The sequence below is a fragment of the Halomonas sp. TP35 genome (assembly GCF_052375975.1).
Classification (GTDB): Bacteria; Pseudomonadota; Gammaproteobacteria; order Pseudomonadales; family Halomonadaceae; genus Vreelandella; species Vreelandella citrativorans.
The window spans coordinates 1-54,267 of the sequence record NZ_JBQSUZ010000021.1; the positions used below are offsets into that span (position 1 = coordinate 1).

61 protein-coding genes and 1 pseudogene (1 of these 62 only partly in view) are annotated in these 54,267 nt (G+C 53.5%); 34 read left to right on the top strand and 28 right to left on the bottom strand.

Features of this window, described 5'->3' with window-relative positions; all coding sequences use genetic code 11:
- The 3 genes from ACT3RU_RS16650 to ACT3RU_RS16660 form a co-directional block, all read left to right on the top strand.
- A partial coding sequence (locus tag ACT3RU_RS16650; RefSeq protein ID WP_483392917.1) for a glutathione S-transferase family protein occupies window positions 1-444 on the top strand: 444 nt, incomplete at its 5' end.
- 84 nt (window positions 445-528) lie between these two features.
- The gene (locus ACT3RU_RS16655; RefSeq protein ID WP_192528430.1) at window positions 529-1,218 is read left to right on the top strand and encodes a DUF899 domain-containing protein; all 690 of its coding nucleotides are present in this window, start codon (window positions 529-531) and stop codon (window positions 1,216-1,218) included.
- Window positions 1,219-1,327: 109 nt separating this feature from the next.
- Entirely contained in the window at window positions 1,328-1,690 is a 363-nt protein-coding gene (locus ACT3RU_RS16660) for an iron chaperone (protein WP_192528431.1), read from the top strand.
- A gap of 124 nt (window positions 1,691-1,814) precedes the next feature.
- Here ACT3RU_RS16660 and ACT3RU_RS16665 read toward each other — a convergent pair whose 3' ends face one another.
- From ACT3RU_RS16665 to ACT3RU_RS16675, 3 genes are all read right to left on the bottom strand, one after another.
- Window positions 1,815-1,946, bottom strand: coding sequence for a putative transporter small subunit (locus tag ACT3RU_RS16665; RefSeq protein ID WP_225733918.1), 132 nt, complete (start codon window positions 1,944-1,946; stop codon window positions 1,815-1,817).
- Between the two features lie 116 nt (window positions 1,947-2,062).
- Window positions 2,063-3,715 (bottom strand): sodium:solute symporter family protein, encoded by a 1,653-nt coding sequence (locus tag ACT3RU_RS16670; protein WP_192528432.1) that lies wholly within the window; start codon window positions 3,713-3,715, stop codon window positions 2,063-2,065.
- 365 nt (window positions 3,716-4,080) lie between these two features.
- On the bottom strand, window positions 4,081-5,448 hold the full coding sequence (locus ACT3RU_RS16675) for a trimethylamine monooxygenase (RefSeq protein ID WP_087111714.1): 1,368 nt from the start codon (window positions 5,446-5,448) through the stop codon (window positions 4,081-4,083).
- 473 nt (window positions 5,449-5,921) lie between these two features.
- Between ACT3RU_RS16675 and ACT3RU_RS16680 the strand changes: the two genes are divergently transcribed.
- Window positions 5,922-6,338 carry a hypothetical protein gene (locus ACT3RU_RS16680; RefSeq protein ID WP_192528433.1) on the top strand — a complete coding sequence of 139 codons (417 nt, stop codon included), beginning with the start codon at window positions 5,922-5,924 and terminating at the stop codon, window positions 6,336-6,338.
- A gap of 193 nt (window positions 6,339-6,531) precedes the next feature.
- On the opposite strand, the gene yghU is transcribed toward ACT3RU_RS16680, so the two are convergent.
- Window positions 6,532-7,392, bottom strand: coding sequence for a glutathione-dependent disulfide-bond oxidoreductase (gene yghU / locus ACT3RU_RS16685; RefSeq protein WP_192528434.1), 861 nt, complete (start codon window positions 7,390-7,392; stop codon window positions 6,532-6,534).
- A 158-nt stretch (window positions 7,393-7,550) separates the two neighbouring features.
- Between yghU and ACT3RU_RS16690 the strand changes: the two genes are divergently transcribed.
- Window positions 7,551-8,246 carry an aspartate/glutamate racemase family protein gene (locus ACT3RU_RS16690; protein WP_087111720.1) on the top strand — a complete coding sequence of 232 codons (696 nt, stop codon included), beginning with the start codon at window positions 7,551-7,553 and terminating at the stop codon, window positions 8,244-8,246.
- A gap of 21 nt (window positions 8,247-8,267) precedes the next feature.
- Here the strand turns inward: ACT3RU_RS16690 and ACT3RU_RS16695 are convergent, their stop codons facing one another.
- A complete protein-coding gene (locus ACT3RU_RS16695) occupies window positions 8,268-8,693 on the bottom strand; it encodes an organic hydroperoxide resistance protein (RefSeq protein WP_192528435.1) in 426 nt (141 codons plus the stop codon).
- A gap of 357 nt (window positions 8,694-9,050) precedes the next feature.
- Between ACT3RU_RS16695 and ACT3RU_RS16700 the strand changes: the two genes are divergently transcribed.
- The 3 genes from ACT3RU_RS16700 (at window position 9,051) to ACT3RU_RS16710 (ending at window position 11,544) form a co-directional block, all read left to right on the top strand.
- A complete protein-coding gene (locus ACT3RU_RS16700; RefSeq protein WP_087111726.1) occupies window positions 9,051-9,581 on the top strand; it encodes a gluconokinase in 531 nt (176 codons plus the stop codon).
- Window positions 9,582-9,607: 26 nt separating this feature from the next.
- Complete coding sequence (gene gntR / locus ACT3RU_RS16705; RefSeq protein WP_087111728.1) at window positions 9,608-10,603, top strand: gluconate operon transcriptional repressor GntR; 996 nt, start codon at window positions 9,608-9,610, stop codon at window positions 10,601-10,603.
- Between the two features lie 92 nt (window positions 10,604-10,695).
- Window positions 10,696-11,544 (top strand): MOSC domain-containing protein, encoded by an 849-nt coding sequence (locus ACT3RU_RS16710; RefSeq protein WP_192528436.1) that lies wholly within the window; start codon window positions 10,696-10,698, stop codon window positions 11,542-11,544.
- Here the strand turns inward: ACT3RU_RS16710 and ACT3RU_RS16715 are convergent.
- The gene (locus tag ACT3RU_RS16715; protein WP_192528437.1) at window positions 11,498-12,403 is read right to left on the bottom strand and encodes a DMT family transporter; all 906 of its coding nucleotides are present in this window, start codon (window positions 12,401-12,403) and stop codon (window positions 11,498-11,500) included. The genes ACT3RU_RS16710 and ACT3RU_RS16715 overlap by 47 nt on opposite strands.
- Window positions 12,404-12,647: 244 nt before the next feature.
- Between ACT3RU_RS16715 and ACT3RU_RS16720 the strand changes: the two genes are divergently transcribed.
- Window positions 12,648-13,070, top strand: coding sequence for an OsmC family protein (locus ACT3RU_RS16720; protein ID WP_192528438.1), 423 nt, complete (start codon window positions 12,648-12,650; stop codon window positions 13,068-13,070).
- Between the two features lie 331 nt (window positions 13,071-13,401).
- Here the strand turns inward: ACT3RU_RS16720 and ACT3RU_RS16725 are convergent, their stop codons facing one another.
- From ACT3RU_RS16725 to ACT3RU_RS16735, 3 genes are all read right to left on the bottom strand, one after another.
- Window positions 13,402-13,833, bottom strand: a complete 432-nt coding sequence (locus ACT3RU_RS16725; protein ID WP_087111734.1) for a PRC-barrel domain-containing protein — start codon at window positions 13,831-13,833, stop codon at window positions 13,402-13,404.
- Window positions 13,834-14,312: 479 nt separating this feature from the next.
- A complete protein-coding gene (locus tag ACT3RU_RS16730; RefSeq protein ID WP_192528439.1) occupies window positions 14,313-14,981 on the bottom strand; it encodes a 2OG-Fe(II) oxygenase in 669 nt (222 codons plus the stop codon).
- Window positions 14,978-15,640 (bottom strand): CoA pyrophosphatase, encoded by a 663-nt coding sequence (locus tag ACT3RU_RS16735; RefSeq protein WP_192528440.1) that lies wholly within the window; start codon window positions 15,638-15,640, stop codon window positions 14,978-14,980. The genes ACT3RU_RS16730 and ACT3RU_RS16735 overlap by 4 nt, the downstream gene beginning before the upstream one ends.
- 92 nt (window positions 15,641-15,732) lie before the next feature.
- On the opposite strand from ACT3RU_RS16735, the gene ACT3RU_RS16740 reads away from it, so the two are divergent.
- Complete coding sequence (locus ACT3RU_RS16740; protein ID WP_192528441.1) at window positions 15,733-16,290, top strand: NUDIX hydrolase; 558 nt, start codon at window positions 15,733-15,735, stop codon at window positions 16,288-16,290.
- An 11-nt stretch (window positions 16,291-16,301) separates the two neighbouring features.
- Here the strand turns inward: ACT3RU_RS16740 and ACT3RU_RS16745 are convergent, their stop codons facing one another.
- Window positions 16,302-16,613, bottom strand: coding sequence for a YqfO family protein (locus ACT3RU_RS16745; RefSeq protein WP_192528442.1), 312 nt, complete (start codon window positions 16,611-16,613; stop codon window positions 16,302-16,304).
- A 166-nt stretch (window positions 16,614-16,779) separates the two neighbouring features.
- Here ACT3RU_RS16745 and ACT3RU_RS16750 point away from each other — a divergent pair, with 166 nt between their 5' ends.
- The 15 genes and pseudogenes from ACT3RU_RS16750 to ACT3RU_RS16820 all read left to right on the top strand — a co-directional run bounded on the left by ACT3RU_RS16750 (window position 16,780) and on the right by ACT3RU_RS16820 (window position 35,242).
- Complete coding sequence (locus ACT3RU_RS16750) at window positions 16,780-17,745, top strand: sugar-binding transcriptional regulator (protein ID WP_192528443.1); 966 nt, start codon at window positions 16,780-16,782, stop codon at window positions 17,743-17,745.
- 138 nt (window positions 17,746-17,883) lie between these two features.
- Window positions 17,884-19,203 carry an ABC transporter substrate-binding protein gene (locus ACT3RU_RS16755; protein ID WP_192528444.1) on the top strand — a complete coding sequence of 440 codons (1,320 nt, stop codon included), beginning with the start codon at window positions 17,884-17,886 and terminating at the stop codon, window positions 19,201-19,203.
- A 79-nt stretch (window positions 19,204-19,282) separates the two neighbouring features.
- Window positions 19,283-20,173 (top strand): carbohydrate ABC transporter permease, encoded by an 891-nt coding sequence (locus tag ACT3RU_RS16760; RefSeq protein ID WP_018918706.1) that lies wholly within the window; start codon window positions 19,283-19,285, stop codon window positions 20,171-20,173.
- 25 nt (window positions 20,174-20,198) lie between these two features.
- The gene (locus ACT3RU_RS16765) at window positions 20,199-21,074 is read left to right on the top strand and encodes a carbohydrate ABC transporter permease (RefSeq protein ID WP_192528445.1); all 876 of its coding nucleotides are present in this window, start codon (window positions 20,199-20,201) and stop codon (window positions 21,072-21,074) included.
- A gap of 11 nt (window positions 21,075-21,085) precedes the next feature.
- A complete protein-coding gene (locus ACT3RU_RS16770) occupies window positions 21,086-22,264 on the top strand; it encodes an ABC transporter ATP-binding protein (RefSeq protein WP_192528446.1) in 1,179 nt (392 codons plus the stop codon).
- A complete protein-coding gene (locus tag ACT3RU_RS16775; protein ID WP_087111751.1) occupies window positions 22,261-22,938 on the top strand; it encodes an HAD family hydrolase in 678 nt (225 codons plus the stop codon). Before ACT3RU_RS16770 ends, ACT3RU_RS16775 begins: the two co-directional genes overlap by 4 nt.
- A 48-nt stretch (window positions 22,939-22,986) precedes the next feature.
- Window positions 22,987-23,772, top strand: coding sequence for an L-iditol 2-dehydrogenase (locus tag ACT3RU_RS16780; RefSeq protein ID WP_192528447.1), 786 nt, complete (start codon window positions 22,987-22,989; stop codon window positions 23,770-23,772).
- A gap of 7 nt (window positions 23,773-23,779) precedes the next feature.
- The gene (locus tag ACT3RU_RS16785; RefSeq protein WP_192528448.1) at window positions 23,780-24,400 is read left to right on the top strand and encodes a nucleoside/nucleotide kinase family protein; all 621 of its coding nucleotides are present in this window, start codon (window positions 23,780-23,782) and stop codon (window positions 24,398-24,400) included.
- A gap of 81 nt (window positions 24,401-24,481) precedes the next feature.
- Complete coding sequence (locus ACT3RU_RS16790) at window positions 24,482-25,969, top strand: mannitol dehydrogenase family protein (RefSeq protein ID WP_192528449.1); 1,488 nt, start codon at window positions 24,482-24,484, stop codon at window positions 25,967-25,969.
- Window positions 25,969-27,456: a xylulokinase gene (gene xylB, locus ACT3RU_RS16795; RefSeq protein ID WP_192528450.1), complete on the top strand. Its 1,488-nt coding sequence runs from the start codon at window positions 25,969-25,971 to the stop codon at window positions 27,454-27,456. Before ACT3RU_RS16790 ends, xylB begins: the two co-directional genes overlap by 1 nt.
- Window positions 27,457-27,665: 209 nt before the next feature.
- A pseudogene (locus tag ACT3RU_RS16800) lies at window positions 27,666-27,986 on the top strand (fructosamine kinase family protein); the annotation flags it as partial.
- A gap of 311 nt (window positions 27,987-28,297) precedes the next feature.
- Window positions 28,298-29,755 carry a TolC family outer membrane protein gene (locus ACT3RU_RS16805; protein WP_192528451.1) on the top strand — a complete coding sequence of 486 codons (1,458 nt, stop codon included), beginning with the start codon at window positions 28,298-28,300 and terminating at the stop codon, window positions 29,753-29,755.
- A gap of 150 nt (window positions 29,756-29,905) precedes the next feature.
- Window positions 29,906-31,180, top strand: a complete 1,275-nt coding sequence (locus ACT3RU_RS16810) for an efflux RND transporter periplasmic adaptor subunit (RefSeq protein ID WP_192528452.1) — start codon at window positions 29,906-29,908, stop codon at window positions 31,178-31,180.
- Entirely contained in the window at window positions 31,180-34,365 is a 3,186-nt protein-coding gene (locus tag ACT3RU_RS16815; protein WP_192528453.1) for an efflux RND transporter permease subunit, read from the top strand. The genes ACT3RU_RS16810 and ACT3RU_RS16815 overlap by 1 nt, the downstream gene beginning before the upstream one ends.
- A gap of 202 nt (window positions 34,366-34,567) precedes the next feature.
- Complete coding sequence (locus ACT3RU_RS16820) at window positions 34,568-35,242, top strand: hypothetical protein (protein ID WP_192528454.1); 675 nt, start codon at window positions 34,568-34,570, stop codon at window positions 35,240-35,242.
- Window positions 35,243-35,618: 376 nt separating this feature from the next.
- Here the strand turns inward: ACT3RU_RS16820 and ACT3RU_RS16825 are convergent, their stop codons facing one another.
- Complete coding sequence (locus ACT3RU_RS16825; RefSeq protein ID WP_441679396.1) at window positions 35,619-36,230, bottom strand: TetR family transcriptional regulator; 612 nt, start codon at window positions 36,228-36,230, stop codon at window positions 35,619-35,621.
- Window positions 36,231-36,455: 225 nt separating this feature from the next.
- Here ACT3RU_RS16825 and ACT3RU_RS16830 point away from each other — a divergent pair, with 225 nt between their 5' ends.
- Both ACT3RU_RS16830 and ACT3RU_RS16835 read left to right on the top strand, forming a co-directional pair.
- Window positions 36,456-37,487 carry a succinylglutamate desuccinylase/aspartoacylase family protein gene (locus ACT3RU_RS16830; RefSeq protein ID WP_192528456.1) on the top strand — a complete coding sequence of 344 codons (1,032 nt, stop codon included), beginning with the start codon at window positions 36,456-36,458 and terminating at the stop codon, window positions 37,485-37,487.
- Between the two features lie 202 nt (window positions 37,488-37,689).
- A complete protein-coding gene (locus ACT3RU_RS16835; RefSeq protein WP_192528457.1) occupies window positions 37,690-39,144 on the top strand; it encodes a catalase in 1,455 nt (484 codons plus the stop codon).
- Between the two features lie 44 nt (window positions 39,145-39,188).
- Here ACT3RU_RS16835 and dusA read toward each other — a convergent pair whose 3' ends face one another.
- Window positions 39,189-40,256 (bottom strand): tRNA dihydrouridine(20/20a) synthase DusA, encoded by a 1,068-nt coding sequence (gene dusA / locus ACT3RU_RS16840; protein ID WP_225733919.1) that lies wholly within the window; start codon window positions 40,254-40,256, stop codon window positions 39,189-39,191.
- A 56-nt stretch (window positions 40,257-40,312) separates the two neighbouring features.
- Between dusA and ACT3RU_RS16845 the strand changes: the two genes are divergently transcribed.
- A complete protein-coding gene (locus ACT3RU_RS16845; RefSeq protein ID WP_483392918.1) occupies window positions 40,313-41,413 on the top strand; it encodes a tyrosine-type recombinase/integrase in 1,101 nt (366 codons plus the stop codon).
- 54 nt (window positions 41,414-41,467) lie between these two features.
- Here the strand turns inward: ACT3RU_RS16845 and ACT3RU_RS16850 are convergent, their stop codons facing one another.
- Both ACT3RU_RS16850 and ACT3RU_RS16855 read right to left on the bottom strand, forming a co-directional pair.
- The gene (locus ACT3RU_RS16850) at window positions 41,468-41,725 is read right to left on the bottom strand and encodes a pyocin activator PrtN family protein (protein ID WP_192528459.1); all 258 of its coding nucleotides are present in this window, start codon (window positions 41,723-41,725) and stop codon (window positions 41,468-41,470) included.
- Window positions 41,722-41,961, bottom strand: coding sequence for a hypothetical protein (locus tag ACT3RU_RS16855; RefSeq protein ID WP_192528460.1), 240 nt, complete (start codon window positions 41,959-41,961; stop codon window positions 41,722-41,724). The genes ACT3RU_RS16850 and ACT3RU_RS16855 overlap by 4 nt, the downstream gene beginning before the upstream one ends.
- A 14-nt stretch (window positions 41,962-41,975) precedes the next feature.
- On the opposite strand from ACT3RU_RS16855, the gene ACT3RU_RS16860 reads away from it, so the two are divergent.
- Window positions 41,976-42,416, top strand: a complete 441-nt coding sequence (locus tag ACT3RU_RS16860) for a hypothetical protein (RefSeq protein ID WP_192528461.1) — start codon at window positions 41,976-41,978, stop codon at window positions 42,414-42,416.
- A 4-nt stretch (window positions 42,417-42,420) separates the two neighbouring features.
- Here the strand turns inward: ACT3RU_RS16860 and ACT3RU_RS16865 are convergent, their stop codons facing one another.
- From ACT3RU_RS16865 to ACT3RU_RS16910, 10 genes are read right to left on the bottom strand one after another with little or no spacing between them, the layout of a single operon-like run.
- Window positions 42,421-42,636: a TraR/DksA family transcriptional regulator gene (locus tag ACT3RU_RS16865; RefSeq protein ID WP_192528462.1), complete on the bottom strand. Its 216-nt coding sequence runs from the start codon at window positions 42,634-42,636 to the stop codon at window positions 42,421-42,423.
- 2 nt (window positions 42,637-42,638) lie between these two features.
- On the bottom strand, window positions 42,639-43,034 hold the full coding sequence (locus ACT3RU_RS16870; RefSeq protein ID WP_192528463.1) for a DUF7673 family protein: 396 nt from the start codon (window positions 43,032-43,034) through the stop codon (window positions 42,639-42,641).
- Window positions 43,035-43,045: 11 nt separating this feature from the next.
- Entirely contained in the window at window positions 43,046-45,712 is a 2,667-nt protein-coding gene (locus ACT3RU_RS16875) for a toprim domain-containing protein (RefSeq protein ID WP_192528464.1), read from the bottom strand.
- Window positions 45,713-45,758: 46 nt separating this feature from the next.
- A complete protein-coding gene (locus tag ACT3RU_RS16880) occupies window positions 45,759-46,016 on the bottom strand; it encodes an ogr/Delta-like zinc finger family protein (protein ID WP_192528465.1) in 258 nt (85 codons plus the stop codon).
- The gene (locus ACT3RU_RS16885) at window positions 46,016-46,201 is read right to left on the bottom strand and encodes a hypothetical protein (protein ID WP_192528466.1); all 186 of its coding nucleotides are present in this window, start codon (window positions 46,199-46,201) and stop codon (window positions 46,016-46,018) included. The genes ACT3RU_RS16880 and ACT3RU_RS16885 overlap by 1 nt, the downstream gene beginning before the upstream one ends.
- 36 nt (window positions 46,202-46,237) lie before the next feature.
- On the bottom strand, window positions 46,238-46,444 hold the full coding sequence (locus tag ACT3RU_RS16890) for a ribbon-helix-helix protein, CopG family (protein ID WP_192528467.1): 207 nt from the start codon (window positions 46,442-46,444) through the stop codon (window positions 46,238-46,240).
- Between the two features lie 35 nt (window positions 46,445-46,479).
- Complete coding sequence (locus tag ACT3RU_RS16895; protein WP_192528468.1) at window positions 46,480-47,025, bottom strand: BRO-N domain-containing protein; 546 nt, start codon at window positions 47,023-47,025, stop codon at window positions 46,480-46,482.
- Between the two features lie 10 nt (window positions 47,026-47,035).
- On the bottom strand, window positions 47,036-47,242 hold the full coding sequence (locus tag ACT3RU_RS16900) for a hypothetical protein (RefSeq protein WP_192528469.1): 207 nt from the start codon (window positions 47,240-47,242) through the stop codon (window positions 47,036-47,038).
- A gap of 57 nt (window positions 47,243-47,299) precedes the next feature.
- Window positions 47,300-47,626, bottom strand: coding sequence for a hypothetical protein (locus ACT3RU_RS16905; RefSeq protein ID WP_192528470.1), 327 nt, complete (start codon window positions 47,624-47,626; stop codon window positions 47,300-47,302).
- A 32-nt stretch (window positions 47,627-47,658) separates the two neighbouring features.
- Window positions 47,659-48,261, bottom strand: a complete 603-nt coding sequence (locus tag ACT3RU_RS16910; RefSeq protein ID WP_192528471.1) for a hypothetical protein — start codon at window positions 48,259-48,261, stop codon at window positions 47,659-47,661.
- Between the two features lie 139 nt (window positions 48,262-48,400).
- Here ACT3RU_RS16910 and ACT3RU_RS16915 point away from each other — a divergent pair, with 139 nt between their 5' ends.
- The 3 genes from ACT3RU_RS16915 (at window position 48,401) to ACT3RU_RS16925 (ending at window position 50,984) form a co-directional block, all read left to right on the top strand.
- Window positions 48,401-49,006, top strand: coding sequence for a S24 family peptidase (locus ACT3RU_RS16915; RefSeq protein WP_192528472.1), 606 nt, complete (start codon window positions 48,401-48,403; stop codon window positions 49,004-49,006).
- Window positions 49,007-49,408: 402 nt separating this feature from the next.
- A complete protein-coding gene (locus ACT3RU_RS16920) occupies window positions 49,409-50,455 on the top strand; it encodes a hypothetical protein (protein WP_192528473.1) in 1,047 nt (348 codons plus the stop codon).
- 10 nt (window positions 50,456-50,465) lie between these two features.
- Window positions 50,466-50,984, top strand: coding sequence for a hypothetical protein (locus ACT3RU_RS16925; protein ID WP_192528474.1), 519 nt, complete (start codon window positions 50,466-50,468; stop codon window positions 50,982-50,984).
- 19 nt (window positions 50,985-51,003) lie between these two features.
- On the opposite strand, the gene ACT3RU_RS16930 is transcribed toward ACT3RU_RS16925, so the two are convergent.
- On the bottom strand, window positions 51,004-51,156 hold the full coding sequence (locus ACT3RU_RS16930) for a DUF4113 domain-containing protein (RefSeq protein WP_225733922.1): 153 nt from the start codon (window positions 51,154-51,156) through the stop codon (window positions 51,004-51,006).
- Window positions 51,157-51,322: 166 nt separating this feature from the next.
- On the opposite strand from ACT3RU_RS16930, the gene ACT3RU_RS16935 reads away from it, so the two are divergent.
- Complete coding sequence (locus ACT3RU_RS16935) at window positions 51,323-51,712, top strand: S24/S26 family peptidase (RefSeq protein ID WP_192528476.1); 390 nt, start codon at window positions 51,323-51,325, stop codon at window positions 51,710-51,712.
- Between the two features lie 187 nt (window positions 51,713-51,899).
- Complete coding sequence (locus ACT3RU_RS16940) at window positions 51,900-52,400, top strand: hypothetical protein (protein ID WP_483392919.1); 501 nt, start codon at window positions 51,900-51,902, stop codon at window positions 52,398-52,400.
- 31 nt (window positions 52,401-52,431) lie between these two features.
- On the opposite strand, the gene ACT3RU_RS16945 is transcribed toward ACT3RU_RS16940, so the two are convergent.
- The 3 genes in view from ACT3RU_RS16945 to ACT3RU_RS16955 are tightly spaced (at most 26 nt apart) and all read right to left on the bottom strand, a layout consistent with a single transcriptional unit that may run on beyond the window.
- Entirely contained in the window at window positions 52,432-53,424 is a 993-nt protein-coding gene (locus tag ACT3RU_RS16945; RefSeq protein WP_192528672.1) for a phage late control D family protein, read from the bottom strand.
- The gene (locus tag ACT3RU_RS16950; protein ID WP_192528671.1) at window positions 53,421-53,864 is read right to left on the bottom strand and encodes a phage tail protein; all 444 of its coding nucleotides are present in this window, start codon (window positions 53,862-53,864) and stop codon (window positions 53,421-53,423) included. Before ACT3RU_RS16950 ends, ACT3RU_RS16945 begins: the two co-directional genes overlap by 4 nt.
- A gap of 26 nt (window positions 53,865-53,890) precedes the next feature.
- Window positions 53,891-54,267 carry the final stretch of a phage tail tape measure protein gene (locus tag ACT3RU_RS16955; RefSeq protein WP_192528670.1) on the bottom strand. Its footprint extends 2,212 nt past the window's final position, so 377 of the gene's 2,589 nt are visible here — the last part of the coding sequence; its start codon lies off the right edge, out of view; it ends in the stop codon at window positions 53,891-53,893.

Consider the following 54,267-nt stretch of genomic DNA (forward strand, 5'->3'; position numbering starts at 1 on the left):
GTGATCATTTTTGAGTCAGGGGCTATTGTTATCTACTTGGCGGAGCAATCAGGGAGGCTTCTGCCGACGAGTGAGTCAGAACGCGCTAAAGCCCTGCAATGGACGTTTGCTGCCCTGGATACAGTGGAGCCACCGATGACGCAAATTGCCGTGATTGATTTATTTGAAGCGGATGCCGAGTGGGCAAAGCTGCGACGTCCGGCACTCGTGGAGATGGCCAAGAACTGCCTCGCAGTGCTCGAAGGTGTGCTTATCCGCAAGCGCTATCTGCTTGGCGACCAATTTACCTATCCAGACATTCTAATGGTTGCTGCGTTAAGCCAAATACAGCATACAAATCTTCTGGATGAGTTTCCTAATGTGACTTCCTATTTAACGCGCTGTCACGACCGGCCAGCGTGGCATAAATGCCTTGATGCCTATAATCGGCGCTTGGCAGCGTGAGTGGTCAGCATCCCGCACGCCAGCACTTCGGCGAAGTTTATCAGTGTTGGAGCGGATCGACGGAACACACCGGAGAGAAAAACCATGACTACAACTAAACAACCATTGCCGAGTGTCGTATCTTTAGAAGAGTGGAAATTAGCGCTGGATCAGTTTCTCGTAAAAGAGAAAGCGCTAACCCGCGCGCGTGACGCACTGAGTGCTGAGCGTAGGAAATTACCTGTAGTGAAGGTGGCTAAGAATTATACGTTTCAGGGCGAAAGCGGCCCTGTGTCTCTGCTCGATCTGTTTGAAGGGCGCCGTCAACTCATTGTGTATCATTTTATGTACGCACCTGACTGGAAAGCGGGGTGTGGCGGATGCTCGTGGGTCGCCGATGCCATGACTCACCCGGCTCACCTGCATGCTCGCGATACCTCGCTAGTGATGGTGTCACGCGCCCCATTGGAAAAACTCGAGCAGTATCGGTCTCGTATGGGATGGGCTTATCCTATTCCATGGTACTCGTCTTATGAGAGCGACTTTAACTATGATGTTGGCGTAACGACTGCGGAAGGTGAAAAGCACGGCGCCAGTGTATTTATTCGTGACGGCAACACCATATATCGCAGCTATTTTACAGGGGCGCGAGGCGTCGAATATCTCGGCAGTCTCTGGACCTATTTAGACTTGACCCCGTTTGGCCGTCAGGAAACCTGGGAAGATTCTCCAGAAGGCTGGCCACAAACTGAGCCGTATGGCTGGAATCGCCGCCACGACGAGTATGGCGTATAAGGATTCGTCTGAACTAACAAGACTAATTACAGCGGCAACTTTTCTGTTTTGGCTTCGCCTACTCTGTAGTTAAGCGGTGGTAGGTAGTCATTTTTAAGAGGCTTATGATATGAGCTCAAATAAATTTAGTTCGGTTGAGGATTATCTTAGTTCCTTGGATTCAAAGAGAGGAGATACACTCAGGGATGTCATCGACGTTATTCTTGAAGAATTTCCTGACTTGGATTGCAAGCTGGCTTGGAACGTCCCGCAGATTTGTAGAGGCAGTGATTACGTATTTGGCGTGTCAGCGCTGAAAAGCCATCTTGCGCTTGCCCCTTGGAGTGCAAAAGTAGTTGAGGACTTTAAGGTAAGGCTTGAGAGTGAAGGGTACGTTGTTAAGAAAAATTTATTTCAAATTCCTGTCAATTGGAAAATTGACGAAAAATTATTAAGTGACCTGGTAATGGCCAGGCTTGCTGAGCTGGACTGATTTTGATTAATAAGCGGTTAGCCGCTCCTAAAGTAGTTATGAACCAGTGTAGCCACGGCAATCCTTTGCCGCTCCTGACTCCTTTCCTGTTTGCATTGTCACTATTCAGCGATTAATAACTATTTCACACCAGCTCCCGCTTATCGCGCCGTGCCGCACGAATGTCGTTTAGCGTGGCCAGGCCGATGACGCCCAGTACGGAGAGTGAGATTAGCGGCCAGATCAATACATATAACGCCAATATAAAAGTTTGCATGTGTTTTCCTAATGTTTGGCTGGTGCGCTATGGCGCACCAGCGGATGAAGTGATTTCAACGTCTTACACAGGGCTTATTGCCCAGCCCTTATCACCCAGCCCTTGTCACAGAGAGCTTAGGCCCGAGTAGCAGGCTTAGCCGGGTCATAGTTGATGACATCCTGATTAATCTGCGCGAAGTCGAACTTGCTGGTGCTCATCAGGCTGACACCGATGCACACAATCGTGCTGACGCCGTAGGCCATTAATGAGGCCATTAGCACCGTGTAGTCCCGCAGGAAGCCAACACAGAAGTAGGCCAAAACAAGAGTGCTGAGTGCGCCGACAATCAAACCGGCACGGCGACCGCAGAATCCAAAGGCCATCAGGCCAAGCACTACACCTCCGCCTACGGAGGCCAGCAACTCAAATAGCCCTGCGGTTAGGCCGACCATAGGCAGCAGTTCAAATCGTGCGATGCAGAACATCACCAAGCCTGCGATTACCGCCGAGGTAAACGCCGTGTTGGTGACCCGGCTCCAGAAACAGCTGGCGATCACCGGGAAGACAATTGCACCCCAGAGCGCGCCAACGAAAATCAGCATGATAAGAATGTCCATGGAGAAGCTGGCGAGAATCACCCCAATCAGCGTCGCCACAATCATGGTCAACCTGCCAATAAACAGCATCCTGGTCGGGTCGGGCTTGTTTTTCGCAATGTTCTTGCCATAGATATCGGCCATGACAATCGCCGACATGGCAGAAAGGTCCGAGTCAGCTGTTGAGGAGAGCGAGCCGATCACCAGAATAAAGAACAGTCCAATAAATACCGGCGAGAGGTACATCGAGACCATCTGTGGGATCAGGTTGTTCATGTCGCCATTCATGGGCTCCATGCCGGTCATCAGCGCCATCAAGCCAATCATGCCCAAGCCGATAACAATCGCACCGTAGCCAATGGTCGCGGTGATAAAGGTCGGTTTGATGTGGTCTTCACGCACGGCGAACAGGCGTTGGGAGATAGTCTGGTTACCAATCGCGTAGGCCAGCACCGCTACAAAGAAAGGGGCGCCCTGATTGAGGATGGCATCCACCGAGAACAGACTTGCCTGTTCTGGAGTGAGCAGACTCATGCCGTTCGATAGCGTTTCCGGCCCGCCGATTGCGAACATCACTGCGGGGATGATTAGAATGGCGATGGCCATCATCGCCATCAGTTGGGCAAAGTCAGTAAGGACCGAAGCGCGGAACCCTGACCATAGCGTGTAAGACAGCACCCCAACGCCTGCGATCACCACCCCGGCTTGAAAGGAGAGTGGTGAGAGCACTGAGACCAGTGCGCCGGACGCCGTGAAGTTGACCATCAGGCTGATGATACTGCCGAGTATGTTGGAGGAGGCAAGAATCAACTGGCTGGAGGCGCCATGCCGGGCATGGATCAGCTCACCCAGAGTGTGCGCATTGGGCGCCAGCTTGCGAAAGCGACGGCCAAAGGGATAGATAAACAGGATCATCAATGCGCCCCACAACCCGTAATGCAGGGGGCCTGAGATGCCATAGGTATAACCCGAGGTCGCAGCGGCGTAAAAGGAGGCAGCCCAGATCCAGGTGGCGGTCATGCTGGCGGCGCCAAGGCCAAAGCCGATCTGATGGTTAGACACCATGAAGGCGTCGGTATTTTCCTTTTTCTCCTTGATCAGTAGGGTCAGCAGATAAGTGCCGCCGTAAAAGAACACCAGTAAAGCGAGGACCGTCAGGGTCGAGAATTGATAGAAGTTTTCGTTGTACATGGAATACCCATAGGTTTTGCAGCCCAGCATCCTAAATAGCAACCAGCGTTCCGTTGTCGGAAAGGTCGCCACAGGACGTGAGCAAAAAAACAGAACATCTTTCTAGGTATGTCTGTAGCGAGATAAGACTGCGATTGGCAGTCTGGCCGTGCAAGCGTCAGGTGCTGAAAACACCTTAAGCCCTAGATAGGGGGGCCAGGTCAACGCTTGCCATGATGCGTAATAGCGAACGCAATAAAGCGGTGGCAAGGTCGAACCGAAGAGCTACCTTACGCTTTTACACTCCAACAGTATAGGTTGACTTTCGCGCCGCTGTATGCTAGGTGAGGTGAGGCGCGAACATATCCGCCCCAGGTTGGCCCCACTTAAGCAGGGTCGGTTGATGGGACTTGCTCTTCCTGCAGGAAGGCTTCTAACGAATCGTCCATAGCACTCATCCATGGCGTATGGTGCGCAGGTGCCAAGGTACCCGTCAGCGTAGAGCGGTAGCTCTTGTTACGGTAACCAAGGATGTCCGCTTCCTTATGGTGCTCCCACTCCTTGAAGATATCGGCAACGCCAGTGACATCAAAAGGTGGGTAGTCGGTAGGCTCAAGCAAATTGAGGATATAGGCCGCTTGAAAATCAATGGCCTCAAAAGGATTAGCAACCTGCTCCTCACGTGCCACCCATTTCTGTGTATCGGCCAACATGGCATCGTTGGTGGGCAGCTTGATGCGGTTAAGTATAAGGTCTCGGGCATACCAGGCTTGCGCATCAAACATGTTGAAGGTGTAGTACTGGTCCTGCATGCCAAGGAAGAACAACTTCGGATTGGCCAGGGAAGCGATCCCCTTGTACAGACCTTCCGGGTAGAGCCGGTTGTGTGTGTTCAACGACAGCTCGTTGGGTAGGAACGGAAAGTGATGCTGATACCCCGTGCACAGGATAATTGCATCGACCGTTTTACGGGTGCCATCCTTGAAGTGAGCTGTCTTGCCTTCTACGCCAGTAAGCAGCGGCACCTCGGCAAACGATGCTGGCCAATCAAACCCCATGGGCTTGGAGCGATAGCTGAAAGTCACTGATTTGGCACCGTACTTGTGGCACTGAGTGCCGATATCTTCTGCAGAGTAGCTGCTGCCAATCAGCAGCAAATCCTTGCCCTGAAACTCGCAGGCGTCACGGAAATCATGGGCGTGCAACACACGGCCGGGAAACTGTTCCAGGCCTTCAAAGTAAGGTGCATTGGGGGTCGAAAAGTGGCCTGTGGCGACAATCACATGATCGAATGCTTCAGTACTCAGCGCGTCCTGTTTTAGATCCCGAACGGTAACCGAGAACTTGCCGGTATCTTCGTCATATTCAACCCAATGTACCGCTGTATTGAAACGGATGTGCTGGCGCATATTGCTCTTGGCGACGCGCCCCATGATGTAGTCGCGTAGCACCGCGCGCGGGGGGTAGGAGGCGATCGGGCGGCCAAAATGCTCTTCAAAGCTGTAATCCGCGAATTCCAGGCACTCTTTAGGGCCATTAGACCAGAGATAGCGGTACATGCTGCCGTGAACTGGCTCGCCGTATGCGTCCAGACCGGTGCGCCATGTGTAGTTCCACATGCCGCCCCAGTTGCTCTGCTTCTCGTAGCAAACGATCTCAGGGATATCTGCGCCATCGCGCTGGGCTGCTTCAAAAGCACGTAATTGGGCTAGGCCGCTTGGGCCAGCACCTAGAATGGCAACTCTAAACGTCATAGTATTTCCTGTTTTCAGTCGCTGTATCGTACATTGAGCCAACGTTGGCCCGACGACGATGAAGCGCGAAAAAGAGCGCAGCTCAACCCGTTATGGTGATGCCATCAAGCTCTATAGTGATGCGCAAAAGATCGGATGTGCCGAGAGCGCAATATGATGAAGGCTGCATCTGTATCTGTGAGTGAAACAGAAGGCCTGGGGCGGGCGGGCCGCTAATTGAACGCGAGGTATCGAGAAAACACCGGAAGAAGATGCTCGAATGGGGAAGCAAGGGAAAAGTACTTGATAACGCGTATACCAAGAGCGTTACTTTATCACAAAACGGGGATCGGCGCTTTGCGTCGTTACTTATTGATGATTCGCCAGAGCGGTACATTGTTTCCAATCCGTTGCTTTGGATTTCTAGCCAATCACCTTGTGCCGCCTCTGCTTTTCTCTTTTACTACAACTTGTTATGTCATTAAGGTAAAAAGATGCTAAACCCGGTTATTCAGGAAGAACCGACCGGCTGCGGAATTGCTTCTGTAGCGGCTATTCTGGGTAAAACCTACCCAGAGATGAAGGCCATTGCGAACGCGATGGGCATTGCCGCAGACGATGAATCACTGTGGTCCGATACCCAGTATGTGCTCCAGATGCTGGCCCAAGCGGGTGTGGCTACCTCGCCGGATGAAACACCGTTTACCACGTGGCAGGCGCTACCGGCGCTGGCACTGCTGGCGATTAAACCCTATCAAAAGGAGGGCAAACACTTTTGGCACTGGGTGGTGTTTCAGCACATAAATGGTCAGCCTGTGGTGCTGGATTCCGCCAGCTATCTGCCCACTAATATCCGCACGGATTTTGATGCTATGCATCCTGTCTGGTTTATTGAGGCCCTCAATCCATGACTCAAGTGACGATACATAACGCCACTTGCACCGATTATCCTGCGCTTTTGGAAGTGTGGGAGGCCTCGGTTCGTGCAACCCACCATTTTCTAGCAGAGGGCGATCTACTATTACTAGCTTGTGAGCGCATATAAAAAACGGCCCGTGGGCCGTTTTTTATACCGTGGCTAGCTGCTTGGCTAACCCTTATACGCTATAGCTTATCCTGGGTTTTATGCTCAAAGTCGCTGGCATCGTGGCGTTCATGCAGCTGTTCGCTGGGCTCGCCAAACGTGCGGTTAACCATACGGCCCCGTTGTACGGCAGGGCGTGCATCAAGTTCTTCTGCCCAGCGGAGCATGTTTTTATACGTGTGCGCTTCCAGAAATTCAGCCGCTTCGTAAACGCGGTTTTTCACCAGGGCGCCATACCAGGGGTAAATCGCCATATCCGCAATGGTGTACTCATCGCCCGCCATATAGCGGTTATTGGCCAAATGGCGGTCAAGTACATCGAGTTGGCGCTTTACTTCCATGGTGTAACGGTCGATAGGGTACTGGTACTTTTCAGGAGCGTAAGCGTAGAAGTGACCAAAGCCACCGCCGAGTATCGGGCCGCTGCCCATCTGCCAGAATAACCAGGAAAGGCACTCGGTACGCTTGGCTGGGTCGGTGGGCAAGAAGGCGGAAAATTTTTCAGCCAGGTAGAGAAGAATAGCGCCTGACTCAAAAACGCGCTGAGGCGGGTTAGTGCTATGGTCCATCAATGCGGGGATTTTGGAGTTGGGATTAACGTCTACAAATCCGCTGCCGAACTGGTCGCCTTCACCGATTTGGATCAAGTAAGCGTCATACTCAGCGGCTTCGATGCCTTTTGCTAATAGCTCCTCAAGCATGATGGTCACTTTAACGCCATTGGGGGTGGCCAATGAGTAGAGCTGAAGCGGGTGTTTACCAACGGGCAGCGCTTTATCGTGAGTAGGCCCCGCGATAGGACGGTTAATGTTGGCAAATTTACCTCCATTGCCCGGTTCCCATTTCCAAACGCGCGGTGGGGTGTAAGACGTATCGCTCATCATAGCCTCGCTGTGTCGTGTCGCGGGCAGTGCCCGGTGGTAAAAATAATCAATTCAAACGCGATAGGTACTCTATGAGGGTAGTAAAACGCAGGTACAAGGGGCGAGAATAATTAGCTGTGTAATAAAATGACTGATAAGTAACCAGGGAGGCAATCATGCAAACCATTGGGGTGTTGGGCGGAATGAGCTGGGAGTCCACGCAAAGCTATTATCGCGCCTTGAACGAGGGCGTAAAACACGCGCTGGGCGGTCTCCACTCGGCCAAAATTGCCATGGTGAGTGTCGATTTTGCTGAGATTGAGGCGCTGCAAAAGCAGGGCGATTGGGAAACCGCTGGAAAAATCCTTGCTGAGGCGGCGCACAATATTGAGCGGGCAGGCGCTGACTTTTTACTGTTGGCCACCAATACCATGCATAAAGTGGCACCCGCTATTGAGCAAGCTATCAACATTCCGCTGTTACACATCGCTGATGCGACCGCCGAACAGCTACGAAAGGATGGTATAACGCGTGTTGGCTTGTTGGGAACGCGCTTTACGATGGAGCAGGATTTCTACAAGGCGCGTTTGCGGGATACATTTGGCATTGAGGTCGTGGTGCCAGAGGAGGAGCAACGTGAGACGGTTCATCGCATTATTTTCGATGAGCTATGCCAAGGGAAGATCAACGATGACTCCCGTGAGCACTATCTGAAGGTGATCGCCAGCCTGCATCAACAGGGTGCTCAGGCGGTCATTCTAGGCTGTACAGAAATTGCCTTATTGGTAGAGCAAGCACATACCGCTGTGCCGCTTTACGATACCACTGCCCTGCATGCAAGCGGAGCAGTGGAGCGTGCGCTTAATAATTAACGGACGGTTAACGCTAAAACGTTAAGCAAGCGTTAGGGTAACGTCGATATTGCCACGGGTAGCGTTGGAGTAAGGGCATACGACATGGGCCTTGTCGACCAGATCCTGGGCGATGCTCTTATCAATGCCGGGCAGGCTGATTGTTAGCTCGACTTCGATACCAAAACCGGTAGGAATGGCACCAATACCTACGTTGCCTTCAATGGAGGTATCTTGGGGAAGCGTTACTTTTTCCTGGCTGGCAACATGTTTTAGAGCGCCTAAAAAGCATGCAGAGTAACCCGCCGCAAACAGCTGCTCCGGGTTGGTACCCTCACCGCCTGCTCCGCCCAGCTCCTTGGGAGTGCTGAGTTTGACATCCAATGCGCCATCAGACGACTTGGCACTGCCTTCACGGCCACCGGTCGCGTGAGCATGGGCGCGGTAAGCAATTTTTTCGATAGACATAGCAGTTTCCTTTTTGGGACGAGTAATAGGTACGTCTTTTAATGATGATCAAGCTCCAGCTCACTGCACGGCTCTAGCCTACAAGGTTCTAACGCGGGCATGTCGGCTCCCTACTTGATGCAATGCGTTAATGTAGCGTGTCATACGCTCGCTTACCAGCGCTAGACGTTGGTTGTAAAAGGGCGGTTTTGCTTTGACACGCTTGTGCTGGGTCTTTTAATCTTTAAGCAATTGTTACCGGTAACAGAACGGTATTCAGGCTGTAGATATCCATTCAATCCACACCCTGCCAGTCATCCTGACAACAATGGTTGTGTGCCCTCGCAAATCAGGCCTTAAGCTCGGAGAATTTATCTAATGAACCCTACTTCTTATCGTATTTTGGTGATGGGTGCCTCCGGCTGCGGAAAATCCCACATTGGCCAGCAGTTGGCAGCCGCCATGAATGCTACGTTTATTGACGGCGATGATTATCACCCGCCTGCTAACGTAGCCAAAATGGCGGGTGGAACGCCGCTTAATGATGATGATCGTCAGGAGTGGCTTGAGAAGCTGTCGTCACTGTTTGCTCACTACCAGGCCCGGAATGAAACGGCGGTGATTGCGTGTTCGGGATTAAAGCGGCGTTATCGGGATTGTTTGCGCAAGGGCGATTCAGCGTTGCAAATTCTGTACCTGGAAGGGAGCGCTGAGCTATTGCGTGAGCGCCTGGCCACCAGAGAAGGGCACTTCTTTAAAGGAGATAACATGCTGGCCAGCCAGCTTGCCGATTTACAACCGCCGGGTGATGATGAGGCCGTTAGCCTGTCCATTGCGCTCTCACCAGAGGAGATTGTGAGCCGATTTACTGGCACACTCAATGTGCGGCTACCTTCGCCATCCAGCTAATCGTTGTTATAGAGGCAGTATCCCGTTTGAAGAAAAAACGCCCAACGCTACAAACTATTGCTGACCAGGTCGGGGCAACCAAAATGACGGTGAGTCGTTGCCTAAGAGACCCGGAAACTGTTTCAGAAGGCTTGCGCGAGCGTATTCTTAGCGTGGCCGAGCAGGTCGGCTATATTCCCAACCGAGCGCCGGATCTACTTTCGCGTGCTACCAGCCACTCTATTGGCGTACTGGTTCCTTCGCTGACGAACCAGGTCTTTGCTGATGTCATCGTGGGAATTGAGAAACGTACCGAGCCTGCCGGTTATCATCTTATGCTGTCTCACTATGGGTATAGCCCGGCCGTTGAAGAGCGAAGCTTGGCATCGGTGCTTTCTTACAACGTGGATGGGGTGATTCTTTCGGACCATCATCACACTCCCCGCACGTTGCGAATGCTGGAAACCGCTGGTATTCCTGTGGTGGAAATCATGGACACTCATCATAAGCCGTTACAGCAGGCGGTAGGCTACGACAACGTCGCCGCGGCGTTTGATATGGTGAGTGAAATGATTCGCCATGGTCGGCAGCAGATTATTTATCTGGCTGTGAGGCTGGATGAGCGCACTCTGCAACGTGAGCAGGGCTACCGCCAGGCGATGGAGCAGCACGGTCTAACACCGGTAACGCTGCATAGCAGCCAACGCTCCTCTTACAGCGTGGGGGCAGCGCTTCTAGAGCAAATTTTAAACGACTACCCTCATACGGATGGCATCTTCTGCACCAACGATGACGTGGCCGTTGGGGCGTATTTTGAGTGTCAGCGCCGTGGTATTAACGTGCCTGGGCAGATGGCGATTGCGGGTTTCCACGGTCACGACGTGGGGCAGGCAATGACGCCAAAGCTTGCTAGTGTCATCACGCCACGCCAAGCCATTGGCGAGGCTGCCGCGCAAGCACTGCTGGCCAGGATTCAGGGCGAAGCGGTGGCTGATCATACGGTCGACTTGGGCTATCGCATAGAGACAGGCGCCACGCTATAGCAGGTTTTCATCGGGCTATTAAAGAGAAGCCGCACTGGTGATAAGTGCGCTTGCTGGTTAGAGTAACCATTTTCGTTTGTATCGAGGCTATCGTGCATATCTCCGAGCTCAATATTTATCCGGTCAAATCTTTAAAGGGTATCAGCCTTACCCGCAGTGAACTGCTGCCCACCGGCCTTGCATGGGACCGCCGCTGGATGCTGGTTGATACGCAGCAGCGCTTTGTGACTCAACGCCAGCGGCCTGCGTTAGCCACGGTAGAAGTGGCCTTAACCACCGACGCCTTGGTACTTTCGCACCCCAATGTTGAGCCACTTTCGATACCGCTTGCAGAACCGAGCGGCAACCTACGTATCGTTCAGGTCTGGAATGATCACTGTAAGGCGTGGCCTGAAAGCAGCGACGTTTCAAGCTGGCTGGAAGCTGCTTTAGGTGAACAGGGCAGTGGCCTGAGCCTGGTCCGTTTCGACACGCAGTTTAAACGTCCGATAGAAACGGAGTTTTTAAACGGGGATGACGCCGACACGCTTTTTGCTGATGGTTACCCCTTTCTGATTGCTTCAACCGGCTCTCTCAATGCGCTCAACCGTGCCCTTGAGGAGAGTGGTTGTCAGGCTATTCCCATGAACCGTTTTCGGCCCAATATTGTGGTCGAAACCGACAAGCCATGGGCTGAAGATGGTTGGCAAGCGCTACAGGCTAGTAATGGAGCATTTGAACTTATTCTGCGAAAACCATGCAAACGCTGCAAAATTACCACGGTAGACCAGCAAACGGCCCAGATACCTGAGCCTGCCGAGCCGCTTAAAACGTTAATAGGCCTGAATACCCAGCCTGAATTAAAAGGCGCTTATTTTGGACAGAACGCGACGCTGCATCGTGGTGAAGGAAGCATTATTCATGTGGGGGATACGCTGGTGGCTGAGGCGCGTGGCGCTTGAGCCGCAGCAGTCGGGTGGCCACAGCCGTGCCGAGCAGGGTAATTACCATGCCTATAACGATCTGAAGGCTAAGCGTCTCACCCAGGAGTAAATAGCCCCACAACAGGGCGCTAACGGGTACCAGGAATGTAACGGTTGATGCGGCCGTGGCACCTGCGCTGGCTAACAAACCAAAATAGAGTAAAAAAGCCAGCGTAGTGCTGAATACAGCAAGTGCTATGGCGTTGCCCCAGGCAAGCGGGCTAATCGGCTCGCTGGGCCAAAGTAAAATGCCGGGGATAAGAAGCACCAAGGCTGACATTGCGCAGCTGCCTGCGGCAAGTACCCGAGGCGGCAAATGGCCCAAGCGTGTTTTGGAGTAATTGCCCGCCATGCCGTAGCAAAAGGTTGCCCCTAATACGGCAATGATAAACCAGCCATCGCCGCCCAAGGCAAAGTCCAGCCTATTAGCAGAAAGCACATAGACTCCCGCCAAGGCAAGCGCCAGCCCTAAATACTGCTGGCGCTGTATAGGCGTGGCAAAGAACAGCGCGCCTAATAGAGCCGTAAAAATGGGCGTGGTGGCGTTAATCAACGAGGTAAAACCAGCCTCCAGCCGTGTTGTTGCCAGCGCCAGCAGCGAAAACGGCAGCACATGGTTCATGATGCCTAGTAATAGCAACGGCCCTTTATGCTGCCAAATAAGCCGCAAATAGTGAACGCTGAGCAGCAGCGGGATAAGCAACAGCGCCCCAACGCCCATGCGCACTAAAACAAGCGGGATAGCGCCAAACTCCGGCGATGCAACGCGCATGAAAATAAACGACAGGCCCCAAAGTGAGGAGAGTATGACCAGGCGCAGCGCATCCGCTGATGACATGACGTGTCCTTGACGTTGGCGTACAGAGTGCTTTCGGCTTGCTGATTTCACTCTGCTGGGTAGCATAAGAGGGTTAGCGCGGCCTGGGAAGCACTCATCATCTGAGTTCGGCACGGTGCTAAAAATCAGCTACGCTGAACGGGGTGGTTAGTTGCTCTATGCGAGTGACCATTCAACCTTTTTTGATCATATCAGTATCCACTGATCAATCAGGTCTTTCGCTATCACTGATAAGGAGTTTTTCATGGATCGTAAAGCTAGCGCACGTTGGGAAGGTGGACTGAAGGATGGAAAAGGCACCGTTTCAACCGAAAGTGGCGCTCTCAGTGCTAATTACTCCTTCAAACAGCGTTTTGAAGACGAAAAGGGCACCAATCCGGAAGAGCTGATTGGCGCCGCGCATGCCAGCTGCTTTTCAATGGCGCTTTCCAAAGTTTTAGGCGAGGCTGGTTATACCGCTGATGCTATTGATACCACTGCCAGCGTTAAGCTTAAGCAGGATTCAGCAGGCTTTAGCATTTCTAACATTCATCTGGATGTCACCGCTGAAGTAAGTGGTGCCGATGAAGAGAGCTTCAAAGAGGCCGCTCAAAAGGCCAAGGAAAATTGTCCCGTATCAAAAGTGCTCAATGCTGAAATCAGCATGACGGCCCAGCTAAAAGGCTAGCACTTTATTGATTAGCGCTACGTTTAATAACGTAGCGCTTTTTTAATAGCCAAAATTTTATAATGGGTGGTAGGGCGAAATTATAAAACAATAAAACGCTAGTGCATGCCGTTTAGTGTGTAGGCTGATATAGCGGAAAGGTGAAGAGAGTGAGCTTTATAAGGTGTCTGAAAAGTAAAAATATTTGATGTTGTTGATTTTATACTAAGCGCTTGGTGTGCATGTTTGACTGCGTTATAGCGCTCAAATATACACTATATTTTAAACGCTAGATAAAATAAAAAGCCTTAGCAGAAGCTAAGGCTTTTAGAACTAGTGTACGAAGGTTGCTTTATGCGTCTACTTCGTCACGCTCAAATTCAGCGGCTTCTTCAAGCGCTTCTTTTGAAGCGTTAACGCGGACATCATATTTGTTACCTTCCGCATCCCAGATCAGTTCGAGTGAATCCCACTCGATGGCGACATCTTTTTCACCCATGCCAAGGAAGCCGCCAACACCGATGATCACAGCGGTCACTTGACCACTCTCATCAATAATCAGGTCGTGGATAGTGCCGATATTCTCGTCATCTTCGACGGTGCTTTTAACATGATGGCCCTTAAGGGAGTCTGAGTAGAAAACGTTTTCTGGCACACTGGTCAGATAGGTTGCTTCAACTTCAACGGTCGTTGATGTTGTTTCTTCGGCACTTACATTACCCGCTGCTAGCATGAAAGCAGGAACCATTAGTGTACCAATGACGGCTGATTTGATCATTTTCATTCCTCTTGCTCCTTGATAAGGCTCAGTATCTTACGTTGGTGTCTAAATCAAATAGTGGAAGTTAACGATTCAGAGCGATCCAGTTTATGAACCAGGCAGTGATGCTTGAACCGCTGCCTTTGCCTTTCCTTAAAATGCAGAATATACATTAGGTGTCAAAGGCTTGATGATCAGTTGCAAAGTATGCTTTAAGCGTTGTTTGCAATTAAAAAGCCTTGTTACGGTTGTGTGAAGCTCCGTATCTGACACAATATCAATGTAGTCGTTGTACTCTGTTTTTCAATAGTATTATTAATATATTTTTTAAATATCGGATTTTTAAGGACGGTTGGCAAGGCTTTACAATCAATGGAAAGTTCGTGGTGCTAGTTAACTGCGGCTGTGTCAGGGTGGCATGGAAGCCTGCCTCTTTTGAGAAGACTTCTCTGGGGTATGTATGCCGCTTTGATAGGGGTTAAGTAGCAGTTTTCGTACAAAGCCTAGCGGGCAGGGTCCAGTACACCGCCTAGCGAAGCATTACGCCTAAACCAGCCAGCAATGCTGGCGCGTGGTTGGTGGGTGGGAAGCACCTCGTGAGGAACGGTTTCTGACAAAAAGCAGGCAAACGTTCCGGCTTCCGGTACAACACGGGCAACTTCCTTGCTGGCATCATCAGGATGATAGATCACCATTTCGCCGCCGCCATCGCTTGGCCATTGAGGATTTAAATAGCCAACGGTAGAAATTACCCGGTTGGCGCGGCCGCGAAAGCTGTCCAAATGGCGCTGGTAAAAAGCGCCCGCCGGATAGTGGGCAAAATGCGCTTCATACTCAAAAAGGCCTAAAAACAGCGCCTGGTTAAGCGACTGCTGTAGCTCGCCCATTGCATCAAGATAGTGGCGTTGGGCTTCACTTTGACGGTCCAGCCAGTGGATGGCATCACCGCGAATATCCTTGCGCAAATGATGCTGCTGACCTCGGCCAATCCCGGCTTCTTCAAGCGCATCATGCTCGGCCATGTGCGAAAGCTCACGGTGTAAGGCGTGGCAAAGATCAAGATTGATCGCCGCGCGCCCCACATACCAGCCTTGCTCCACCAGCGCATCAACAATCGCTACTTGTACAGCGGGCGTTAACACGGGCGACGTGGTGAAGTTTGAAAGCATCATTTGCGTATACTCTTCGGCATCGCCGGGTGGCGGTCAGCGGGCAGTCGGCTGGTACGTTCGGGATAGTGCCGTAGTATACCTGGGGGTTGTTGATATAAGTCGATGGGCATGCCAAATCCTTCGGCTAACAACTCGACAAGCATCATCGCTGAAAGCCCCCAAATCACATGGCCATCCACGTGGTAGCTAGGCACGTAATGAGGCACGCCATCGACAGGAATGACATCTGTATGGGTACGTTGGTCCTCTAAAAAGTGGCTAAGTGGGACTTCAAAGATAGCGTCTAATTCACCGAGGTCTGCGACCAAAGGCAAATCCGGTGGAATAATGCCCACCCACGGAGTTACCCGCAGGCCATGCAGCGAAATCACATCTGAAAGTCGGCCTAGCGGCTCGACCACCGCTGGGTCAAGAGCGATCTCTTCCTGAGCTTCGCGCAGCGCTGTGGCATAAAGATCCGTATCTTCCGGCTCGCGTTTGCCCCCGGGAAACGCAACCTGACCGCTATGGGTAGCTAAGTGGTTTGCCCTGCGTGTAAACAGCAAGGTAGGCGATGCGCGATCAACCACAGGAATCAGCACAGCGGCTTCGCGCATCTGAAATTGGTCCAGCCTTTGAGGGTTGAGCTGTTGCAGCCGTTTGCGTAGATTCTCTAACATGGGGTATCCCGTCACTTTGTCCCTTTTTACCCAGCAGTGGTTATGTGCGTCAAGCATCGATAACGTGTGCCATTTAGCCGAAGGAATATGCCATGAATTTTTGCAGCCAGTGCGGCGATAACGTACGTTTCGCGGTCCCCGAAGGTGATGACCGGCCGCGCTACCTATGCGATGCCTGCGGTACTATTCACTACCAGAACCCGCGCATTGTCGCTGGAACGCTACCCGTCAGTGGCTCCAAAGTCTTGTTATGCAAACGTGCCATTTCACCTCGTAAAGGCTACTGGACATTGCCTGCCGGGTATATGGAAAACGCGGAAACGACGCAACAGGCTGCCGCCCGCGAAACCCGTGAGGAAGCGCATGCCGAGGTGCTCCTGGGCGACCTTTATACCCTGATTGACTTACCGCATATTAATCAGGTGTACATGATTTTTCGCGCAGAGCTTGTCGGTGGCTTTAGCGCTGGTGTTGAAAGCCTTGAGGTCGCCTTGTTTGATGAGCATGAAATCCCTTGGGATGAGATTGCCTTTCCAACCATTGAGCGAACGCTGCATCATTTCTACCGGGACCGGCTCCACCATCACTTTCCGCTACATACGGGCACGATCACATCTGAGGATCGTGAACGTTACTTTGGTAGCGCCTGATTGAGCAAGCGTTAAAGCTCGGCAAGCTGCCAAACATCATAAGCGACTTCTTCATAAGGGTGGGCAAGCTTAAGCGCAGCGATAGCCGCGTGTATGCAGGTGTCTTGGCAAACGAGCTCCACCTTAACCTCTTCAACGTGCTCGAGTGTTCCGACTGCGCCGATATGTGGGTCAGCACCCGAAAGCGGGCGAAACTGACCGGTGCCACTGGTTTGAAAGCAGCAGGCTTCATAGTTGCCGATTCGCCCGGCGCCCGTCTCGAAAACGGCTTCTTTAACGCTTTCGGCATCGTCAATGGGCACAAAAAACGCAAGCTTATACATGCCATACTCCTGTTAAAAACGTGTCTTTAAAAAAATGGCGCTTAAAACACAGCCTAGTGACATATTAGCGAACAGACGGCTTCTGGTCGCATGATTAGCTTTGTATGATGACGCTTTTGTGAATATGGTTATCGTCACGTTATCAATAAAGGCAGGACGCCAACCGATGGATAAATTTGAGGTGAAGTTGGACCAAGCGGCCAGAGCCGCCTGGATGTCGTATGTGGGCGGCCTAACGCAGGATGAAATCGCAAGCCAGTTGGGTGTTTCCCGGCCAGGCGTACAGCGTCTGTTGGCGTTTGCGCGCCAGGAAGGGTTGGTGAAGGTGCATATTGACCATCCTATTTCGAGCTGCATGACGCTAGGTCACACGCTGCGTGAACATTTTGGGCTGACCTTTTGCGATGTAGTGCCCGCTGAGACGGCATCTTCGGAAAATGCCACGCACTACCTGGGTGTTGCCGGGGCAGAGCGCATCGGCAAGTTGGTTGAGCGTAGCGAGCCGTTGACGCTATCACTGGGTAGTGGACGCTCTGTGCGGGCAGCGGTAGAAGCGCTTGATCGAACGGAGCGGCCCCAGCACCGGTTTGTGTCGCTGGTGGGGAATGTCGCCCGGGATGGCTCGGCCAACCGCTACGACGCGGTGATGTTATTGGCTGACAAAACCGGCGGCGAGCGGTTCTTACTGCCAGCGCCGGTGGTGGCCGAATCGATTGACGAGAAAAACGCAATGCTTTCCCAGCGCCTGTTTCAAGCTATCGCCAATGTGGCTCGGACGTCGGAAGCCGCGTTTATTGGGGTGGGGCGAATCGACCGCCAGGCGACGTTGTTCCAGGACCACTTTATTAGTGAGCGCGAGCTTGATGAGTTGTTGGGCTTGGAAGCCGTGGGGGAACTGCTCGGCTGGCCGTTAAATAGCCAAGGCGAAGTCATTGACTGCTCCATTACTCGGCGCGTGACAAGCTTGCCGCTTGAGCATTTTGGAAAGCATCTTATGGTCGCGATAGCCGGTGGCTACGATAAAGCGTTAGGCATTCATGCGGCGCTAAAAGGCGGCTGGTTAAAAGGATTAATCACCGACGAAGTGGCGGCACGGCGCATTGTTGAGCGGCTAACTTCCCGCCAAGCGTAGCGCGTTAAAAAGAGGCGTAACCATAAAGTCTAAGCCGTAGGGCTTTGATTTTTTTTGTCCTACGTACGATCATTTGTTCGAAACATGATCAAAATGATCAGGCGATAATAATGCCAACATTAGCCAAAGGAGAGTTATATGCGACTCGCGCGTCACTTGCCCGTCACCACCTTAGCAGCGGCCATTGCTGTGGCAGGCCATGCTCAGGCACAAACTGAAATCACGGTCGCCACCGTTAATAATAACGATATGGTGATCATGCAGAGCTTGACCGATGCGTTTGAAGAGACGCATCCCGATATCAAGCTGGACTGGGTCGTGCTGGAGGAGAACGTTCTTCGTCAGCGCATGACCACCGATATTGCCACGGGTGGTGGCCAGTTTGATGTTATGACGATTGGCGCTTATGAAGCACCTATCTGGGCGGAGCGCGAGTGGCTTGAGCCCTTGAATGACCTGCCTGATGAGTACGCCGTAGACGACTTGTTGACCTCCGTACGCGACGGGCTAAGCCTTGATGGCACGCCATACGCGCTGCCGTTTTATGCGGAAAGCTCGATGATGTACTACCGCAAAGACCTCTTCGAGGAGGCTGGGATTGAAATGTCCGAACAGCCGACCTGGAGCGAGGTACGTGACTGGGCCGAGCAGCTCCACGGCGCGCAGGAAGGGGTGGCGGGTATCTGCCTGCGTGGCAAACCCGGCTGGGGTGAAAATATGGCCTTCGTCTCGACGCTGGTAAACACTTATGGTGGCCGTTGGTTTGATGAAGAGTGGAATCCTGAACTCAATTCTGAACCCTGGGTGAATGCCATCGAGTTCTATGTGGACCTGCTAGGTAACTATGGCCCGCCCGGCGCCAGCTCCAACGGCTTTAATGAAAACCTGGCGCTATTCTCACGGGGAAACTGTGCGATGTGGGTGGATGCTACCTCCGCCGCGGGAACGCTTTATGATGGCGACGAGTCCAGCGTAGCCGACAACCTTGGTTTTGCCCCAGCGCCCGTGGCACAAACGCCAAAAGGCTCGCACTGGTTATGGACCTGGGCGCTGGCGATTCCTGCCTCCTCCGAGCATAAAGATGCTGCTAAGCAGTTTATCACTTGGGCGACATCACAAGAGTACATTGAGCTGGTTGGCGAAACCCAGGGTTGGACCAACGTACCGCCGGGCACTCGCGAATCCACCTACGCCAATGAGCATTACACGGAAGCGGCGCCTTTCGCTGATTTTGTGCTGAGCGCGATTCAAAATGCCGACCCGACCGATTCCACGCTAGAGCCGAACCCTTATACCGGCGTGCAAATTGTCAATATTCCTGAATTCCAAGCGATTGGCACCCAGGTAGGGCAGAGCATTGCTGCTGCGTTAACCGGTGACACCACGGTAGAACAAGCGCTAAACAGCGCCCAGCGCGCCACTGAGCGCACTATGCAGCGAGCGGGCTACAACGACTAATTAAGTAAAAGCGCCTACCCGTTACGCGGGTAGGCGTGTTGTAACGGTTTCTCGTTGGTTTTTTCGCGCAGGTATTCCCATGACTAAAACACGTGCTTCTGGCCGTACGGTTGGCGGGCTAAGAACGTTATCGCTTCAAGCCCCCGCTGTGACGCTGCTGTTGTTATGGATGATCATACCGTTAGGCATGACGATATGGTTCTCCTTCCAGTACTACAACCTGCTAATGCCAGGCATGAGTGGCTTTGCCGGGGTTGAAAACTACGAGTATTTGCTAACCGACCCCGCACTGTGGAAGGCAATGGGCAATACCTTGCTGCTGGTAGGCTGGGTATTGGCGATTACCGTAGTGGGCGGCACGCTGCTGGCCGTTCTTTTTCAACAAGACTTTGCTGGTCGCGGTATTGCCCGAGTGCTGGCAATTTCACCCTTTTTTGTAATGCCCACCGTGAGTGCGCTGGTGTGGAAAAACATGATGATGCACCCCTCCAACGGGGTGTTGGCATGGTTGGCAAACTCACTTGGTTTGCCTGCCGTAGACTGGTTTTCAGCGCTCCCGTTAACGTCCATCGTGATTATTGTGGCGTGGCAGTGGCTACCCTTTGCGCTGTTGATTCTGCTCACCGCCATGCAGTCCTTGGATGAAGACCAGGTGGAAGCCGCACGGATGGATGGTGCCGGGCCTATCGCGATCTTCTTCTTTATAACGCTCCCTCACCTTAAGCGAGCCATCAGCGTGGTGATCATGATTGAAATGATCTTCCTGCTGACCATTTTTGCCGAAATTTTTGTGACCACCTCGGGCGGGCCTGGGCTTGCGACCACCAATTTGGCCTATCTGATCTACATGCGGGCGCTGCTTGATTTTGATGTGGGTGTTGCCTCTGCTGGCGGGGTCATCGCGATTATTCTTGCCAACATCGTGGCGATTTTCCTGGTGCGGATGGTTGCGAAAAACCTTGAAGATTAGCGCTTTGGGCACTTGGAGAATATAAATGTCATTATTACGTTCTACTACGCCAGCGCAAAACGTGTCGGGGGTGGGTACCGCCCGCGGGTCAGCCGGCATGAAAACGCTCGTGATTACGCTGGTGGGCTGGTCGGTAGCGCTGGTGATTTTCTTCCCGATTTTATGGATGATACTCACCGGGTTTAAAACCGAATCGGCCGCAATTGCCGACCCAAGCTTTATCTTTACGCCCACGCTTGAAAGCTATGAAGCCGTACAGGCGCGCTCAGGCTACGCGCGCTTTGCGCTCAACAGTGTTGCCGTCGCATTTGGCTCGACGTTTCTGGCGCTGTTAATTGCTATTCCTTCGGCCTATGCCATGGCCTTTCTGCCCACTAAACGCACCAAGGGCACGTTGCTCTGGATGCTCTCTACCAAGATGCTGCCGCCTGTTGGCGTGTTGGTGCCGATCTATCTTATTTTCCGCGATGTAGGGCTGCTGGATACCCGCACGGGGCTGATCATTATTTACACGCTAATGAACCTGCCTATTGTGGTGTGGATGCTTTACACCTTCTTTAAGGACATGCCCAAGGACATCCTTGAAGCCGGGCGAATGGACGGTGCCTCGACGCTACAAGAAGTGTTCTTCTTGCTCTTGCCGCTGACTCTGCCAGGCATTGCCTCTACCGGTTTGCTCTCGGTTATCTTGAGCTGGAACGAAGCGTTCTGGAGCCTCAATCTCACCTCTTCCAAGGCAGCACCGTTAACCGCTTATATCGCCTCGTTTTCAAGTCCTGAAGGGCTGTTCTGGGCCAAGCTCTCGGCGGCTTCTACCATGGCCATCGCCCCTATTCTCATTCTTGGCTGGATGACCCAAAAACAAATGGTGCGTGGCCTGACCTTTGGCGCCGTCAAGTAAAGGAGTTTTGCATGGCAACCTTACAACTTAACAATATTACCAAGCACTTTGGCGACACCGCGGTCATCAAAGGGATCGACCTTGAAGTTAACGACCGTGAGTTTGTGGTGTTTGTGGGGCCTTCCGGTTGCGGCAAATCAACGCTGATGCGCATTATCGCGGGGCTTGAAAGCGCCACCGATGGCGACATCGTGATTGATGGACAGCGAATGAACGATGTGGGGCCTGCCGACCGTGGCCTGGCGATGGTGTTTCAAAGCTATGCCCTGTACCCGCACATGACGGTAGAAGGCAATATGGGCTTTAGCATGCGCCTGGCCGGTGTGCCCAAAGAGGAGCGCCGCGCCAAGGTGCTGGAAACCGCTAAAATACTTCAGCTTGAGCGGCTGCTTGACCGCAAGCCCAAGGCGCTTTCCGGCGGTCAGCGCCAGCGCGTGGCGATTGGTCGAGCTATCGTGCGCAACCCGAGTATTTTCCTGTTTGATGAGCCGCTTTCCAACCTGGATGCCGCGCTGCGCGTACAGATGCGTATTGAGCTTGCCCGCCTGCACGAAAAACTCAACGCCACCATGATTTACGTGACCCACGACCAGATTGAAGCCATGACCATGGCCGATAAAATTGTCGTGCTGCATGACGGCGTGGTTGAGCAGGTCGGTTCACCCATGGCGCTCTACCATCACCCGGCAAACCGCTTTGTGGCCGGATTTATTGGCTCTCCAAAAATGAATTTCTTTGATGTTGAATTAATCAGTACCTCGCCGGAAGGTGTTCAGGTTCGCTTGCCTGGTGGTGGCGAGTGCACGGTGCCCGTCAACGCCCAGGCGCTTGAAAACGTGTCCTCTGAAAGCACGCCTGTCGAAAGCCAGCCAGCTCTGGAACTGGGCATTCGCCCTGAGCACCTGGTGCTTGATGAGGCGGGTGCGCTCAGTGGCCAAATTGAAGTGCTTGAGCGCTTGGGTGGGCAAACCTCGCTGTATGTACGTATGGGTGACCTGTTGGTAACGCTGATGACGGATGGGGATGTGGCCTATCGCGTTCACGAGACCATACGCTTTGGCTTCGCCCCTGAGCGAGCACACTTGTTTGCGGCCGATGGCTGCGCGTTGCCCAGTCTCGCTCAGCATCCGCTGGCCGGGCTTACGCGACACGATAACCGCACATCAGGTGACGCTGAGGCGCTGGCATGAAGGCGGTTATATTTGATTGCGATGGCGTGTTGGTCGATAGCGAAGCACTGGCGGAAGGTGTGCTGGAGGAGTATCTCGGTAGGTGGCTACCCGATTTGAACATTGCCGAGCGGCTTGGCCAGGCGTTGGGAATGACCACCGGCGATATTCTTAAGCATCTGGAGCAGCACAGCGTGTATACGCTACCTGATAACGCCACTGAGCAGGTGGACTCGACTATTGAGGCGCGCTTGGCGCGTGAGCTTACCCCTGTCGCGGGCGCGCACGATGCCGTGCTGGCAATTCCCTTGGCCAAGGCGGTGGTATCCAACAGCCGCCGTCAGCGGGTTGTAGCGTCACTTGCATGCACCCAGCTGGCCGATGCCTTTGGCAAGGACACGCCTATTTTTACGGCGGACCAGGTAGCCAACCCTAAGCCAGACCCCGCGCTTTACCTGCTGGCTGCCACGCAGCTGGGCTATCTCCCCGGTAATTGCCTGGTCATCGAAGACAGCGTGGCGGGTGTCACCGCCGCCCACGCTGCCGGTATGTGTGTCATTGGTTTTGTAGGTGCCAGCCACGTGGATGCCGAACAGCCAGCACGGCTTTTAGACGCAGGCGCATGGCGTATTTTGGAGCACATGCAGGGGCTGAACGCGCTGGTGAATGAGTGGCAAGTACGCATTGCTAGCTAAGCAGGCGGCTGTTAGCACTCAACAACACTCGAATAAGACGGGGCGATAATGAAACTGACCGATAAAGTGGCGGTGATTACCGGGGGCGCACGGGGCATTGGCTTGGCAATTGCGAAACGCTATTTGGAAGAGGGGGCCAAGGTGGTGGTGGCGGATATTGATGCCGTGGCCATTGAGGAAGCCCTTGCCGTGCTGCACCAGGAGGCCCATGGGCAGGAGACGTTAGGGGTCGTGCTTAATGTCTGTCAGCGTACCTCTATTGATGCCATGGTGGAAAAGGTCGTGGCGCATTTTGGCGGTATCGATATTTTGGTCAATAACGCCGCAGTTTTTGATTTGGCACCGGTGCTTGAAGTGACCGAGGAAAGTTTTGATAAGCAGTTTGCGGTTAATACCAAGGGGCTTTTCTTTACGCTACAGGCGGTTGCTCAATGGATGGTTGAGCAGGGGCGGGGCGGCAAAATTATCAATATGGCCTCCCAGGCGGGTCGACGCGGCGAGGCATTGGTGAGCGTTTACTGCGCCAGCAAAGCCGCCGTGATTAGCCTGACTCAATCCTCTGGCCTGGACTTGATCAAACACGCGATCAACGTTAACGGCATTGCCCCAGGTGTCGTCGATACCCCGATGTGGGAAGCGGTGGATGCGCTGTTTGCCCGCTATGAAAACCGCCCCTTGGGCGAGAAAAAGCGCCTGGTTGGTGAAGCCGTACCCTTTGGCCGCATGGGCTTGCCGGAGGATCACACCGGTGCCGCGGTCTTTTTGGCCAGTGCCGACAGCGATTACGTCGTTGCTCAGACGCTCAATGTGGATGGTGGTAACTGGATGAGCTGAGGTGGTTATGACACCGGAACTTGATAGTCTTGCCCGCCAAATTATTCGTTCAGCCGAAGGCGCTTCACGCTATCTGGTTGCGCTGGCAGGACCGCCGGGCGCAGGTAAATCCTATCGTAGCGCTCTGCTTTGCGAGGCCATTAATCAGCTGCTTCCAGGCCAAGCGGGGCTCGTGCCTATGGACGGCTACCATTTCGACAACGCCATGCTGGGCAAGCAGCAACTGCCGATAAAAGGCGCGCCTCATACCTTCGATGTGGACGGGTTGCGCAGCGCCCTTGAACGTATTCGCCAAGCGCAGCATCCGGTCGCGGTGCCCGTCTTTGATCGGCCATTGGATTTAGCGCGCGCGGGAGGGCGGCTCATCACCCTTGAGCAGCGCATTGTGATTGTCGAGGGCAACTACTTGCTGCTCGACCGCTCCCCCTGGCGTGAGTTACGCCCGCTGTTTGACTGGACGCTGTTTCTGGACGTCGACGATGAGATATTGGTGGACCGGCTAATCCAGCGCTGGCTGGAAATGGGCCAGGACCACGCGGGGGCGCTGGAGCGCACCCACTGCAAGGATATGCTCAACGCGCAGCTCGTCAAACGCTGCTCTTTACCTCCTGATCAACGCTGGCACTAATGCCAATGCGCTGCTTCACCCTCTTTTAACCGTTTTCAAATCTACCCATCGCGCCAAGCAGGTTTTGGCTGGAGAGTACCCATGACCCGACTTAATAATCACAACCTGGGCAATCTAAACGGCGATGTCGCCACACCATGCTATGACCGTGCGAAGCTAACTCCAGGCATTGTGCATGTCGGCGTGGGCGGCTTTCATCGGGCTCATCAGGCCATGTACCTTGATGAGCTGATGCAGCAAGGGCTGGCGCTTGATTGGGGCATTGTGGGCGTTGGCGTTATGCAGGGTGATAAACGCATGCAGCAGGCGCTAGCCGCGCAGGATTACCTTTATACCCTGGTGGTTAAGCATCCTGACGGCCAGTACGCGCCTCGGGTTATCGGCAGCATGGTTAATTACCTGTTTGCCCCGGAGGACGTGGAGGCGGTCATTGAGCAGATGGCCGACCCGGACATTCGGATTGTGTCACTCACCGTGACGGAAGGAGGCTATAACTTCCATCCGGTGACGGGCGAATTTAATCTGGAAAATCCCCAAATGCGTGAGGATCTTGCGCACCCTGAAAAGCCCACCACCAGTTTTGGCCTGATTGTCGAGGCGCTGGTACGCCGCCGTGAGCGCGGCATTGCTCCGTTTACCGTAATGTCGTGTGACAACATTCAGGGCAATGGCGACGTGGCCAGGCGCATGTTCACCGCCTATGCCCGTGCCCGCGATAACCAGCTGGGCGAGTGGCTTGCGTCAGAGGTTGCGTTTCCCAACGCCATGGTAGACCGCATCACTCCCGTTACCGCACAGGCGGATATTGACGAACTGTCCCAGCGCTTTGGGGTAGAAGACGCTTGGCCGGTCGTATGTGAGCCGTTTACGCAGTGGGTGCTGGAAGATCACTTCCCGCTGGGCCGTCCGCCGTTTGAGCAGGTCGGCGTGCAGGTGGTTGAGGATGTCGAGCCCTATGAATTAATGAAACTGCGGCTTTTAAATGCCAGTCACCAGGCGCTCACCTACTTTGGCTATTTAGCGGGTTATCGCTATGCCCACGAGGTTTGCCAGGACCCCTTGTTTGTGGATTTTCTACTCGGCTATATGCGTGAAGAGGGCTCGCCAACGTTGGCGCCTGTGCCCGGTGTAGACCTGGAAGCTTACCGCTTAACGCTGATTGAACGGTTTGCCAACCCCGAAATTAAGGATACGCTAGCACGGCTGTGTGCCGAAAGTTCAGACCGTATCCCCAAGTGGCTGGTGCCGGTGATTCATCATCAGCTTGCTCACGGAGGCGAGATCGCGCGCAGCGCAGCGGTAGTGGCCAGCTGGGCACGCTACGCTGAAGGGGTTGATGAGCAGGGCGAGCCTATCGAGATTGTAGATCGCTTAAAGGAAACACTGACCGCAATTGCTGCTGAGAACCGTACCCGCCCCAGTGCGTTTATCGACAATCGTGAGCTGTTCGGCAGCCTGGTCGACCATCCGCGCTTTTATGAGGCTTATGTCCAAACACTTAATTCGCTGCATAAGCACGGCGCACGGGCTACGCTTGAGGCGCTTGTGGCATCCAAAGGAACGCTGTGATGTATATTGGTGTGGATTGCGGTACCCAGAGTACCAAGGTCGTAGTGGTTGATGTGGAGCGCGGCGTTATCCTGGGCGAGGCAAGCCGCCCGCATCGGCTGGATGAAGGGGAAAACGGCCGCCGTGAGCAGGCGCCTTCTGAATGGTTGGCGGCTTTAAAAGGTGCCTTTTTCAGTGCCCTGGAGCGCGCTGGGGTCAATGCCTCACAGATTCGCGGTATCGGTGTTTCAGGTCAGCAGCATGGCATGGTGGCATTGGATGCCGATGGCGTGCCGGTTTACCCTGCCAAACTGTGGTGCGATACCGAAACCAGCGCCCAAAACAGTGATCTTGTCGCCCGCTTGGGCGGTGAAGCAGGGTGCCTGGAAAAGTTGGGGCTGGTGCTACAGACCGGCTATACCGCCTCTAAAATCGCTTGGCTGCGCGAGCATCAGCCGGATGCCTACCGGCGCATCGATAACCTGTTATTACCTCACGATTACCTGAATTTTTGGCTGACAGGCGAGCGTGTGACCGAAGCGGGCGACGCATCGGGCACCGGTTATTTTGATACCCGCACGCGGCGCTGGCAGCTGGAGGTATTTGCTGAAATAGCCCCTGAGCTTGACCCGCAGCGCGTACTGCCACACTTGTTGGAGGCTCATGAACCGGCAGGGATTGTGCGCCCACTGATTGCCCGCGAGTTGGGGCTTGGCGATAACGTGGTGGTATCTTCAGGCGGTGGCGACAACATGCTAGGGGCAATTGGTACCGGCAATATTACCCCTGGTCTGATAACCCTTAGTTTGGGCACCTCCGGCACCGTTTGCGCTTATTCGCCTGAGCCTATTCTCTGCGATAACGCCATGGTGGCTAATTTCTGCTCAAGTACCGGCGGGTGGTTGCCGCTTATCTGCACCATGAACGTGACATCGGCCACCACGCGGATACGTGAACTGTTTGGTTTGGATTTAACAACGTTTAGCGACCTGGTGGCCAGCGCACCGGTAGGTGCTGAGGGCGTTACCGTGCTGCCGTTTTTCAACGGCGAGCGCGTACCCATGCTGCCGGATGCATCGGCTGATTTTTTGGGCTTGAACAGTATCAATACCCACCAGGCAAACCTGTGCCGTGCGGTGGTTGAAGGGGCCACATTGGGTTTGCGCTATGGGCTTGAGCTACTGGGCGATTTAACCGCAGGTGCCAGCCAAATCCGGCTGATCGGCGGCGGTGCCAATAGCCCGGTATGGCGGCAGATGGTGGCCGATATTACGGGTACGGAAGTGATATGCCCTGAGATTACCGATGCCGCTGCGCTAGGTGCGGCCATTCAAGCTGCATGGTGTGATCAACGTGCACAGGGCGTAACGCTTGAAGCGTTATGTAACCGCCTCGTACATCTTGATGCGCAATCACTTGCTGAGCCGAACCTTGCACGCGTTGAAGCGTATCAAGAGGTCTATGCGCGCTATACACAAGCGCTAAAGCAGCGTCATCAAAATGTATAACGACCTATAACGTTTTTAAAAAAATCGACGTACGCAGGGGTTAGCAGGCACACTGGGAGAATACTACCCAGCGGAGATGGCGATGGATGCTACCCTGCGAAGGCTACTCGACGCCCAGACGATACGGCCTACCGGTCAGTTACAGCCGCTTGGCGGTGGAGATAGTGCGGCGGTATATGCACTTGAAACCTCCCAGGGGCAGAGCGTGACTGCCAGAGGCGCCCGCAAGCCTTTTGCATGGCGACTTATGGTCGGGCAACGTATTGATAACTACCCGTGGCCCTGCCTTGATCGACCCTGCCGTTTATCGTCATTATTCCGATGTGGATATTGCCATGCTGACGCTGTTTGGTTCGCCGGGTAGTGGCTTTTTTGATGCCTACTGGGAGGGTAACGCCCCGCCTGACTGGTCAAGGCGTGAGGCGCTGTTTCAACTGTGCCCGCTGCTTAATCATTTACTGCTTTTTGGAGCGACCTACCGCACTGATATTGAGCAACGCGTAGCCATACTTGAAACATACGCTCAATAAGCTGAAAGCGAAGTGGCAGTAATAGATGTAGCAAAAGAAGTAGTAATACAGGGATTACCCACTAAAGTACAAACAAGAAAGTATAAACAAAGGGGTAGCACGATAGCGTGAAGAATAGCAGTGAAGCAGTGCCTGAAAATCCTGATGTCATGCTTTGGTCCAGGCTAACCGGATGCGGCTTGACAAGCTCGTTATTCATACAATTTTCTAGACTTCAAGTCTAGCATACATACATGAATGTAACTATAATGCCATCTTTCATAAATAGTTTACTAATAGTACCCCCATCATTGACACCTAGAGGCACCTACATGCGACTGGCACACTGGGCAGTCAATGCCCCTTTACGACCCCTATTACTGGCCGTTTTCACTGCGTCTATTGCGCTGCCTGCTCAGGCGGCAGACCTGATAACGGTCACGCGTGAAGCGCTGAGCAATAACGCCACGCTAAATTCAGCTCGTGCTCAGTACTCTGGGGTCGAAGCCGGTCGGGATGTTGCGAGAGGCGCGCTGTTGCCGCAGGTGAATGCATCAGGCAACGTGGCGCACCATGAACAATTTGAAAGTCAGTCAACGCGCACCATACCGGGCGCAGGTGGGGGTGCAGGTGTTGGAGGGGGAGATGATCGCTATAACAGCGTATCGCTGACCCTGGAAGCCACTCAAATGCTGTTTGATGAAGTGGCGCGCCAGCAATTCAATCAGGCTGATCGCGAAATCGACCAGCAGTTCTACCTGTTGGCTGCGACCGAACAACAGCTGCTTTTTGATGTTGTTAACGCCTATTTCGATATCCTTCGTGCGCATGATGTACTGACCACCCGACAGGCCCAAGAGCGTGCTATTGAACGCCAGTTGGAGCAGGCCAGTGAGCAGTTTGAAGTGGGTTTGATTGCCATTACCGACGTCGAAGAAGCACGCTCAAGCTATGATCAGTCGCGTGCTAATCGGCTTGCCGCTGAGAGTAACCTACAGGTGGCTTTTGAGGTGCTTGAGCAGTTAACCGGTCAGCGTTACCCGAACATCAACGCGCTAGGCGATGCGATGCCGGTGGTGAAGCCTTCAAGCAATCGTGACTACTGGGTTGAACAAGCGATTGAGCTTAATCCTCAAGTCCTTGCTCAGCAGGCGGGCATTGAAATTTCACGCGTGGGCGTTGATATTGCCCGTGCCGGCCGCCTGCCCACGTTCCAAGCATTCGCCAACTATCAGCATGCCGATAATGATCGCGATGCGGTTAGCGGTTATGACGCCTCCGGTCAGGTCGGGATATCGGCCAATCTGCCTATTTATACCGGTGGCAGTACCAGTGCGAGTATCCGCCAAGGCACTTACCAGTTGGAAAGTACGCAGTACGAGTTTGAGTCTCAGCGCCGTACCACGATTCAGCAAGTGCGCTCGCTCTACACCCAAGTCAGCAATAACGTTGAAACGGTAGAAGCGCGTCAGCAAACTATCGTATCGGCGCGAAGTGCGTTGGAAGCCACGCAGGTAGGGTATGAAGTCGGCACACGTAATATCGTCGATGTGCTGAATGCCGAGCAGAATTATTACGACGCCATTGCTGATTATGCTGAGTCACGTTACGACTATGTCGTTAACTTCCTTGGGTTGCGCCAGCAGGCAGGGTTGTTGGATGTACCGGCGATCGAAGAAGTGAATGCCTGGCTAACGGATGATCAGGTGACCTTTGCAATACCTGATACCGATGGTGGCAGCTATGAGCGTGCCATGAATATTGGTGCGCCGCCTACGCCGGATAGGTAATCACAACGAATAGCCGTTGCTTTTAAAAGATAGCTTTTAACTCATGGCTTTACGGGTAAGTCGCCTGCACTTGAATAAAGCGTCATTTGTAATCAAGGCAGCCGCCAGCGCCGTCAATCAACGTTTTGAAAAGATCAAGGGAACCCACGCATGAGAAAAATGATTCACTCACGCCGAGCGAGTCTAGTAACGCTGATTGCCGCGCTAGTGTTGACGGCCTGTGGCCAGGACCAATCGCAAGAGCAGCAGGCCGAGCAGCAAGAGGCTCCGCCTCATAAGGTGGAAGTGGCGGAAGCGGTACGTCAGGATATTCCGTTAAATAAATCGTACCCTTCGTTACTGCGTAGCGATAGTGAAGTGACGCTGGTGGCACGTGTTAACGGTTATCTTGAAGAGCGTCACTTCCAGCCTGGCCAAATGGTGGAAGAGGGTGATTCGCTGTATACCATTGAGCCTGACCTTTACCAGTCAACGGTTAACCAGCGTGAAGCTGACCTGCAAAGTGCCCGTGCCGAATTATCCCGCGCCCAGCGCGATGCGCAACGCTTTGAACAGTTGCTCAGCCAAAACTCTGTAAGCCGTCAGCAATATGACCAGGCGCAGGCAGACCAACGTGTGGCACAAGCCAACGTTGCCCAAGCCGAGGCTGCACTACGCAGTGCTAACCTGGACCTTGGCTATTCAAATGTAACGGCCCCTGTGTCGGGCATGATCAGCTTGAGCCAGATTAACGTTGGCAACCTGGTTACCTCAGGAACAGAGCTTGCCACTATCACCCCGTTGGACCCGCTTGAAGTGCGTTTTCAACTGCCTCAGCGTGATGCCTTTGAGCTACGCCGCCAGTTACGTGAAGAGGGCGATACGTCCATTACCGCGCTGTTAAGCGTGCCCGGCGTAAGCGGTGCCAGCGGGTCTGAACTTGAAGGCCAGCTCGACTTCCTGGGCTCCCGCGTGGATTCCGGTACCAGTACCGTTCAGGCGTCTGCCAGCTTTGCTAATCCGGATGGCGCTATTCTGCCCGGCCAATTTGTGCGAGTACGTCTTGATGGTCTGCGCCGTTTTAACGTGATGGCAGTACCTGAAATTGCGGTCACTCAAGGCTTAATGGGCCCTCGCGTGTTTGTCCTGGATGAAAATGACCAGGCGCGCGAGCGCACGGTGCAGTTAGGCGATGTCGCTGGCCCTTGGCAGATCATTGCTAATGGTCTTGAAGAGGGTGACCGTGTGATCGTGGGCGACCCGGCGGGCATTGAGCCTGGAATGGCTATTGATCCACTGCCGTTTGATGGCGACGCCGATGAAGTAGTTGAGCGTGTTGAAGAGGCTGAAGCTCAGGAGCAACAAGAGCAAGCCGCTGCCGCTTCCCAAATGACAGAAGGTGCTGGTGATGTGCCTGCAGGGGAAGAGGAAGAGGGTACTCAATAATGAATTTCTCCAACTTCTTTATCAGCCGGCCGATTTTCGCCACGGTACTTGCGATTATCCTCACGCTGATAGGTGCCATGGCCATGCGGATACTGCCCATTGAGCAGTATCCAAGTGTGGTGCCGCCCACCGTATCCGTACAGGCTCAATTCCCAGGCGCTGACGCTGAGACGGTCGCCCAGACGGTCGCTGCACCGCTGGCTGAGGCGATTAACGGCGTAGAGAACATGCTTTACATGACCTCTAACAGCGCTGATAACGGCATTATGAGCTTGAGTGTGGCGTTTGATATCGGCACTGATGGTGATATCAACACTATTAACGTGAATAACCGTGTTCAGGGGGCGCTTTCTCAGCTGCCCGAGCAGGTTCAGGCTCAGGGCGTTAACGTTTCACTGCGCTCTGACTCGATCCTTATGTTGATCGCCCTAACGTCCCCGAACGGCGATTACAACAACGTGTATATGCAGAACTACGCCACGCTTAATATCCTCGATGACCTACGCCAGGTGCCTGGCGTAGGTAATGCCGAGGTGCTGGGGGGTGGTGAGTTTGCCATGCGTATCTGGATGGACCCTGACAAGCTGGCGCAATACGACCTCACGCCGAGTGAGGTAGCTAATGCTATCCGTTCACAAAATACCGAAATCCCTGCCGGTAATTTAGCCGCCACGCCGCAAGGTAGCCCGCGCGCTTATACGTATACCATCACTGCCGGTGGCCGTTTATCAGATACGGATGATTTCCGTAATATCTATTTGCGCACTAACCCTGATGGCTCATCGCTACGCCTGGAAGATGTGGCACGCATTGAGCTCGGTGCTTCATTTTACGGCATTGACGCGCAGCTAAATGGTTCAACGATGACGCCCATCATCATCAACCAGCAGCCGGGCGCCAATGCGCTGGCCACTGCAAATGCGGTGCGCGAAACCATGGCAAACCTTGCCAGCCGCTTCCCGCCAGGGCTTGAGTATGTCACGCCGTATGACACCACGCAGTTTATCGATGCGTCGGTAGAAACGGTATTGCATACCTTTATTGAAGCCTTTCTGATCGTTATCGTGATCCTGTTTATCTTCCTGCAGAACTGGCGCTTTACCGTGATTGCCATGTCGGTGGTGCCGGTGTCGGTGATTGGTACCTTTGCAGGCTTTTACCTGTTTGATTTTTCTATCAACCTGCTAACGCTATTCGCCCTGGTGCTTTCAATCGGGATAGTGGTGGATGATGCGATACTGGTAGTGGAGAACGTTGAGCGTGTATTAGGCGAAGATGACGAGGTTACCGTTAGAGAAGCAACGGTTCGTGCCATGCGCGAGGTTGGCGGGCCGGTTATTGCCACCTCACTGATCATGGCCGCTGTTTTCGTGCCTGTTGCGTTTATGGGCGGCTTTACTGGGCAGATCTATCAGCAGTTCGCGATTACTGTCGCGATCTCGGTAGCGCTGTCAGCGCTAATGGCGTTAACGTTTACACCGGCGCTTTCCGCCATCTTCATCAAGCATAACTTGCACCATTCACGCCAGTCAGCATTCAAGCGGGCGATTACTACGCCTCTGCGTCTATTTGATCGCTTGTTTGCAGGTATCACCGCAGTTTATATGTGGTTTGTGGTGCGCCTGGTACGCTTTTGGGTGCTCGCCTTGGCGCTGACGATCGCGACCGGTGCCGGCTCCTACTGGTTGTACGCCAATACGCCCTCAACATTGGTGCCGGAAACCGACCAGGGCATCGTGCTGGTCAGCGTGTCGCTACCCGATGCCGCCTCGCTTGACCGCACCGAGAACTACATGGCAAAGCTTAGCTCCGCTATTGAGGATATTCCCGGGGTGCAATACTCCTCGGCGATAGCGGGCTACGATATTCTTGCAGGCTCGGTCAATACGGCGCGCGGGATTATCTTTGTCAATATGGTGCCCTGGGGAGACCGTGATCTAACGGCAGCGAGCCTGGTGGGGCAAATTATGCAGCTGGGGGCCAGTATTGATGGCGGTACTGCCATGGCCTTTAACGTACCGCCGATTATGGGGCTTTCTACCACCGGTGGGTTCACCGGCTATCTGCAGTCGTTTGACGGCGCCTCACCTCGCGAGCTTTACGAAGCCTCACTACAGATTATGGGCGCGGCGAATCAGCATCCAGCGTTAAATCAGGTCTTTACCACCTTTAACGTGAACGTGCCTTCCTATCGAGCTGAAATTGACCAGCAGAAAGCGCTTAGCTATGGCGTGGCACTGGAGAATATCAACTCGGCGTTATCCAACACCTTTGGTAATGGCTTTGTGAACTTCTTTAGTTACCAAAACCGTAACTTCCAGGTGTATCTACAAAACGAGGATCAATTCCGTAAAACGCCTGACGACTTAAATAGTGTCTTCGTGCGGGGTGGCAATGGCGAGCGTATCCCGCTCTCCGAGTTCGTAACGCTGGAGCGCCAGGTAGGCCCATCGGTCGTATCACGCTTTGGCGTGTACACCGGCGCCCAGTTCCAGGGCGGCGCGGCGCCTGGCTATAGCTCTACCCAAGCCATTGAAGCCATGAATGAAGTCGTCATGGATACGCTCGGGCCTAACTGGGGCATGGGCTGGACCGGTACGGCTTACCAGGAAGCAAACATGGGTAATACAGCGATGCTTGCCATTGTGTTTGGTATCTTGATGGTCTTCCTGATCCTGGCGGCCCAGTATGAAAGCTGGTCGTTGCCCCTGGCGGTACTTACCGCAACGCCGTTTGCCTTCTTGGGCGGGATTGGGGGCATCGCGTTGCGAGGCCTGGATACCAGTGTGTATGTGCAAATCGGTATGTTGGTGGTCGTAGGGCTTGCGGCGAAGAACGCGATCTTGATCGTGGAATTTGCCGAGTTGCAGCGTAAAGAGCAGGGCAAAACGATTCGCGAAGCAGCGATTACTGCCGCTGAGTTACGTTTCCGTCCTATCGTCATGACATCGCTTGCGTTTATTTTCGGTACCTTGCCACTGGCCTTGGCGACCGGCGCCAGTGATGTAAGTAGCCACCATATCGGGACAACCGTTGCGGTGGGCATGGCCTCTGTGGCCGTTCTGGGAAGCGTGTTTATTCCCAGCTTCTACGCCATGATCGCCACTGTGTCCGACTGGCTCTATCGTAAACGCCATCCGGACCGTGATAACCAGAAACCGGCACTGGAGCACGACCAGCCGTAACCGCGTTTCACCACTAATGAGCGGGCACTACCGAAAGGGAGTGCCCGTTTTTTTATGGCGTGATGAGCCGCATCAAGGTAGTTAAGAGAAAAAAAGAATAATTTGGGCTATGCTAAAAGAGACCACACGTTTTTAGCCTGGATCAATAATATAATCCCAGGCGGAAACAGCACCGGACGAAATGTCTGGAGGAGGACACGCCATGCAACCTGTTATTTCTGCTGCGCTACAGTTTCCAACCATTGTGTTTACGTTTCTACTGGGACTGTTAGCGCTTTATTGGATGTTGGTGCTGCTTCGAATAGCCCCTCTTGAGTTATTTGAGCGCGACAGCCTGCGCGATGATCACATGGCCAGTACGCTGGTGTCGTTAGGGTTTGCAGGTGTGCCGGCAACGCTTGCGCTGACGTTTCTTGTCGTGATTGCGGGGAGTTTTGCATTAGCGGTAGAGCTTTTAGTGCTGCGTTGGCTATCGCTGGGGATGTTGCGCGTGCCGGTAGGCGTACTGATCCTGTGGGTATCCTTTGCTGTTGCTTCACCCATTGCCGCCGCCTTATGCCATAGCTTGCACCGGGGCTTGCATCGCTATCAGCCCTTTACGCGGCGCTGCCTGTTGGGTTCGGCGGTCATCGTGTCCGGGCGTCAGGGCGATGGATTTGCCATGGCAGTGATTGAAAACGAGCCTAATAGCCATGTCAGGCTGCACTGTAAAGAAGGGGATTGCCCACAAGAAGGTGAGCGTCGCGTTTTGGTGAAATACCTCGCTGGTGAGAGCGCTTATCGCAGCGTAATGGAGCAGACCTATCTGGATACTCGGGTACGTTTAAATAAGCTGCGTCTTCGCTATCACCACCAGGATGAAGGCTACTCAACCTAACGTTATTAGCGATTAACGTTCACTACTCGCACCAGCGCCGCCACTGTCTTGTTAGCCATTGTCTTGTTAGTCATTGCCTTATGGATGACGTGTCAGTGGCGGTGTGGCTTTATCCATCGGTGTTGAATGCTTGCCACTAATCACCACAATGGTGGGGTATCCCAGTAGAGGCAGGTTGCTGCATTGCAGCGGATGGCATGGATTCGGGGTTGTACGAAAAGTTGCTGAGCGAAGGCCAGACAAGGCAAAAATCAGCGAAAAAACGGACCGAGCTCGCGCACGAGTTTACATGTGTAAATGAGTATTTTGATCGGACTCGCGCACGAGCTGATTTTTAACGCCGTATGGTCGAGCGTAAGCAGTTTTTGTGCAAAGCCTAGCGTTGCATAATGCGTATCAATGTATCAATCAGTTCGCCGCCGCGTTGGTGTATGGAGAACGCATCCGGTGTGCGTAGCCAGTCGTGGAAAAGGCCTCCCAGTGCCGACTGCAACATGCGCGTCGCGACCTCTGGTGTCACATCTTCACGCAGCAGCTGCTGATGCTCCGCTTCTTTGAACACAATCAGCATTTCTGAATAACACTCTTCACCAATATCATCCTGCATGGCAAGTGGGTTGATATCGCTAAAAAACTCGCAGCGGTGAAGCAAAATGGAAAGAATCCGCTGGTGAGAAGGTTGCTCAAGACGCGCCAGACCTGCATGGCAGGCAAGCCGGATGGCTTCCATCGGAGAGATGGTTTCATCGGCCTTGCTGACAGCTTCCATTAGCGACTGGAACGGCATGTGTACGCGCTCCACCAGTGCCATAAACAGGTCGCCCTTGTTTTTAAAGTGCCAGTAGACCGCGCCACGGGTTAATCCCGCATGGCGTGCAACCTGCTCAAGAGACGTGCGTGCAACACCCTTTGCAAAAAATACCTCTTCGGCCGCATCCAGCAATGCTTCTCGGGTAGCAGCGGCTTCCGCTTTGGTCTTTCTCGCCATGGAAACGCAACCTCATTAATGACACAAGATGAACATATTTTATCCGATATGGTGTAATTTTTACATTCAAAACTGTATGGATAGATGATTAAACGCATGGCTTGTGTTATCAAAACCTCATGTCTCGAAACCGCAGGGGCTCACTGCGTGCGGTAGGCGCATCGCCAGGCCCTCATTAACGTCATTTGCTTAGTGGTTAATCACGCTAAAAAAAGGAGACTCAGGATGGCGCGAGCACCTTTTCAACTTGCCGGGCACACCATACCGCCTGGCCAGCGTTCGCAAATTGATGTGCCGGTGGCGCGTCTTTACACCCATACACCACTGCATATTACGGTCGAAGTGGTACACGGGCGAAAAGAGGGGCCCGTTATATTGGTGTGTGGCGGAATCCACGGGGATGAGATTAATGGCGTTGAAATTGTACGTCGCCTATTGCGTTCAAAGGCTATCAAAAGCCTAAGAGGCACCTTGATTGCCGTGCCGGTGGTTAACGTTTTCGGCTTCTTGCAGCAAACGCGTTACCTGCCTGACCGTCGCGATCTTAACCGCTGTTTTCCGGGCAGTGAGAACGGCTCCCTCGGGGGGCGAATCGCGGCGCTATTTCGCGAACAGATTGTCGATCAGGCAACGCATATTATTGACCTTCACACCGGCGCAATTCATCGCACGAACCTTCCCCAGATACGCGCTCAGTTAAGCCCAGGCAGTGAAACCGAGCGCATGGCCAATGCCTTCGGCGCGCCGGTGATTCTGAATGCAGAGCTGCGCGAAGGTAGTCTGCGTCACTATGCGCAAACGCGTGGAATCCCTGTGCTGACCTATGAGGCGGGGGAAGCGCTGCGCTTTGATGAGTGGGCCATTGCCCCGGGTGTACGCGGCATACTGCGCGTAATGCGTCGATTGGATATGCTCACCGGCGAACAGCGCCGCCGCTCGCTCGCGCCTGCCGAGCTTGCTAATGGGTCCAGTTGGGCGCGTGCACCTATCGACGGGATATTAAGACCCAAGGTGCGCTTGGGCGCGCGAGTCGCCAAGGGGGAGGTGCTCGGTATAGTGGCCGACCCATTTGGCAATCAAGAAGGTGAGGTCAAGTCGATGGCCGATGGCATTGTGATTGGCATGAGTCGCCTGCCGTTAGCCAATGAAGGCGAAGCGCTTTATCACATTGCTCGTTTTGATGAGATAGAAGAGGCCGAAACGGCGATTGAGAGTTTTCAATCAAGCCTGACACCGCCCCCTGACGCACTCTATTAAATATCTGATAAGCGCGATAAAAAAAGGTTATTAGCGCAATAGCCAAGGAGTACATGAGATCGCTGGCGGGAAGCAGCTCCTTTGACTATACCTGTGAGGGGGGCAGTTATCCTAAATTAAAAATAATAAGTAAAAACGTATTATTTGTTTTTATAAAGCGGTGCCTTGAGCACCGCGCCAGCCGTGACATGGAGGAAAAGCGATGACGAGCGATAAACCCAGACATACGACGACAGGGGCTGGCATTCCGGTATCCAGCGACGAACACTCTCTTTCGGTAGGTCCGGATGGCCCGATTGTACTGCACGATCATTTTCTGATGGAGCAAATGGCGGCTTTCAACCGAGAGATGATCCCCGACCGTCAACCGCATGCCAAGGGCAGTGGCGCTTTTGGCCACTTTGAAGTCACCCATGATGTCAGTAAGTACACTAAAGCGAAGTTTCTGAAAAAAGGCACAAAAACCGACGTGCTCATTCGCTTCTCAACGGTCGCGGGGGAAGGCGGCAGCCCGGATACTTGGCGTGATCCACGCGGGTTTGCGGTGAAGTTCTATACGGAAGAGGGCAACTTCGACATGGTGGGTAACAATACCCCCGTGTTCTTTGTCCGTGATCCGATGAAATTCCAGCACTTTATCCATTCGCAAAAGCGCCGCGCCGATAACGGCCTGCGTGATCACGATATGCAGTGGGATTTCTGGACGCTGGTGCCGGAATCTGCCCACCAAGTGGCTTGGTTAATGGGTGACCGTGGCGTGCCCGCTACGTGGCGGCACATGAACGGTTACTCCAGCCACACCTATATGTGGGTGAATGACGAGGGTGAACGGTTCTGGGTGAAGTACCATTTCAAAACCGACCAAGGCATCAAGTGCATGACCCAGGAACAGGCCGACCAGATGGCCGGTAGCGATGCGGATTACCACCGCCGTGACCTGTTTGAAGCTATCAAACGCGGCGAGTATCCCACCTGGACACTGCAGATGCAGATTATGCCCTTCGAGGATGCCAAAACGTATCGCTACAACCCTTTTGATCTCACCAAGGTGTGGCCCCACGGCGACTATCCGCTGATGGAAGTGGGCAAGCTAACCCTTAATGAAAACCCCACCGACTTTCATAGCCAAATCAATCAGGCCGCCTTCGAGCCTAACAACATGGTGCCCGGTACCGGCCTTTCACCCGACAAGATGCTGTTGGCGCGCTCTATCTCCTATGCCGATGCGCACCGGGCTCGCTTGGGTGTGAACTACAAGCATATCCCGGTGAATACGCCCAAGTGCCCGGTCAATAGCTATACCCAAGGCGGGGCGATGCGGATGCACCATGCAACGGACCCCGTGTATGCGCCGAACAGTAAAGGCGGCCCCAAAGCCGATGGCGAGCGTTTCCCGGAAGATGCCGTATGGGCGACTAGCGGCGAGTTTGTGCGTACCGCCTATACGTTACGCAAAGACGATGACGACTGGAGCCAGCCGCATACATTGGTACGTGAGGTAATGGATGACGCCGCGCGTGACCGGCTGGTATCCAACGTGGTGGGGCACTTGTCGGGTGGTGTAACCGAGCCAGTGCTGGAGCGCGCCTTCGAGTACTGGCGCAATATTGACCAGGAAGTCGGTGAGCGTATCGAAAAAGGCGTGCGCGGCAACTAAGCCCACGAGCGTGGATTAATCGCCGCACACTAAAGCCCGCTACGTTAAGACGTGGCGGGCTGTTCTTGTTCTGGCATCGGCGCTTGTGATGGCTCGTTAACCAGCCCGATAGCATCATCAAACAAGCGTAACCCGGCGCCTTCTTTATGTGCGTGCTCCGATAGAAGACGCCGAAAACGCCGACCGCCTGGGCAACCCTGAAAAAGCCCCAGCAGATGGCGGGTAATATGGTTAAGCTTCGCGCCTTCATCTAACCGCTGCTGAATATACGGGCGAAATGCCCGGGCCGCCTCAACCCGGCTAGCGGCTGGGCCGGGCACGTCATAAAGCAACGTATCTACCTCAGCCAGCAACCAAGGATTTTGGTACGCTTCACGGCCAATCATCACGCTATCCACACGCTCAAGCTGTGCCTGACACTCTTCAAGCGTTTTAATCCCACCGTTGATGCCGATATGCAGCTCAGGGCGGTCCTGCTTTAAACGATGCACACGCGGGTAATTGAGCGGCGGCACGTCGCGGTTCTCTTTGGGCGATAGACCTTTCAGCCACGCCTTGCGCGCATGCACAGTAAAAATCTCACAACCGGCGCCCGCGACTATGTCGATAAAGCGCGCCAAGTCGGCGTCTTCATCCTGGTCATCAATCCCGATACGGCACTTCACCGTAACCGGAATCGAGACCGCCGCCTGCATGGCGCGCACGGTATCGGCGACTTTTTCCGGGTAGCCCATCAGGCAAGCGCCAATCATGTTGTTCTGCACCCGGTCGCTTGGGCAACCTACATTCAGGTTAACCTCGTCATACCCCCACGCCTCAGCAATCGCCGCGCACTCGGCAAGCTCCCCGGCATCGCTACCGCCAAGCTGTAAGGCAATGGGATGCTCCACATCGCTATAACCCAAAAACCGCTCACGCGGCGAGCCATGCAAAATAGCGCCCGTCGTCACCATCTCGGTATACAGCAGCGCCCGCTTGGTTAACGTGCGTGCGAATGCCCGGTAATCGCGGGTTGTCCAGTCCATCATGGGCGCGACGGAGAAAGTTCTATCCAGCGCAGGGCGAGCGGTGCCAGACTTCATGCGGGTTTGCTGTGTTGTGCTATCATTCATAACTGTTCATATTTACAGTGGTTTGACCACGTTTTAAGCAAATTAGTGTCACAAATTTGGCACCACATGGCACTTTAATTTGTCACATTTTCGAGGCTGTAATGGCGACGATCGTGAAGCGTCCGAAAAGGGACGGCAGTTTCTCATACCTGGCGCGTATTCGCATTGCGCGTACTGGTCAACCTGACTACTCAGAGTCAAAAACATTCCCTAAAAAAGCGATGGCCGTTGAGTGGGCGAAGCGTCGGGAACTGGAGTTGGCCGCGCCTGGTGGCGTGCTGACGGCTAAATGGAAGGGCGTCACTTTACACGATGCCATTGAGCGATACCTACATGAATTTGCTGACGGTGCTGGCCGTAGCAAGCGGGCCACTATTGAGCAGCTGCAGCGTTTCCCCATTGCACGCGTCAAAATTACCGAGCTGAGTAGTGAGCAGATCATTGATCATGCCCAGATGCGTCGGCGTAGCGGTGTTAAGCCTTCAACTACGTCGCAAGATATCACTTGGCTGGGCATCATTTTGAAAACGGCGGTCGCTGCCTGGCGTATGCCGGCGGACCTAAACGAATTTGAATCGGCGAAGCTGCTTTTGCGTAGTAAAGGCTTGATCAGCCGCCCTGACTCACGGGATCGTCGGCCAACTTTGGAAGAGATCGAGCAGGTTCGCGCTTATTTCCAGCGGTCACAGAAGATCCGGCCGAGTGCGATTATTCCTATGGAAGACATTATGGACTTTGCGATCGCCTCGGCCCGCCGGCAGGAAGAAATTACCCGGCTCACTTGGGACGATCTGGATACAGAGGCGATGACCTGCTGGGTGCGCGATGCTAAACACCCACGTCATAAGTGGGGCAACCATAAGCGCTTTAAGCTCACCCATGAGGCGATGGCCATCATTCAACGGCAGCCTCGTAAAAAAGATGAGCCGCGGATCTTCCCCTATTGGGCGAAATCGATTGGCACTCGATGGAGAGCAGCGACAGAATCCAAAGGGATTGAAGACTTACGTTTTCACGACTTGCGCCATGAAGCAACTTCGCGGCTCTTTGAGGAAGGATATGAAATTGTGGAGGTGCAGCAGTTCACGCTCCACGAAAGCTGGGATGTTCTGAAGAGATACACGCATTTAAGGCCTGAAAAACTGCAACTGCGTTAGCCTTATACCGTTATCTTTTGTGTTGTGTTAAGCGCCGCAAATGCGGCGCATATCTCACTCATTCACCATCTTCCACTGTTCCCGCGCTTCGTCCCGCTTCTTATCAATGTACTGCGCTAGGTCGATCGCGCTAACCAACCAAGGGCTTTTTTGCGAGTCCCCTGCGCGATAGGCGGGTACCGGCAGGGCTTGGGCACCTGCACGGAAGGCTGCAGTGCGGGGGCTGATGCCGAAAAAGCGTGGGGCGACCTCTTCCAGTGGTAGTTCTGTGCGGCCATCGAATTCAGCGAGTAAGCCAAAGTATGTGTTCATTGTTTTCTCCCTTCGTAAAGTGATTGAATTTGCCGTGCTAATGGACAGTTTTCCTGTTGTGGCTCAAGGTTTATTAGGGCTGCAGTTAGTCCTTCTGCCACTATGTCTTTGGGAACATTTGTTAGCAGGTTATTCCAAGCTCGCTCAGCTTCACTGATAGGCATTTGATTGCTCACCTGAATTGACACGAGATAGTCAATGGTTGAAAAAACCTTATTTTTTTCATCTTGATTCATTATTAGGCTCTCCTATGGCACAAACAGATAACATCCAAGCTTTCGATGAGCTGACCGGCAGCATATTGGCCCGGCTCTATTCAGCCTTTCCGGTGCCCATCACCCTCAAGGCGGGTGATTTTGTCGATAACCCATTGGTGTATAGCGAGCATGTGCAATGTGATGTGGCTTCTGAGGAAGCCAGGTTTTTTACCGCTACAGCTAAATGGCTTCAAATGGCTGGCTACATCTATTTGAAAGAGATAGATAGAGGCAATCTGTATGTCACGAACTGCGTACTGACTGCTAAAAGCCTGGAACTGTTGAAAGTTAAACCTGCGAACCTGAGTAACGAGGCCAGCCTGGGCGATCAGTTGACCGCTGCTGCCAAGCAGGGCAGTAATGACGCTGTTCGTAAAGCTATCACCGAAGTACTCAGCCACGGTGCTCGCTTTATGCTCCAGACAATTAACTAATTTCTTAGCGCACATGCCGCCCCCTACGCTCACGAAGGCTTTGGCATTCCACGCACGTTGTCGCCCAAGGCAATGCATCGCGGCGGGGCTTGGGGATCTCGTTACCGCAGTCCTCGCAGTCCGGGTCATGGTTTGGAATGCGCAGGGAAAGGCGACTGCTAAGCGCGGCCTCCATGCGGCGTTCCATGAGCTCGGCGGCGATGTCGGCGTTATCGGCCATGGTTACTGTTCCTTTTGTTCGATGGCAGCAAAGCGCTGCATTAGCTGGTGGCCATGCGGCAGGTATTCGTGCAGCTCGCGATCGCTAACGGCTGACCACTCGATCACAGCTAGGGCGGCGCGGCGTAGGTCGTCATCCAGTGCTCGCAGGCTGGTGAGCTTCAGTGGCCAAGCGGCACTGTTATAAACGGCCAGCAGCACGCGGCGGCAGTACTGCGGTTGGTGGCTATCGCCCAGACCAACGTGGGCCAGGCGTTTCAACGCAGGCAGGCCGCTAGTGGCCACCTGAGTGCGGTAATCATCGGCGTTGGCTTCGGCAGCAATCATGGCCTCCAGCGCTTGGCGGTTACGTTCGCGTAGGCGCTGGGTCACCAGTGGCATTGAGTGGTTAGTAGTCATCACGGGCTCCTTCATGCTTGAAACACCCAGCACTTCACGCTGCCGCCATGTAAGCGGACGCGGGAGTTCACGGTGCGGTTGGAATCGATAAATTTGCGGGTCTTGCTGCTTTTCAGGTAACGCTTCAGCTCGCGTACCTCCGGGGTACGCAGCTTGTATTCGGCGCAGGTGCGCTCGAAGTCCTTCAGATTGATCGCGATCAGGTCGCTGCCCTTGCCGTAGTGGTTCAGCATCGGCTCATCGCGTAGGCCTTCGATGTAATCAAAGGCCTCCCAGAATTCGGCGACCAAGGGGTGGTCAGCATTGATGGATTGTTGCCGTTCACGGGCCATGCTCACTATGTGGCCAAGGGCGGTATCCAGCGTTTGCTCATCAAACAGGCCCAGCCCTTCCGGCCCTAAGCACTCCACCAGGGCCATCAACTGGCCGTGACACTTGGCGATACGCAGCACTTTAATATCCGGGTCATCAGCAAGCTGGTCGGCATAGTGCCGGGCGCGCTGGGTGATCAACGCCATCAACGCGGCTTCCCGCAGGGCAACCTGCAGGCTGAACTGGCTAACTTGCTCGATCTCGGTACGCTCCAGCGCCTCGGCCAGTATCTTGGTCTCCTTGTTCTGGCCTTCCCGGGTAAAGTGCAGGTGGCAGATACGCGTTTGAATGGCCTCACCGGCTTGCACCGGAGCGTTCTGGCTGATCACAATGCTGCCGCGAAAGGGCGGCTCGTAGGTGTCGTTGCCGCTGTTCTTCACGCCCCGGGCGCGGATCGAACGACCATTAAAGGCGGTTTTCAACTCGTCCCAATCGAACTGCTTCTGCTTGGCGCCGCCTTCCTGCTCGCGGTCGGATTCGATCAACACCACCGGCAGGTTGCTCACCTGAGCGAAGTTGCGCGAGCGTGCGGGCATGGTCGCCTTGCTGGGGTCGAAACCTTCATAGTCGCGCCGGCCGCACAGCTTCCACAGGAACTCGATCAGCGTGGATTTACCCGCGCCGGCTTCGCCCACAATCTCCAAAAACGGAAAGCTGCCCATTTCGGCGCGGATCTGCTCGGCCAGCAGGCTGCCCAGCCAGTAACCGAGTGCCACCACGCCCTTGGTGCCAAAGGCGCCCAGTAGCTGCTTCGTCCACTCGGTGTTGAATGCCTTGCGGTCCGCATTGATGGAAAGCGACACCGACTGGCTAAGGGTCTTCAACTGGCGGCGGGGGCCAAGCTCGAAGAAGTCCTCGCTGTTGATCGGCACCACCTTGCCACCGGCCACGGCCAGGTCGCCGAACACATAGGCGCCGTGCTCCTTGCTGTAGCCGATGAAGTCGATGGTCTCGACGGTTTTGATATTGCCGATCTGATCCTGCAGCAGGTTATCCAGCTGTTGGCTGGTACCCGTCCACACTGCGCCCGGCGCCACACCCAGCAGGCGCTTTTTATACTCGGACGCAGAGGCCAGCTGGCCACCGCTAAAGGTGTTTTTGGTGGGCGGGCGGCCGTCGGGAAACTCCACGCGGTAGTAGTACCAGCTCTCATCCGTGACCGCGTTGGCCTGGTAGTAGAGCGCCGTGGGGTAACAGGTGCAGATCCGCTTCACGCTGCCGGATTGCTCTAAAGCGGCATCGCGCAAGGCCGGGTCAATCTGCTGCTGGTCTTCACCATCCAGCCCATCGGCGCGTAGGGCACGGTCAAACGCGTCCATATCCAGCTTCCACCACCACAGCTGGCGTTTGAACTCGAACCAGAATTCCCGCTGCTCACGGCGCTTATACATCAGCAGTGCCTTGGCCATGGCCGTGGGGGCCAGCAGCAGGTCACCGTGGTAACGGTAGGTTTCCTGGTGTTTCTCGGTTAGCTCACTGCGCTGGTGAGCATCATTCCAATCGTGGCCACCGCTGGGGATCTGAGCGGCGTGGCACTCCCAGCCCGCTGCCCGGGCGCGCCTTACGTGTTTGTGGATCGCGTTATGGCCAGCGCGGTTGTTATCCAGCGCCCACACCAAGGCAGGGCGGCAAGTGCCCGCTTTATGTGCTGCATCGGAAAGGGCGTTTAGCGCCTCATCCGGGTAGTTGCCGCAGCTCATGGCGGAAACCGCCGCAATGCCATGATGGTAAAGGGCGATGGCATCAAAGATGCCTTCGACTACCCACACTTCCTCAGCCGCTACCAGGTCGCCCAGGGTGAGTGCCGGCGGACACCACCACTGGCCCTTATAGCGCCCTACAAAGTTGGCCTTCTGCTTGCCAAAGCGTTCCGGGTTATCCAGCAGGCGCTCCCAATAAGCGCCGCCGGGCAACGGAAAGCGAACGGTGGCGGTGCCACCGATCTCAGGCTTCCAATAGCTTTCTTGTGTGTACCAGCCCTGAATGCGGGAAAGCTCAAAGCCCCGACCATCGCGCAGGTAGCCATCCGCCACTGGCGTGGTGGAAGTTGGCTTCTCGTTACCCTTGGGGCTGTAGCGTTCGCTCCAGGAGCGGAACAGGTCAGGAAACAGCGCCTTAACATGAAGTTGCGCTCCGCAGTTGTTCTCCCGCCCGCACTTCAGCATCCACGGCGCTTCGGCGTTGATGTACGCTTCACGCTTACCGCACTCCGGGCAGCGCACCCGTTGCAGGTAGGGGCCGCGCTCTATCGCCTCAAAATCGCTGATTAAGCGCGCAACAATGTCCTGGCGCAGCGATGAATTCACGCTCGCCTCCTTGATGTCACAGTAAGTAGCGGTGCCGTTTAGGCGTTCACGATGACCTTTGCGCCTGCTTGATCGCTTGATGAAGCAACGAGGGTGCAAACGGCAGGTCGACCATTGGGTTGGGGATGTCGCTGGGCGTCAGCGTGTTGCACAACTCGAACCGAGCCTTACCCCGAAAGCCACAGTCGTCGTTGCGGCATTCCACGATCGCCTCCCTGTACACCGGTGTTAGCCCCTGACTTTTGCGAATGCGCAGGTTCTGGTTGCAGTGCGGGCAAGGAATGCGGTGTTTGCTAGTCGTCATCAGTTCTTTCTCTCAATGGGGTAAAGAGCGCGGCCGCGGCCGGTGAGTCCTTGGTTGCCTTTGCGTAAGCGCCGACGAAGTAGCCACTCGATGGCTTGGTCGTGGTTTGCCAGACCCTTCTTTTCACACACAGCGTCAAGCACGGCGCTGGTTTGCTGGTCGAGATCCATCGGTTGTTCCGGCATGGTTACCTCGGATGCACGGTGGATATGTTCCTGGCCTCACATAGCCCGTTGGGCGATGCTCTCGGTAAGGCCAGAGAGATCGATGCCTAGCACGTCGCTGGCTTCCTTCATTAACATCTGGCGCATGATTTCGGCCCTGGGCACGCCGTTGTAATCGGCATGCGCCTGGATGATGGCCAACTCATAGTCATCCAGATAAACGGTGGCCTTATGGGAGCGAACGCGCTTTGGGTCCTGGTACATGGTGGAGTCCTTATGCAGCCGATAGGCAAAATGGGTCACAGCAGTGGCATTTGGTCGGGTTTTAGACTCACCGCGCCGAAATCCGGCAGCGGCTTGCCTACCATGCGGTACAGGTCGCGTAGCTCATCCAGCAATATGTGTTGGTGGAAGGCGTTACGGCAGCGCATCAACTCGCGGGTCACGGTGAGGATTTGGCGGGAGAACCCCAGCCGCTCTTTCGCAGGCACCTGCCCAAAGAAGCCTTGCTTTCGCAGCGTGGGCAGCACTTCACCGCATACCCAATTGGCAAAGGCCACCGCTTGGGGCTTGTTAGAACGGAATAGCACCCTATACACGGCGGCTTCTGAGATGAATAACACCTCTCCAGCACCCCTTTGCCCCTTGAGATATAAGGGGCAAAGCCACTCTTCAGGCACTCCTTTAAGGCTCCCTCGCTTGTTACTCCAAGTGATTTCGAGAGCGTCAAATACATCCTTGGCACAAAACCACGCCTCGCCTTTTTCATCGGTGGCGGTACGTACCTCGGCCTGCTGGAAAAGAAACGGCGTGGCGAGCGGCTGCATGTCGGTAGTGATGTTCATGGTTCGCTCCTTATTCGGCGTTCAGAGTGTCTTGGTCGTACTCAGCGATGCCGCGAAGCAGCAACATGCGGCCGGCGGCCGACATCGAACGCATTTCCAGCTCCTGAATACGCTTCAGCGCTTCCCGTTCGCTTTCGGTGAGGTGAATCATGACGGGGCAGTTACACCCTTTTGGGGCATAAATTGGCTTTGGGGTAATGGTGTTAGCGGTGGCCATGAGTTAGGCTTCCTTAATAGAGTGAAAGACTTTGAACGAGACCTTGAGCAAAGCGCGTTAGCGCTCGTAAAGGCGCACCAGCTTGCGCTGCAGGAAGTGTTCATCCATGTAGGTGCGCAGTTCGCAAAGGGCGTCTTCTACTTCATCGCTAGAGGCGTTATGGGCCAGCATCGTGGCAGCGAGTTGGCCCACGGCCTCGGCGGTGGTGCGTTCTTCCAGCGCTTCAAGATCCGCCAGCGGGTTAGGCGTATTGGTGCCGCGCTTCAGCGCGATTTCGATGTTGCGGCGCGTGTGTTCAGAGCAGCGGTCGAGCTCGACCTCAATGCCGCGAAACAGTGTGGTTTGAGTGGTCGGCATAAGAATGGTGGCAATGATGGTGACCATGGCAGTGGTTTCCTTTGGTTGTAGAAATAGGGTTAACGAGTGCTGGAGCGACGACGGCACGCCTGGATTTCAGCCATGCAGCCAGTCGCCCATTCGAGGGGATTAACGATTTGTTGGATGTGAACGCGGTAATTGGAGAAGTAAGCGGGCGCGTGATTGAGCTGCTTAAAATTGCGGAGCAGTTGAAGGCACTCAGCCCAGCTTTCTCTAGTAAGCAGCGGAAGCTTCTTGCTGAGCGTCTTGAGGCAGAGCTCAATGCTTTGAAAGTCAGCGTGGGTGAAGCGGAGTTGAGCGCTCTTAAGCAGGAGAAGGCGCAGATAGAGCTTAACGATGAAATAAAGCGCCTTAAGCAATGGCACGAAGAGAAGGCTGGCTACGAGGAATACATAACCCCCGCGGGTGGCGCCACGTACCGACGTAAGCACCACGGCAGCGAGCGTGGTAGCGGACATCACCTTTGCGCAACCTGCTTCGAGAACGATAAAAAATCGGTATTGCAGCGAATCCCGGGTGACGGTGTCGTTCAGTTTAAGTGTCATCAGTGCGGTACCCCCGTGATGATGGAAACGCTCAGGGGCTTTATGGATATCCAGAGCCCTGAGTGGGAGCGGTGAAATAGAAGCAGGTGTGGCCATGGCAGTGGCTCCCTTTGCTATGTGTAGTGAAGTGAAAGACATTAATAGAATGGTACCGAACGGTTACCTTGTCAAGAGTTGAGAGGATTAAATGGTTTCATTGGGCGAAAGGCTTAGGGAGGAGAGGGAGCGTCTGGGAATGTCTCAAACCCAGTTCGGTGACCTTGCCCATGTGACTAAGAAGTCCCAAATGCTCTACGAAGCTGACCAGCGCAGCCCGAAAGGCGATTACTTCACAGCTATCGCATCTCAGGGAGTTGATGTTCAGTACGTTCTTACTGGTAACCGTTCGGTTTCGTCAAACGTTGAGCTAGTCGATTTATCCGATGGCATGGCATCCATACCGATGTATGACATCGAAGCTGCTGCCGGTGCAGGGCGTAGCTTTGAAGGTGAGCCGATTCAATCCGTTTTGCACTTTCCCAAGAGTGAGCTGGCCGAGCAGGGGCTGGACCCAGCGCAGATCGTAGGCGTAAAGGTGCGCGGTGATTCCATGTTGGGCACACTGGAGGATGGGGATTGGGTGCTGGTTAACCGTGGAAACCGTGACCCGAAACAGGAAGGGGTGTTCTTGCTGTTGGTCAGTGGGGAGCGGCGGATTAAACGAGTGCAGCGTTTAGCAGGGGGCGCGCTGTATTTGATTAGTGATAACGAGCTGTACCAGCCAGAGATGATCAAGCCGCAGGATATGGGGGATGTTGAGATTTTGGGGCGGTGTGAGATACGGATAGGGCGGGTTGTGTAACTGTAAAAACATAAATACATAACGGCAGTTTTAAGGCTGCCTGAGTAGGAAGGAACAGGGAATGAACTACATCAAGAGAGTGAAACAGCTCCTAAGGCCAGCACTGCTGCTCTGCCTAGTGCTTTCGTGGCCTGCCTTGGCGGATATTAGAATCGGTAGTTGGAATATTCAGAATTTTGGGTGGGGCGAGTAGAAGAGCATTGCTGCCGTTACTCAGGTAGCCAGCCAGTTCGATATTCTTGCGATTCAAGAGTTGATGAATACTGAAGCGCTGGATGCCCTCGAAGCAATGCTGGAAGAGTCAACCGGTGAGGAATGGAGTTTCATGCACCCATACCTAGTATTTGCAAATAAATCATATTGGTTCGTTATAATTGGTTAAATTTAGTTATAAGGTGTTTTATGTTAGTTGATGCTACTGTAATTCCGTATGATATTGAAAGTTTAGGCTACTATAAACAAGGAGTGACTCCTAACGGATTTCCTTCTTATTTAAGAATTACTGAAGAGTTCGTGAAGTGGGGCAGGAGCGTAAGCCAAATTGAGAATACTCGGACTTACGCCAAAAAAGATTACCAAGTAGCATCTGATACTTATTTCGTTGATGGATATTTTGATAGTACAGATCAGGATGCTGTAATAGTACTTTGGAAAGAAGTAAAGAATCACAAAGGTAATATTTATGGTATTAGTAAAGGTATGCAGCCTGGTAAAGGCGTAGCTACGAAAAAATCTCTAGGGAATAAATATATACCCGGATATCCCATCTATTTCTGGTTAAGGCCTAAAGATAAAAAATTAGTGACTTTTATATTTGAACATTCGGACCAGGGTAAATCTAATTTTCATTTCTATCTGAATGGATATCTAGAGAAAAAAGCTACTCCTTGGGTTGTAAACAGTAAGGTAAAACAGCCTGACGGTAGTTATGACGTTTTCTTCAAAGGGTTCTCGCATGATGGTAATGCTCTTAATATCGATAAAGATATAGAGATTAAACTTGATTTTAGAATTTGTAAGCGGGGAGATGACTTTGAATATTTAAAGAGCGAAATAAAGAATATTCGTCGTTTACAGAAAGTAGAAAAAATAAATATTGACTTAAAAACTGGCGTCTCAAAATCAGGCGGTGAGGTTTTCTATAACAAGTTTTTTGAAAGATTAGGCGTTAGTAAAAGCTTGCCTGATGTAGTTCGTTATAAAAGCGAGGTTCCTTGGACTCCAGGTGTAAAAGAGTTAACGGAAGTTTATGATAACGCGATTGTTGCTCATAGAAATGGTGAGCTAATTAGTCTTAAAGCTATTACTAATGCCCAGAAGAAAATTTCTTTTTTTAGCAATCACGATAAGAGTAGTGTTGAGTTAAATATAGCGAATGGCTTTTCTGGCTTTATTTCAGCAAATGCACTATATTCTGCTATTCAAACTGTCATAGATGACCTGCCTTAAAGGTAACCTTATGTATATTAGGTTGATGGCTTTTTTATTAATATCTTTGGCTATAGGCTATTTTAGCTATGGTAATCTTAACGCTTTTACAAGTGTTGAGTTTAAGGAGGTGATGGGAGTTTTGCTAAATGTATCGTCAATAATTTTTGCTATTATTGGTGCGTGGATTGCAATTATATATCCAAGTGCAATAAAGTCTGCAATTATAGATAGCAGAGAAAATAACGTTAAGCTAATTCATCGGGCCGTGCAAGATGCAAACTATCTGTCCGAGCTTTTTGATATTGTTATGCAGTCTGCAATAATTATAGTTTTTGCTATTTTTATACAAGTGTGTATGCCAATCATAAAGTCGTTCGATTATTTCGGGTTAAGTATTTCGCTTGTAAAGTTTTGTGCATTTTCCTTTATGCTATTTGCAACTTTTGTTCAAGTGAATTCTATTATCTCCGTTGTTTTGAAAAATTATTTTCTTCTTAGGAAAGTAAGGGGTCAAAATTCAAATGATGTAGCTGATCATGATATTTAAGCTTAACTAAGATAATTTATTACTTTGGATGTGCCACCATCAACTCATCCCAATTAGTCTTATAGCGTGGGCTTTGGCTCGCGCAACGTAGGTGCCAAGGGGCGTTCTTTTCCGGCGCCCTAGGCGCTGTTTCCTTGCCCATCTTCTCGTTCAGTGCATCCATGGTGGCCATAAGCTGTTGGCTGCGCTGGCGTTTCTCTTCTGCAGTGTATCTACCAAGCTGAGCTGTTGGCGGTGCTGGTCGAGTCGACAAAACCAATCATAATTTGCCTTACCTATTGTGTAAGACTGTCGTTTTATACAGTATTAGGTGCTGGGAGCGCGACAGGCAAACACTAATGTACGTCGCGTCATATCAAAAACGTCAGGGCAAGGGCATGCGCGTAAACTACTTGGGGCCAGCAGTGGTGGGGGTTAAACACCCGGCGATAGCGGAATTTGATCAGCGGCGGTTTTCACCCAGTTACTTTTTAGTCGAGGTGAGCGAAGAGGCGATACCGGGCGGGCCATGGATGGAGGGGGATGTGTTGGTGGTGGATGAGGCCCGTTCGTTTGGCCATGCGGATCTGGTGGTGGCTGAGGTGGAGGGGGAATACCGGCTGTTTAAATCGCATCGGGTGGGCAGCCGCTGCCGGTTGCTGCCGCCCAATGGGGGCGAAGGGTGTTTTGTTAATACGGAGCAGTTCAAAGGAGTGGTGGTGAAGCAGGCGAGGTGTTGGGCGCTGTAGGTAATTGCTTACAAGGCGTGTCGTTTTTCGCTTACATTAACCGGCTGTTTTTTTTGAGATACTGGTGATGTCGCTTGGAAGCACGTGGGACGGACTCCGCCTCGCCAGAAGGATGCGGCACTGATACCCCCAGCCATGGAATGGCTGGGGGTTTTTGTGTTAGGGACAGTTGACTGCTGAGATAGAAATGAATATCGACCTGCTGATTCTATGGTTAAATTTTCTTGCTGCAATTTTTATGGGGGTGGAGTACTTGTTCAATGCTCCACTACAAAAAAAGATAGATAGTTGGCTAGCTGATAAGTTGGAGAGACGTGAGCAATTTACAGCGAATGCTTTAGAAAAGGAAATACCTTATTTAAAAGAGAAAAGTGCATATAGAAAATTTTTTGTGATTTTTTTTACAATGATTACTACAGCAGGCGTGATATTGGCTGGTAGTTCTAATGTTTGGCCATTTTATTACCTAGTTGGAGGCTTTTTTGGTTTGTTGCTTGGAATTACTTTTGCAGTTACTTTTCTAGTTTCTGTGAACCTTATTACTAACCTGGTTCCAGCTCTTCCTTTTATAATTTTCAGCTCCTGGAGTGTGATAGTGAGAAAGTGTCCTAAAGGAGTTGTGGCTGGGTTTGGTTTCACGTTACTTATGACCTCATTTATACTTCAATTCTATAAGGCGTATGGATAGTTAGTTTTTCACAAAATAAGAAGAAGTTTTGCTACTTACCAGCAATCTCACATCTAACCTGCGTACCAAACCCCCCATCATTTAGCGAATGAGTCACATCCGCCACCAACCAACCGGTGGCGTCAATCTCAGGCTTGTAACCGCTAAGCGTTAACGGTGTCTCCAGCAATATATCCGCCCGCCCCCGTGCCAGCGTCAATTCAAACTCTGCCAGCCCACGTTGAATGCGTTGCCACTCACTACGAGCGGCAGCCAGGGCATCGTCTTCTGTAGCGTAAGTGGGGCGCAGCTGCTTGGTATTATCATCCGTGCCAGCCAGCACGGTTTTGCGCTCGGCGCCGCGGGTATCGTTCCAATAGGCTTTTACCCCACTGTAAGCATCGCGATCGGTCACACTGTAACGGTGCTGGTCGCCGTCGCGGCGGGTGAGGGTAATGCCGGGCATCGCTTGGCCGCTGGCCGTGAGCGCTTCGCCTGCCGTGGTAAACAGCATTCGCCCGGCCTTAATGGCGGCAATGGCATCGTGTCGTTCGCCCAAGCGGGTGAGAAAATTCAGGTCGGATTCTTCGGTTTGATCAATATGGCCAATGCGGATGCCGTTAAGCGCGGCGGCCACCACTGGCTCTAAACTATTGCGGCCAGCAATGGTGGTGACGATCTCGCCTAAGGTCAGGTCGTGCCAGCTCTGGGTGCGCTTGCCGGGCAGTTGGCCGCGCATATCCGCTGAGCGGGCGCGGATGGTGAGCTGGTCCGGCGTGCCGGTGTGCTGCACTTCATCTACCGTAAAACTCCCCTTGTCCACCAGCCCTTTATCCTGCCAGCCAAAGGCCAGCTGTAGCTCGGCACCACGCGGCGGAATGGCAAGTTGGCCATCGTGGTCGGTCAACACAATATCCAGTTGGTCGGCTTCCAGCCCGCGCTGCTCGCGTAGCGTCAGGCTAATCAGGCGGCCGTTAATGCGTGGGGTAATGTCAGTGCCTGCCAAGGTAATGCGGTAGCTGGGCTTGGGGTGGCGTTGGTTCATACATACCCCCCAGCCAAGCGCGCCATAGTGGGCAGAGCTAGCCGGCCGATCAGGTCGGTGCGTTCATCGTCGACGTGCTCGAGCGTGAGATTAAATTCGATCTTCTCAGCCGCGCCATCGCGGAAAAAGTGGCTGCTGGTTTCTTCCACGCGGGTGATGACCCATAAGCCGTACTGGCGGCCGGTGCCTTCCACTAACGGCCAGGCGTTGCCCTGGTCGGCCATATCGCGTATCTCATCAAGGCTGAAGCGTCCGCCGGTGAAGGTGGGCAGCAGGGTGCCTGAAAGGGTGATCGTATCTTCGCCGGGGCCTACAAACTGGTAGGCGGGACGTTCTCCCACACGGGATTGGCTAGCGTGACGCCACTCGGTGATGCGCTTTAATTCCTGATAAGGCACGCTACGGGTTTCAAACACAAACATGCCAAGGGCCATCAACATAGTGGGCGTCTCCTGAGTGAATGGGGTTAGTCGAGGTCGCGCATTGAGGAGCGTTGTCGTGCCTGCGCATCGCGCTGGGCGTTGGTAATGGCTCGCTGCACTTCTTGCGCTACGTATTGGGCAAGCTGCTGTTCGTCCATGCCCGGGGCGGGCGTTACGTTGATATTGATATCGCCCATGGTGAAGCCGCTGCCTGCTTGGGCACTGGGGGCGTTCAGCGGCGGCCGGGTATCAAACTGAATGGGGGCGTGCTTCTCGATGTTGGGCATGGCCGCAGCGGGTAGGGCGGCGGCGCCCAGTGCCAGCCCAGCACCGGCTTGGGTTACGCGGCGGGCTATTTCTTGCACGCGTCGGGCGGGTTCATCGCGCTTGGCATCCAGCCCGGCGTTCAGGCCGTCTACCG

Excerpts from the sequence above, each read along its gene's own strand:
- ACT3RU_RS16655 (WP_192528430.1), top strand. The coding sequence starts at position 529 with ATGACTACAACTAAACAACCATTGCCGAGTGTCGTATCTTTAGAAGAG.
- ACT3RU_RS16660 (WP_192528431.1), top strand. The coding sequence starts at position 1,328 with ATGAGCTCAAATAAATTTAGTTCGGTTGAGGATTATCTTAGTTCCTTG.
- ACT3RU_RS16665 (WP_225733918.1), bottom strand. The coding sequence starts at position 1,946 with ATGCAAACTTTTATATTGGCGTTATATGTATTGATCTGGCCGCTAATC.
- ACT3RU_RS16670 (WP_192528432.1), bottom strand. The coding sequence starts at position 3,715 with ATGTACAACGAAAACTTCTATCAATTCTCGACCCTGACGGTCCTCGCT.
- ACT3RU_RS16675 (WP_087111714.1), bottom strand. The coding sequence starts at position 5,448 with ATGACGTTTAGAGTTGCCATTCTAGGTGCTGGCCCAAGCGGCCTAGCC.
- ACT3RU_RS16680 (WP_192528433.1), top strand. The coding sequence starts at position 5,922 with ATGCTAAACCCGGTTATTCAGGAAGAACCGACCGGCTGCGGAATTGCT.
- yghU (WP_192528434.1), bottom strand. The coding sequence starts at position 7,392 with ATGAGCGATACGTCTTACACCCCACCGCGCGTTTGGAAATGGGAACCG.
- ACT3RU_RS16690 (WP_087111720.1), top strand. The coding sequence starts at position 7,551 with ATGCAAACCATTGGGGTGTTGGGCGGAATGAGCTGGGAGTCCACGCAA.
- ACT3RU_RS16695 (WP_192528435.1), bottom strand. The coding sequence starts at position 8,693 with ATGTCTATCGAAAAAATTGCTTACCGCGCCCATGCTCACGCGACCGGT.
- ACT3RU_RS16700 (WP_087111726.1), top strand. The coding sequence starts at position 9,051 with ATGAACCCTACTTCTTATCGTATTTTGGTGATGGGTGCCTCCGGCTGC.
- ACT3RU_RS16715 (WP_192528437.1), bottom strand. The coding sequence starts at position 12,403 with ATGTCATCAGCGGATGCGCTGCGCCTGGTCATACTCTCCTCACTTTGG.
- ACT3RU_RS16720 (WP_192528438.1), top strand. The coding sequence starts at position 12,648 with ATGGATCGTAAAGCTAGCGCACGTTGGGAAGGTGGACTGAAGGATGGA.
- ACT3RU_RS16725 (WP_087111734.1), bottom strand. The coding sequence starts at position 13,833 with ATGAAAATGATCAAATCAGCCGTCATTGGTACACTAATGGTTCCTGCT.
- ACT3RU_RS16730 (WP_192528439.1), bottom strand. The coding sequence starts at position 14,981 with ATGATGCTTTCAAACTTCACCACGTCGCCCGTGTTAACGCCCGCTGTA.
- ACT3RU_RS16735 (WP_192528440.1), bottom strand. The coding sequence starts at position 15,640 with ATGTTAGAGAATCTACGCAAACGGCTGCAACAGCTCAACCCTCAAAGG.
- ACT3RU_RS16740 (WP_192528441.1), top strand. The coding sequence starts at position 15,733 with ATGAATTTTTGCAGCCAGTGCGGCGATAACGTACGTTTCGCGGTCCCC.
- ACT3RU_RS16745 (WP_192528442.1), bottom strand. The coding sequence starts at position 16,613 with ATGTATAAGCTTGCGTTTTTTGTGCCCATTGACGATGCCGAAAGCGTT.
- ACT3RU_RS16750 (WP_192528443.1), top strand. The coding sequence starts at position 16,780 with ATGGATAAATTTGAGGTGAAGTTGGACCAAGCGGCCAGAGCCGCCTGG.
- ACT3RU_RS16755 (WP_192528444.1), top strand. The coding sequence starts at position 17,884 with ATGCGACTCGCGCGTCACTTGCCCGTCACCACCTTAGCAGCGGCCATT.
- ACT3RU_RS16760 (WP_018918706.1), top strand. The coding sequence starts at position 19,283 with ATGACTAAAACACGTGCTTCTGGCCGTACGGTTGGCGGGCTAAGAACG.
- ACT3RU_RS16765 (WP_192528445.1), top strand. The coding sequence starts at position 20,199 with ATGTCATTATTACGTTCTACTACGCCAGCGCAAAACGTGTCGGGGGTG.
- ACT3RU_RS16770 (WP_192528446.1), top strand. The coding sequence starts at position 21,086 with ATGGCAACCTTACAACTTAACAATATTACCAAGCACTTTGGCGACACC.
- ACT3RU_RS16775 (WP_087111751.1), top strand. The coding sequence starts at position 22,261 with ATGAAGGCGGTTATATTTGATTGCGATGGCGTGTTGGTCGATAGCGAA.
- ACT3RU_RS16780 (WP_192528447.1), top strand. The coding sequence starts at position 22,987 with ATGAAACTGACCGATAAAGTGGCGGTGATTACCGGGGGCGCACGGGGC.
- ACT3RU_RS16785 (WP_192528448.1), top strand. The coding sequence starts at position 23,780 with ATGACACCGGAACTTGATAGTCTTGCCCGCCAAATTATTCGTTCAGCC.
- ACT3RU_RS16790 (WP_192528449.1), top strand. The coding sequence starts at position 24,482 with ATGACCCGACTTAATAATCACAACCTGGGCAATCTAAACGGCGATGTC.
- xylB (WP_192528450.1), top strand. The coding sequence starts at position 25,969 with ATGTATATTGGTGTGGATTGCGGTACCCAGAGTACCAAGGTCGTAGTG.
- ACT3RU_RS16805 (WP_192528451.1), top strand. The coding sequence starts at position 28,298 with ATGCGACTGGCACACTGGGCAGTCAATGCCCCTTTACGACCCCTATTA.
- ACT3RU_RS16810 (WP_192528452.1), top strand. The coding sequence starts at position 29,906 with ATGAGAAAAATGATTCACTCACGCCGAGCGAGTCTAGTAACGCTGATT.
- ACT3RU_RS16815 (WP_192528453.1), top strand. The coding sequence starts at position 31,180 with ATGAATTTCTCCAACTTCTTTATCAGCCGGCCGATTTTCGCCACGGTA.
- ACT3RU_RS16820 (WP_192528454.1), top strand. The coding sequence starts at position 34,568 with ATGCAACCTGTTATTTCTGCTGCGCTACAGTTTCCAACCATTGTGTTT.
- ACT3RU_RS16825 (WP_441679396.1), bottom strand. The coding sequence starts at position 36,230 with ATGGCGAGAAAGACCAAAGCGGAAGCCGCTGCTACCCGAGAAGCATTG.
- ACT3RU_RS16830 (WP_192528456.1), top strand. The coding sequence starts at position 36,456 with ATGGCGCGAGCACCTTTTCAACTTGCCGGGCACACCATACCGCCTGGC.
- ACT3RU_RS16835 (WP_192528457.1), top strand. The coding sequence starts at position 37,690 with ATGACGAGCGATAAACCCAGACATACGACGACAGGGGCTGGCATTCCG.
- dusA (WP_225733919.1), bottom strand. The coding sequence starts at position 40,256 with ATGAATGATAGCACAACACAGCAAACCCGCATGAAGTCTGGCACCGCT.
- ACT3RU_RS16850 (WP_192528459.1), bottom strand. The coding sequence starts at position 41,725 with ATGAACACATACTTTGGCTTACTCGCTGAATTCGATGGCCGCACAGAA.
- ACT3RU_RS16855 (WP_192528460.1), bottom strand. The coding sequence starts at position 41,961 with ATGAATCAAGATGAAAAAAATAAGGTTTTTTCAACCATTGACTATCTC.
- ACT3RU_RS16860 (WP_192528461.1), top strand. The coding sequence starts at position 41,976 with ATGGCACAAACAGATAACATCCAAGCTTTCGATGAGCTGACCGGCAGC.
- ACT3RU_RS16865 (WP_192528462.1), bottom strand. The coding sequence starts at position 42,636 with ATGGCCGATAACGCCGACATCGCCGCCGAGCTCATGGAACGCCGCATG.
- ACT3RU_RS16870 (WP_192528463.1), bottom strand. The coding sequence starts at position 43,034 with ATGACTACTAACCACTCAATGCCACTGGTGACCCAGCGCCTACGCGAA.
- ACT3RU_RS16880 (WP_192528465.1), bottom strand. The coding sequence starts at position 46,016 with ATGACGACTAGCAAACACCGCATTCCTTGCCCGCACTGCAACCAGAAC.
- ACT3RU_RS16885 (WP_192528466.1), bottom strand. The coding sequence starts at position 46,201 with ATGCCGGAACAACCGATGGATCTCGACCAGCAAACCAGCGCCGTGCTT.
- ACT3RU_RS16890 (WP_192528467.1), bottom strand. The coding sequence starts at position 46,444 with ATGTACCAGGACCCAAAGCGCGTTCGCTCCCATAAGGCCACCGTTTAT.
- ACT3RU_RS16895 (WP_192528468.1), bottom strand. The coding sequence starts at position 47,025 with ATGAACATCACTACCGACATGCAGCCGCTCGCCACGCCGTTTCTTTTC.
- ACT3RU_RS16900 (WP_192528469.1), bottom strand. The coding sequence starts at position 47,242 with ATGGCCACCGCTAACACCATTACCCCAAAGCCAATTTATGCCCCAAAA.
- ACT3RU_RS16905 (WP_192528470.1), bottom strand. The coding sequence starts at position 47,626 with ATGGTCACCATCATTGCCACCATTCTTATGCCGACCACTCAAACCACA.
- ACT3RU_RS16910 (WP_192528471.1), bottom strand. The coding sequence starts at position 48,261 with ATGGCCACACCTGCTTCTATTTCACCGCTCCCACTCAGGGCTCTGGAT.
- ACT3RU_RS16915 (WP_192528472.1), top strand. The coding sequence starts at position 48,401 with ATGTCTCAAACCCAGTTCGGTGACCTTGCCCATGTGACTAAGAAGTCC.
- ACT3RU_RS16920 (WP_192528473.1), top strand. The coding sequence starts at position 49,409 with ATGTTAGTTGATGCTACTGTAATTCCGTATGATATTGAAAGTTTAGGC.
- ACT3RU_RS16925 (WP_192528474.1), top strand. The coding sequence starts at position 50,466 with ATGTATATTAGGTTGATGGCTTTTTTATTAATATCTTTGGCTATAGGC.
- ACT3RU_RS16930 (WP_225733922.1), bottom strand. The coding sequence starts at position 51,156 with ATGGCCACCATGGATGCACTGAACGAGAAGATGGGCAAGGAAACAGCG.
- ACT3RU_RS16935 (WP_192528476.1), top strand. The coding sequence starts at position 51,323 with ATGTACGTCGCGTCATATCAAAAACGTCAGGGCAAGGGCATGCGCGTA.
- ACT3RU_RS16940 (WP_483392919.1), top strand. The coding sequence starts at position 51,900 with ATGAATATCGACCTGCTGATTCTATGGTTAAATTTTCTTGCTGCAATT.
- ACT3RU_RS16945 (WP_192528672.1), bottom strand. The coding sequence starts at position 53,424 with ATGAACCAACGCCACCCCAAGCCCAGCTACCGCATTACCTTGGCAGGC.
- ACT3RU_RS16950 (WP_192528671.1), bottom strand. The coding sequence starts at position 53,864 with ATGTTGATGGCCCTTGGCATGTTTGTGTTTGAAACCCGTAGCGTGCCT.